Here is a 57,274-nt window from a genome sequence, read left to right on the forward strand (position 1 = left end):
CACGATGGCCGAGGACATCGGCATCGGCGGCCGCGCCGGCTACTTCGACGGCATCGGCATCGCCCGCGACGTGATGCAGAACCACCTCCTGCAACTCCTGGCGCTGACCGCCATGGAAGAGCCCACCAGCTTCGAGGCGTCGCAGTTGCGCACCGAGAAGAAGAAGGCGCTCGCCGCCGCCCGCGTGCCGGAGCGCTACGACCTGCACACCGCCCGCGGCCAGTACGCCGCCGGCTGGCAGGGCGGCAAGGAGGTCATCGGCTACCTCCAGGAGGAGGGCGTGCCGGAGGACTCGCATACGGAGACCTACGCCGCCATACGCGTCGACATCGACAACCGCCGCTGGGCCGGGGTGCCGTTCTACCTGCGCACCGCCAAGCGGATGGCCCGCCGGGTCACGGAGGTGGCGCTCAGCTTCAAGCGGGCCCCCCACCTGCCGTTCACCGCCACCGACACGGAGGAGTTGGGCACCAACGCCCTGGTGATGCGGATCCAGCCCGACGAGGGCGTCACTCTGCGCTTCGGCGCGAAGGTGCCGGGCACCCAGATGGAGATCCGCGAGGTCTCGATGGACTTCGGCTACGGCCGCTCCTTCACCGAATCGTCCCCAGAAGCCTACGAGCGGCTGATCCTCGACGTGCTGCTCGGCGAGCCCCCACTGTTCCCGCAGCAGGAGGAGGTGGAGTTGAGTTGGAAGATCCTCGACCCCGTCCTGGAGTACTGGGCCTCCCTGGACGAGCAGCCCGAACAGTACGAGTCCGGCACCTGGGGGCCGGAGTCCGGCCACGAGATGGTGGCCCGCGACGGTTTCACCTGGCGACGGCCGTAAGGAGACTGGTTCATGATCATCGACCTGACCAACACCTCGTCCCGCGACATCGCCGCGGCCCTCATCGAGGCCCGCCGCACCGTCGGCAGCGCCTCCGGCCTGGTGCTCACCCTGCTCATCGTCACCGACGACGACCACTTCGACGAGGTCCTCGAGGCCGCGCAGGCCTCCGCCACCGCCCACCCTTCGCGCGTGATCGTGGTCACCTACGTCGACGGCGACAAGCCCTACCTCGACGCCGAGATCCAGGTGGGCGAGGGGCACCCCGGTGACCTGCTCGTGCTGCGCCTCCACGGCCCGCTCCGCGCACATGCCGATTCCATCTGCCTGCCGCTACTTCTGCCGGACTCCCCCACCATCGCCTGGTGGCCGAACAAGGCCCCCGAGAACCTGGCGGAGGACCCCATCGGCTCTCTCGCCGACCGCAGGATCACCGACGCCGCCGGCGCGCGGGACCCGCAGGAGGCGCTGATCCGCCGGGCCCGCAACCACGCGCCCGGAGACACGGACCTCACCTGGACGCGGCTCACCCGCTGGCGCGCGCTCCTGGCCGCATCGCTGGACCAGACCAGGGCCGAGGTCACCGGCGCCTGCGTGCGTTCCGCACCGGACAACGCGCCCGCCACCCTGCTGGCGGCCTGGCTCAGTGAACGCCTCGGCGTGGATGTGGGACGGGTCGACGGCGACGGGCCCGGCGTCAACGAGGTGGTCCTCAACACCCCCGACGGCGACATCGTACTCAGCCGGGTGCGTGAGGGCACCGCCACCTACCGGGTGCCGGGCCAGCCGGACCGCACCGTGGCGCTGCGGCGACGTCCGCTGACCGATCTCATCACAGAGGAGCTCCAGCGCATGGACGCCGACGACATCTTCGAGGCGGCGGCGCAACGGCTGGTCGATGAAGCGGAGGCGAACTAGATGTACACCCGGGTGGTCCGGCTGGACAGCGCACAGGACGTGAGCCGGGCGGTGGCCGAGCGGCTGCTGTCCCGGATGATCGAGTTGCAACGCACGCAGGACATGGTCCACATCTGCCTCACCGGGGGCAGCACCGCCAACGACATGTATGAGCGGCTCGCCGATCTCGCCGAAGGATCAGAACTCGACGCGTCCCGGCTGCAGCTGTGGTGGGGTGACGAGCTGTTCCTGCCGGCCACAGACCCGGAGCGCAACTCGCAGCAGGCGATCAGCAGGCTGGCCCGCACCGTGTCCATCAAGTCGGCCGACACGCACATGATGGCGGCCAAGGACGGACGCAAGGACAGCCAGGAATCCGCCGCCGACTACGAGGCGGAACTGGGCGAAACGAGCTTCGACATCACGCTGCTGGGCATCGGCGAGTACGGTCATGTGGCCGCCATCTTCCCGGACCACCCCAGCTTCGAGCCCACCAGCCGCGCCGTGATCGGGGTGGAGGACAGCCCCAAGCCACCGTCGGAGCGCATCTCGCTGACGATCCCCACACTGAACCGTGGCGACGAGACGTGGCTCATCGCCACCGGCGCAGGCAAGGCCGACGCGGTGCGGCGCGCGCTGGCCGGAGACGAAAGCATTCCGGCCGCGCTGGTGCGCGGCCGGAATGCGAGTTACTGGTTCCTGGATGAGGCGGCCGCGTCCGGTCTCCCGGCGCAGCACACCTGCACGTTCTAGTAGATCACCTCGCCCGCGGCGCGACGGGCGCGCAGGGCGGAGACGGCCTCTTCGAGGATCTGCGCAGCCTCCGCATCGGTGCGGCGCTCCTTCACGTAGGCCAGGTGCGTCTTGTAGGGCACGATCTTCGGCGGCGGCGGGGGGTTCTCCTCGTCCATGTTCGCCGGCAGCCCGCAGCGCGGGCAATCCCACGACTCGGGAACCTGCGCGTCGGCTGCGAACGCCGGGGACGTCACGTGTCCCTGGGCGCAGAAGTACGACACGTGCATACGGGGTGCTGCCTCGCCGCGCTCGGCCTCCCCCATGGGACCTGCGCCGACACGGCTGCCACGAATGGCGTTGCCACCTGCCACTTTGCTGCTCTCCTACAGTAGAGAAATTGTCTGAATAAGAATGTGAGTGTGCGCTCAGGCACCGATGCGGTACAGCACCAGCAGACCGATGATGGTCAGCAGCCAGATGAGAGCGAGTACCACGGTGATGCGATCCAATCGACGCTCCGCGGTGGACACGCCACCCATCGACGTCGACATGCCGCCACCGAACAGATCAGACATTCCACCGCCACGGCTCTTGTGGAGGAGGACGGTGGCCGAAAGCAGGATGCTGAGGATCACGACGATCACGGACAGCGTGGTAATGGGCCAGGAAACCAAGGGGACAATCACGCGGTACAGCCTAACCGACGGGCCCGGAATATCCACATTCGGCACCCCCTGAATGAGCGAACCCGGTGACCTGTCGGTCACCGGGTTCGCAGTGGGTTCTGACGGGATCAGAACTGGTAGAACCGCACGATGGCGGCGAACTCCTCGGGCTGGAGGCTGGCGCCGCCGACGAGGGCGCCGTCGATGTCGGGCTGCGACATGATCTGCGCCACGTTGCCGGACTTCACGGAGCCGCCGTACTGGATGCGCACCGACTCAGCGGTGGCCTCGTCGTACAGCGCGGCCACCTCCTTGCGGATGGCGCCACACACCTCCTGGGCGTCCTCCGGGGTGGCGACCTCGCCGGTGCCGATGGCCCACACGGGCTCGTAGGCGATGACGAGGCCGGCGACCTGCTCGGCCGTCAGATCTGCCAGCGTGCCGCGCACCTGGTTCAGGGTGTACTCGACGTGCTCGCCGGCCTTGCGGATGTCCAGGCCCTCGCCCACGCAGATGATGGGGGTCATGCCGGCGGCCAGCACCTTGGCGGCCTTGGCGTTGATGAGGGCGTCGTCCTCGCCGAAGTACTCACGGCGCTCGGAGTGGCCGACGATGACGTACTGCACACCCAGCTTGGAGAGCATAGCTGTGGAGATCTCGCCGGTGTAGGCACCGTTGTCGTGCTGCGAGACGTTCTGGGCGCCGAGCCCGAACTTCAGGCGATCACCGTCGATGAGGGTGCGCACGGTGCGCAGATCCGTGAAGGGGACGCACAGGACGGCGTCGGACTTCTCCGGGTCCCACTCCTTGTCCACGAGGGTGTAGTGGAGCTTCTCGACCAGGCCGGTGGCCTCGATGTGGTCGATGTTCATCTTCCAGTTGCCGGCCATGATGGGCTTGCGGGTCATCAGTTGTTCCCTTCCAGGACGGAGATACCGGGCAGTTCCTTGCCCTCGAGGAATTCGAGCGACGCGCCACCGCCGGTCGAGATGTGGCCGAACTCGTCGTCGGCGTGGCCGAGGGCACGCACGGCGGCAGCGGAGTCGCCGCCGCCGACGACCGAGAGGCCATCGACCTCGGTGAGCGCCTTGGCGACCGCGGCGGTGCCGTGGCTGAGTTCCTTGATCTCGAACACGCCCATGGGGCCGTTCCAGAACACGGTCCTGGCGCCCTTGATGGCATCGGCGAAGAGCTTCTCGGTCTCGGGACCGATGTCGAGGCCCATCTTGTCTTCGGGGATGTCGTCGACGGAGACGACCTCCACCTCGCCCTTGACGGCCAGGTTGTCGAAGTCGGCGCCGTCGGCGACGCGGGCGTCGACCGGCAGCAGGATGGTCTTGCCGGCGGCCTCGGCCTGCTCGAGGTATCCCTTGCAGGTTTCGAGGTTGGACTCGTCGAGCAGCGAGGCGCCGACGTTCTTGCCCTGGGCCTTGAGGAAGGTAAACATCATGCCGCCGCCGATGACCAGCGTGTCGGCGACCTTGAGCAGGTTGTCGATGACCGAGAGCTTGTCGGCGACCTTGGCGCCGCCGAGCACGACGACGTAGGGACGCTCAGGCGACTCGGTGAGCTGCTTGAGGACGTCGACCTCCTTGGCCACCAGCGAACCGGCGGCGTTGGGGAGGAGGCCGGCCACGTCGTAGACGGAGGCCTGCTTGCGGTGCACGACACCGAAGCCGTCGGAGACGAACAGGTCACCGAACGCGGCGTACTTCTCGGCCAGAACCTTGCGCTCGGCCTCGTCCTTGGACTCCTCGGCCTTCTCGTAGCGCACGTTCTCCAGCAGGGCGACCTCGCCGTCGGTCAGCGACTCGACGGTGGCCTTGGCGGATTCGCCGACGACATCCTCGGCGAGCTTGACCTCGGCGCCCAGCAGCTCACTCAGACGTGCGGCGACGGGTGCGAGGGAGTACTTGGGGTTGACCTCGCCCTTGGGGCGGCCGAGGTGGGCCATGATGACGACGCGGGCGCCGGCGTCGCGCAGTGCCTTCAGGGTGGGCAGCGCGGCCTTGATGCGGCCGTCGTCGGTGATGTTCTTGTCGGCGTCCAGCGGGACGTTGAAATCGCAGCGGATGAGTACCCGCTTGCCGGACAGATCGCCCAGCTCAGCAACGGACTTCACTTCGGTCCTCTTTCTTTCGTTTGTCGTTGGGTGACAACGGCCCCGCAGCCCCTTCTCGGAGCCACGGGGCCGTTGTCTCAGACCACAGGTGTGGTGTTGATCAGAGCTTCTCGCCGACCATGACGGTCAGGTCGACCAGACGGTTGGAGTAGCCCCACTCGTTGTCGTACCAGCCGAGCACCTTGACCTGGTTGCCGATCACCTTGGTGAGCTTGGCGTCGAAGATGCAGGAGGCGGGATCGGTCTCGATGTCCTTGGAGACGATCTCGTCCTCGGTGTAGACGAGCACCTTGCCGTCGGCGGCCTTCTTGACGATCTCGTTGATCTCCTCGACGGAGGTCTCACGCGAGGCCTCGAAGGTGAGGTCCGTGGCGGAGCCGGTGGGGGTGGGCACGCGCATGGCGTAACCGTCCAGCTTGCCCTTGAGCTCCGGGAGGACCAAAGAGACGGCCTTGGCGGCACCGGTGGTGGTGGGCACCATGTTGAGGGCCGCGGCGCGCGAGCGACGCAGATCCTTGTGGGGGCCGTCCTGCAGGTTCTGGTCCTGCGTGTAGGCGTGGATGGTGGTCATGAGGCCCTTGGCGATGCCGATGCCGTCGTTGAGCGCCTTGGCCATGGGGGCGAGGCAGTTCGTGGTGCAGGACGCGTTGGAGATGATGTTGTGCGCGGCAGGATCGTACTTGTCGTCGTTGACGCCCATCACAATGGTGATGTCCTCGTTCTTGGCGGGAGCCGAGATGAGGACCTTCTTGGCACCGGCGTCGATGTGCGCCTGGGCCTTGGTGGCGTCGGTGAAGAAGCCGGTGGACTCGATGACGATGTCGACGCCGAGGTCCTTCCACGGCAGAGCCGAGGGATCCTTTTCAGCGAAGGCCTTGATCTCCTTGCCGTCGATGATGATGGCGTCGTCGTCGTAGCTGATCTCACCGTCGAAGCGGCCGAGGATCGAGTCGTACTTGAGCAGGTGGGCCAGCGTCTTGTTGTCGGTCAGGTCGTTGACGGCAACGACGTCGAGATCGGCGCCCGCGGCGACGAGCGCGCGGTAGAAGTTACGGCCGATGCGGCCGAAGCCGTTGATTGCAACCTTTACGGTCATGAGGATGAGATCCCTTTCGAGCTACCGAGCGCACGGATGCGCAGATGGACATATTCATCCTAACGACTCGAGCACCTCGAACAAGAGGGGGGTCGGATTAATGAGCGAACTTTCCGCTCCTTGACCGCTCAGTTGACGAGCGTGAACTCGGCGAAACGCCACGTGTCGACGGCGGAGCGGCCGAGGCCCGACGCATCGGATCACTCCGGTTCACGCAGGTCTGCCGGGAGGCTGGCCTCCGTGGCGGGGATCCCCCGATCCTCGGCCACCTTGTCCGCGGTGGCGAGCAGGCGGCGGATGCGCCCGGCGATGGCATCCTTGGTCAGCGGCGGGTCGTGCAGCTGGCCGAGCTCCTCCAGGCTGGCCTGCCGGTTCTGCAGCCGCAGGTTGCCCGCCTCACGGAGGTGGTCCGGCACGTCGTCGCCGAGGATCTCCATGGCGCGCTCCACCCGGGCGCTGGCCGCGACGGCGGCGCGGGCGGAGCGGCGCAGGTTGGCGTCGTCGAAGTTGGCCAACCGGTTGACGGAGGCGCGCACCTCGCGCCGCCTGCGGCGCTCCTCCCAGACGACGCGCGTCTCTGCGGCCCCCATCCGGGTGAGCAACTCGGCGATGGCGTCGCCGTCGCGGATCACGACACGTTCGACGCCGCGCACCTCGCGTGACTTCACGGCGGTACCGAACCGGCGGGCCGCGCCCACCAGCGCGAGGGCGGCCTCGGAGCTGGGGCACGTGATCTCCAGCGACATGGAGCGTCCGGGCTCCGTCAGGGAGCCGCGGGCCAGGAAGGCGCCGCGCCACACGGCCACGGCGTCTGCCACGGAGCCCCCCACGACGATGGGCGGCAGGCCGCGCACGGGGCGGCGGCGCTGGTCCACCAGGCCGGTCATCCGGGCGAGCTGTTCGCCACCCTGAATGGCGCGCACCGAGTAGCGCGGGCCCCTGCGCACGCCGGAGGCGTTAATGACCAGCAGATCGGTGTCGATGTCGTACAGGTCAGCGATGAAGGTGCGCAGCCTGCGGGCCGCTCCCCCGGTGTCGAGCTCGGCCTCCACCACGATGCGGCCGCCGACCAGATGCAGGCTGCCCCCGAAACGCAGCATGGCCGCCACCTCCGCCCGCCGGACCGACGGGTGCTGAGTCACAACGGAGGCCAGCTCAGCCTTCACCTTCTGCGTCAGAGCCATGGGCGAAGTCTGCCACATCGGCGGGCCGGGGTTCAGGGCGCGATGACTTCGCTGAATACCGAGGCGAGGCGGTGGCGGTCGTGGGTGGCGGAGCCGTCGCGCGCCGCCACGTCGGCCCGCACCAGGCGGCCACCGAGCGACTCCACATAGGCCTCGATGTGTTCATCATCGGCGGTGAAGTTACTGTCAGCGATCACCACGTCCAGGCGCAGCCCCGGCGCGTGCTCGGCGAGCAGCTCGACGTGCCGGGCTGCGGAGAAGCCGTCGGTCTCGGCCGCCGAGGTGATGTTGAGCACCAGCACGCGCCGCGCCTGCGTCGTCACGATGGCCTCAGCCAGGTCCGGCACCAGAAGGTGCGGGATCACGGAGGTGAACCAGGAGCCCGGGCCGAGCACGACGGTGTCGGCGGCCATGATCGCCTCCACCGCCTCCGGCCGCGCCGGGGGCTCATCCGGCACGAGGCGCACTCGCTGCACCTCGGAGCGGGTCTTGGCGACGGTGGCCTGGCCGCTGAGGGTGCACACCTCGTCGGGCGCGAAGGGGTCAAGACCCAGCACGTCGGCCTCGATCTCCAGCGGCACGGAACTCATGGGTAGGACGCGGCCGCGGGTGCGCAGCAGGTCGCCCACCATGTCGAGGCCCTGCACCGGGTCCTCGAACTGCTGCCAGAGCCCGGCGATGAGGAGGTTGCCGATGGCGTGCCCGCCCAGCGGACCGTCCCCCGAGAAGCGGGCCTGGAGCACGCTGGCCCACGTGCGGCCGGCGTGGTCGTCGGAGCAGAGGGCGGCCAGCGCCATCCGCAGGTCCCCGGGCGGCAGGCAGCCGAACTCGTCGCGCAGCCGACCAGACGAGCCGCCGTCGTCGGCCACTGTCACGACCGCGGTGAGCTGATCCGTGACGCGGCGCAGCGCCGTCAGCGACGCGGCCAACCCGTGGCCGCCGCCCAGCGCCACCACCTTGGGGAGCCTCTGCATGGTCACTCCTTCCCCAGGTCGCGGTGCAGCACCGTGGTGGGGAAGCCCTGTTCCCGCAGCCGCATGGACAGTTCCTCGCTCATGCTGGTGGAGCGGTGCTTGCCGCCGGTGCATCCGAGGGCGACGGTCACGTGCCGCTTGCCCTCCTGCAGGTAGCCGGGCGCGACGGTGGACAGCAGCTCCACCATGTGGTCCTGGAAGCGTTGCGCCGCGTTGTGCTTGAGCACATACTGCGCCACGTCCTTACTGAGGCCGGACTTGGGCCGCAGTTCCGGGATCCAGAAGGGGTTGGGCAGGAATCGCACGTCGAAGACCATGTCGGCGTCGACGGGCACCCCGTTCTTGAAGCCGAAGGAGATCAGCGCGATCTTGAGCTTGTCGGTGGCCTCGTCTCCGAAGTGGTTGGCCACGCGCTGGGCGAGCTGGCGTGCCGACAGGCGGGTGGTGTCGACCACGATGTCCGCCGTGGCCCGGATGTCAGCCAGGAGCCTGCGTTCGCGGGCGATGCCCTCGATCAGCCGGTCCCCGCCCTGCAGCGGAAGCGGGCGCCGGTTGGATTCCTGGCGCTGCACGATGATGTCGTCCTCCGCCTCGAGGAAGACGGTGGTGATCCGGGCGCCCCCCTCCTCCAGCGCGGCCAGCGCGGCGGGGAGCTGCTCGAACTGCTCCCGGCTGCGCACGTCGGCGACGACGGCGACGCGCTGCACGCCCTCCCCCAACAACGTCTCGGCCAGCGTCGGCAGCATGACGGGCGGGAGGTTGTCGACGGTGAACCAGCCCAGATCCTCCATCGTGTGGGCGGCCGTGCGTCGCCCGGCACCGGACAGGCCGGTGATGAGGGCGAACTCCTGGGGGGCGACGTCGGTCATGGCCACCACCCTAGTGGGCTGGCGCTGACATATCCTCTGGACATGACAGCGTCCTGGGCCCACGCCTCGCCGGCCGCTGAACAAGCATGCCCGCGAGCTCCAGCAAGGTTCAACCGGGCGAACACCTCCATCCAGCCGTCCTTGATACCCGTGACATGCCCGGCGTTCCTACGGGCCAGGACTTCGGGCTTCGGACAAGACGCTCGATGGTCTCCACCGTGGGTTCCTCGTTGATCTCATAGACGTCCCTGATCTGCGCAATGCTCACCGCCTGCAACACCTCGCCCGTTTGGCCAGATCATCGCCTCTCAGGAGCCTCCCAAACCGTCTGTCACGGCCCGTGGTGATAGATCCATCGTTGCTGGGAGCTATCTGACAGCAGTGGCGCTTGAGGTGTCGGATCGTCTGCGGGTGAGCGACCTCAACTGTCTTCGGGCAGGCCGCGGGCGTGGAGCGCCTCCCCGGTGCGCTGCGCGTAGGCTACGGCGCCCACGACGGCGGGGGTGAGCAGCCGCGCGAGGTTACGCTCCTGGCCGCGGGCCCGCGCCGCGCTCCGGGCGTCGGAGATGGAGCCGGCCAGGAACGGGATGGAGCGCAGCATCAGCGCCACCATCAACGCCACCGCATCCGGGTTGATGCCGACGTGGCGCAGCACCCGAAGGCCGCGGCTGAGCGCGTCGAGCAGGTCCGCCGTCGAGGTGGTCAGCGTGAGCATCCGGGCGGCCAGCACGGCCAGCAGCATGTTGCCGGCCGTCACGAACGCCGCCTCCCAGCGCTGCCCGATCAGCTGGTAGAGCGCGAGCAGGGCCAGGAAGAACCAGATGTAGTACCCGAAGCTGAAGATCCTGCGCAGGCCGACGCCGGAGGTCAGCAACGCGGCCAGCACCAGGATGAGGGGCACCAGCGTGGCCCACCAGCTGAACAGGAAGATGGGCGGCACTGCGAGGGTCAACAGCAGCACGTACTTCGCGCCGACGGGGAGCTTGAACAGCCAGCCGTCGCCGGGTTCGAAGACGCCCAGGATGCTGGTGTGGACGCCGCTCACCGCACGGCCTCCGCCATGGTGCGGGTGTAGAAGTCGATAGCCTCGGCGGGCGCACCGTCGGCGACGATGCGGCCGCCGTCGACGACCAGCACCCGCTCGGCGTCGTGGGCCACCTCCAGATCGTGGGTGGAGAAGATGATCTGCTGCTCCAGTTCCGCGAACACGCGGCGCAGCATCAGCTTGTTACGGAGATCCAGCAGCGTGGTGGGCTCGTCGGCCACCAGGATGGCGGGCTCGACGGCGAGCACGCTGGTGAGCGCGACGAGTTGCCGCTCTCCCCCGCTGAGGTCGTAGATGGACTGGTGCGCGACGTGCCCGATCCCGCGGGCCTCCAACAGCGCGTGCGCGCGGGCGGTGCGCTCCGCCCGGTTGCGGATGAGACTCCGCAGGCTCAACTCGATGTCCTCCACCGGGGTGGACATCAGGAGCTGGGCGAGCGGGTCCGTGAAGATGAACCCCACCTTCTGCCGCACGGCCCGGCCGTTCTTGCCCGCGTCGAGCCCCTCGACGAGGACCTGCCCGGACGTGACGGTGCGCAACCCGTTGAGGAGCCGTAGCAGGGTGGACTTGCCTGAGCCGTTGGCGCCGATCACCGCGATGCGCCGTTCGGCGAGGTCGAGGGTGACGCCGTCGAGCAGCACCCTGTCGGGGTCGCCCTGCCGTGAAGCGGGGACGACCACGCGGGCATCGCGGAGTTGGATCATCGGCCGAGCAGCCTCGGGAACGCCTTGTGGACGGCCACCGCAATCAGGACGGCGAACAGAGACTTCGCGGCGTCCCAGAGCCAGAACGGCATGTCGGTGGCAATCATGGTCTCCACGAAGGGCTTGTCCAGGTAGTTCGCGAGCCAGCCCACCCCGATGGGCAGCACCACTAGGTAGCGCGACAGCAGGCAGCCGAGGAAGAACCACACCGGCGTCACGGCCGAAAGCCCCTTGCGCAATGCCCACTGGGCGACGTAGCCGATGACGATGGATCCGATCACGAAGCTCACCAGGTAGCCGCCGGTGGCCCCCAGCAGCACCGACAGGCCCGCCTTCCCGCCGGCGAACACTGGGAGACCTGCCGCGCCGACGACGATGTACAGCAGCACGGCGGCAGCGCCACGCCACGGCCCGAGAATCAACGCGGCGAGCGCGACACCGAGGGTCTGCAGCGTGAAGGGCACCGGCCCGAGGGTGACGGTGAGCTGCGAGAGCGCCGAGAGCAGCGCCGCGAAGACCGCGATGTAGGCGAGGTCTGCGGGCGCAAACGCCTTGGTACGTGGCGCGTCGATGGTGGCGCTGGTGGACATGGGGTACTCCTTGAATGGTCGGATGAGCCTATCTAACCACCCCTTTTGAACACCGTTCAACTCGGGCCCGCCGGTTGAGCCTACGCCTCCGAGCTTGCGAGGAGCGCGGTCGTGTCGAAACCGCCAGGCGTTCCTTCGGCATCCTTGTCAGCTCGCCGGGTTTCGACACGCTGCACCCCTCGTTCCTCGCGGGCAGCGGCTCGCCAGCGCGGTTCGGCTCACGAAACGTGCTACGTCTCGGTGACCTCACCGGTGGTGAGGTTGATGGCCTCGCCGCCGGTGTCGGCGACGGCCGCCTTGACCGAGGCGGCGAGCCGCGGGCCGAAGCCGGGGACCTCGGCGATCTCCTCGACGGTGGCCTGGCGCAGCTTCCGCATGGAACCGAAGTACTTCAGGAGCGCCTTGCGGCGCAGCTCCCCCAGGCCGGGGACGCCGTCGAGGACGGATTCGACGACGGTCTTGGCCCGCCGCGACCGGTGGTGCGTGATCGCGAACCGGTGCGCCTCGTCGCGCAGCCGCTGCAGCAGATAAAGCCCCTCGGAAGCGCGGGGCAGAATCAGCGGATACTCCTCCCCCGGCACCCACACCTCCTCCAGACGTTTCGCCAGGCCGCACAACGCGATCTCGTTCTCCAGGCCGAAGTCCTTCAGGACCGCCGCAGCGGCGTTGACCTGCGGAAGGCCGCCGTCGACGACGATGAGGCCGGGCGCGTAGGAGAAGCGCGCGGCCTCGCCGGTGGTGGCGTCCACCTTGACGTCGGAGGCGCGGTCGTCGACGAGGCGGCGCAGTCGTCGGCTGAGCACCTCCGTCATGGCGGCCACGTCGTTGGAACCCTCGAAGCTCTTGATGATGAAGCGCCGGTACTCGCTCTTGCGGGGCAGCCCGTCCTCGAACACCACCATGGAGCCGACGGTTTCGGTGCCCATGGTGTGGGAGATGTCGTAGCACTCGATGCGCAGCGGCGGCTCCTCCAAGCCGAGGGCCTCGGAGACCTCGTCAAGCGCCTGCGAGCGGGTGGTCAGATCGGTGGTGCGGCGCAGCTTGGCCTGCTCGAGGGCCATCTGCGCGTTCCTGACGACGGTGTCGAGCAGCGCTCGCTTCTCCCCGCGCAGCGGCACCTTGATGTCCACCTTGCCCCCGCGTCGGGTGGTGAGGTGTTCGACCAGGGTGTCCTCCGCCTCCACCGAGGCGAGGATGTGCGGCGGAATCTCCAACTCATCGGTGTAGAGCTGCTCCAGGAACGCCTCGAGCAGTTCGGTGAGCGAGCGGTCGTCGGAGCGGTCCGCAATCCAGCCGCGCTCGCCGCGGATCCGGCCGTCGACGACGTGGAAGACCTGAACCGCCACCTGGTGCCCGTCATCGGCCAGACCCACGATGTCGACGCGCAGGCCGTCGCTGAGCACCACGGAGTTCTTCTCCTGCACCTTCTTCAGCGCCGCCAGGGAATCACGCAGGACGGCGGCGCGCTCGAAGTTGAGATCCGTGGAGGCCTGATACATGTCACGCTCGATGCGGCCGATGATGCCGCCGGTGTTACCCGCCATGAAGGAGCAGAAGTCCTCGGCGATCCCGCGGTGTTCCTCGGCGGAGACCCGGCCGACACAGGGGGCGCTGCACTTGCCGATGTCGCCCAGCAGGCAGGGCCGGCCGGCGGAACGGGCGCGGTTGAACACGCCCTGGGTGCAGGAGCGCATGGGGAACACCCGCAGCAGCAGGTCTACCGTCTCGCGGATGGCCCACGCCTGACCGAAGGGGCCGAAGTAGCGCACGCCGCGCTTCTTCGCTCCGCGGCCCACGAACACGCGCGGGTACTCCTCGTTCATCGTGACGGCCAGCCACGGGTAGGACTTGTCGTCGCGGTATTTGACGTTGAAGCGTGGGTCGAACTGCTGGATCCAGGTGTACTCCAGCTGGAGGGCCTCCAACTCGTTGCGCACCACCGTCCACTCGACCTTCGCTGCGGTGCGCACCATCGTCTGGGTGCGGAAATGCAGCGCCGCCGGATCGGCGAAGTAGGAGTTGAGGCGCTGCCGCAGATTCTTGGCCTTACCGACATACAGGACATGGCCGAATGCGTCGAAGAACCGGTACACCCCCGGGTCCGTGGGGATGCTGCCCGGGCTCGGGCGGTAGCTTGCGGGATCGGCCATGGCGTCAACCCTACTCAGATGCTGCGGGGTGGCTTAGGCTGGCACGATGAGTACCAGCCAGCAGTTCACGGGCGACCGCGCCGCCGTCGTCGAGCAGGTGCGCGCCTGGCGTAAGCGGCGCCGCAAGGCCTCCATCGTGCGGATCGTCACGGTCATCATCTCGCTGGTGCTGTTCGCCATCGCCGTCGCCCTGCTGCTGGGGCAGTTCAGCATGATGCGCGAGGACTACCAGCCTCAGCGCCACGTGCCCGGCACCAACGGTTCGATCTCCATCACGGAGGCCGGCTCCTACGTGCTCGTGCGGCACGAGGGAGAGCTGCCCGAGTGCACCATCAAGGACGAGGAAGGCTACGAACTGCTGCAGGAGCCGTGGCGCTTCGCTGGCGACCCGCCCACCATCGGCACCTCGTTCTACGCCGAGGCAGGCCGCTACAACGTGACCTGTGAGGGCGGCCAGGACGGCGTCGTCGCCCTGAACCGGGACGAGTACGAGGCGTCGCTGCGCGGCCCGTGGGACATCCGCAAGCCGTCGGTCCCGCTGTTCATCGGCGGCCTGCTCTTCTTCTTCGGCGGCAAGATGGCGGCCGCCCGCATCGCCCCGGAACGCGAACGGCCGCTCTACGACGCCTGACCGATCCGCTAGAGGATCTTCTTCAGGAACTCGCCGGTGGCAGAGCCCTTCGCCTTGGCGATGTCCTCCGGCGTGCCCGTCGCGACGACCGTGCCCCCGCGCGAGCCGCCGTCGGGGCCCATGTCGATGATCCAGTCGGCGGACTTGATCACGTCGAGGTTGTGCTCGATGGTCACGACGGTGTTGCCCTGGTCGACGAGGCGCTGCAGCACGGTGAGCAGGCGGCGGATGTCCTCGAAGTGGAGCCCCGTCGTCGGCTCGTCCAGCACGTAGAGGGTGCGGCCCGTGGAGCGCTTCTGCAACTCTGCGGCCAGCTTGACGCGCTGCGCCTCGCCGCCCGACAGCGTGGTGGCGGGCTGGGCCAGGCGCACGTAGCCCAGGCCCACCTCCTCGAGGGTCTTGAGGTAGCGGGCGATGGAGTTGATGGACTCGAAGAAGCCCACCGCCTCCGAGATGGGCATGTCAAGCACCTCGGCGATGGTCTTACCCTTGTAGTGCACCTCGAGCGTCTCGCGGTTGTAGCGGGCACCGTGGCACACCTCGCACGGCACGTAGACGTCCGGAAGGAAGTTCATCTCGATCTTGATGGTGCCGTCGCCCATGCAGTGCTCGCAGCGCCCGCCCTTGACGTTGAACGAGAAGCGCCCCGGCATGTAGCCGCGGACCTTCGCCTCCGGCGTCTTCGCGAAGAGGGCGCGCACCTTGTCGAACACCCCGGTGTAGGTGGCCGGGTTGGAGCGCGGGGTCCGGCCGATGGGCGACTGGTCCACGGAGATCACCTTGTCGATGTGCTCGAGCCCCTCCAGCGACTTGTGTCGCCCGGGCACCGCCTTGGAGCCGTAGATGTGCTTGGCGGCAGCGGTGTAGAGGATCGAGTTGACCAACGACGACTTCCCGGAGCCGGACACGCCCGTCACGGCGATGAACTGGCCCAGGTTGAAGGCGACGTCCACGCCACGCAGGTTGTGTTCCCTCGCTCCCTTGACCACGAGCTGCTGCCCGTTGCCGGGCCGGCGCACCGCCGGGACGGGGATCTCCAGGCGGCCGGAGAGGTAGGCGCCGGTCTTCGACTCGGGGTGGTTGAGCAGCTCCTCGACGGTGCCGCTGACGACGACCTCGCCGCCGCCCTCGCCTGCGCCAGGGCCGATGTCGACGGCCCAGTCAGCGGCGCGGATGGTGTCCTCGTCGTGCTCGACGACGATCAACGTGTTGCCGAGGTCGCGCAGCCGGTGGAGGGTCTCGATGAGACGCAGGTTGTCGCGCTGGTGCAGGCCGATGCTGGGCTCGTCGAGCACGTAGAGCACGCCGACGAGGCCGGAGCCGATCTGGGTGGCCAGACGGATGCGCTGGGCCTCACCGCCGGACAGGGTGCCGGCGGCGCGCGACAGCGTGAGGTAGTCCAGGCCCACGTCGAGGAGGAACCGCAGGCGCAGGTTGATCTCCTTGACGAGGCGCTCGGCGATGGCGGCCTCGCGCTCGGTGAGCTCCAACTGGTCGAGGAACTCCGCGGCCTCGCCGATGGACAGCTCCGCCAGCTGGGCGATGTTGCGCTCGGCCACCGTCACGCCCAGCGACGCGGGCTTCAGGCGGGCGCCCTCGCAGGAGGCGCAGTTGATCTCGCGCATGTAGCCGCCCCAACGGTCGCGGGCAGCGTCGGTCTCCGCCTCATCGTGGCGGCGGCGGATGAACGGGATGATGCCTTCGTACTTCTGGGAGAACGAGCGCACGCGGCCGAACCGGTTGCGGTACTTGACCACGACGTTGCCCTTGGCTCCCTGCAGCAGCAGCTTGCGGGCCGCCGCAGGAAGGTTCTTCCAGGGTGTGCTGGTGGAGAAGCCGTGCTCCTCTGCCAGCGATTCGAGCACCCGCGCGTAGTGCTGCTTGATGGTGGGCGTGGTCCACGGCGCGATGGCGCCCTCGTCGAGCGAGAGGTCGTCGTTGGGGATGATCAGTTCAGGATCCGGGTCGAGGAGCGTGCCCAGGCCGGAGCATTCCGGGCAGGCGCCCCAGGGGCCGTTGAAGGAGAACTGGCGCGGCTCCAGCTCGTCGATGTTGACGTCGTGGTCGTTGGGGCAGCCCATCTTCTCGGAGAAACGACGCTCCCGCTCGGGGTCGTCTGCCGGGCGGTCGACGAAGTCGATGGTCACCACCCCGCCGGCCAGGGTCAGCGCGGTCTCGATCGACTCGGTGATCCGCTGCTTGGCGTTGGGGCGCACGACGGCGCGGTCCACCACCGCGTCGATGTCGTGCTTGTAGGTCTTGGCCACCTTCGGCAGATCGGTCAGCGGGTAGGTCTCGCCGTCGATCCGGACACGGGAGTAGCCGTCGCCGATGAGCTGGCGGAACAGTTCGGCGTGTTCACCCTTGCGGCCACGCACCAGCGGCGCGAGGATCTGGAAGCGGGTGCCCTCCTCCTCACTCATCAGCCGGTCGACGATCTGCTGCGGCGTCTGCTTGCCGATCACCGCGCCGCACACCTCGCAGTGCGGGATGCCGATGCGGGCGTAGAGCAGGCGGAGGTAGTCGTAGACCTCCGTGATGGTGCCCACCGTCGAGCGGGGGTTGCGCGAGGTCGACTTCTGATCGATCGACACCGCGGGCGAGAGCCCCTCGATGAAATCGACGTCCGGCTTGTCCATCTGGCCCAGGAACATGCGGGCGTAGGCCGACAGCGACTCGACGTAGCGACGCTGCCCTTCGGCGAAGATCGTGTCGAAGGCCAGCGACGACTTGCCCGAGCCGCTGAGCCCGGTGAACACGATGAGGGCATCGCGCGGGAGGTCGATGGAGACGTTCTTCAGGTTATGTACGCGTGCGCCACGCACCAGGAGCCGATCATTCACGTCCGCAATGGTACGTCTTTGCTAGTTTTGGGCACATGCCGATCAACCGCTTGCCTTTCGGTGACGTCGTCAGCGCCGTGCGTGAACAGACGTTACTGCTGCTGGGCACCACCATCGGCTTCTCCGACGAGGAATGGGCGGCCCCCACGAGCCTGACGGGCTGGACCCGAAGCCACGTCGCCGCCCATCTGGTGGAGGGCGCGCGCGCCATGGTGCGGGTCATCGACGAACTGGACGACGGCGTGCAGCGCGAGCTGTACGGCTCCCGCCACGAGGACCGGCAGGCCATCGAGTTGCGCGCCATCGAGGGCAGCCTCGACCTGCAGATCGATCTGGACACCAGCGCCAGCCAGTTGCAGGAGTTGCTGCCTTCCCGGGAGGGGGACCTTCGCGAGATCCGGCTGCGAGACGGCCACACCATCCCCGCCAAACACATCCCCCTGTCCCGGCTCAGCGAGGTGGTGCTGCACCACTTCGACCTCGACGGGCAGTTCGCCCCCGCGGTGTTGGCGCCCGATGTCGCCCTGGCGCTGCTGCAGTTCCATGTGGAGCGCATCGGGCATCGCGACGACTACCCGCCGCTGCGCCTCATCGCGGACGAGGGCTACGAGGGCACCGTCGGCCGCACCGCGGATCCGTCCACATTCCATGGACCGGCCGCGGATCTGCTGGCCTGGCTGATGCGCGGCATCGAATCCGGCCGCATCTACCGCGACGACGACACCGACTGAGACACTGCTCAGCCCCAGCCCGCCCGGCCGGGTTGTCACAGGACGCGACTACGCTATGAAGCATGCGTCCGATTGAAGAGCTGCAGCGCCAGGTGGCGCCCCTGGAGGTCGTCTCAGAGTTCTCGCCGTCAGGCGACCAGCCGGCCGCCATCGCGGAGCTGACCAGGCGCATCAACGCGGGCGAGCAGGACGTCGTGCTGCTCGGCGCCACGGGCACCGGCAAGACCGCCACCGTCGCGTGGTTGGCCGAGCAACTGCAGCGCCCCATGCTGGTCATGCAGCCCAACAAGACGCTGGCCGCGCAGTTCGCCAACGAACTACGTGACCTGATGCCCAACAACGCCATCGAGTACTTCGTCAGCTACTACGACTACTACCAGCCCGAGGCGTACCTCCCCCAGACCGATACCTACATCGAGAAGGACTCCTCGCTCAACGAAGAAGTTGAGCGGATGCGGCACGCCGCCACGTCGTCGCTGCTCACCAGGCGGGACTGCATCGTGGTGGCCACCGTCTCCGCCATCTACGGCCTGGGGACGCCCGAGGAGTACCTCGAGCAGCGAGTCACGCTCCGCGTCGGAGACGAGTACGACCGCGACACCCTGCTGCGCCACCTCGTGGACATCCAGTACGCGCGCAACGACATCGGCGGCGGCCGAGGCACGTTCCGCGTCAAGGGCGACACCCTCGAGGTCTACCCCATGTACGAGGAGAACGCGCTGCGCATCGAGTTCTTCGGCGACGAGGTGGAGCGCATCGCCACCACGCACCAGCTCACCGGCAACGTGATCCACGAGGAGCAGGAGGCCTACATCTTCCCGGCGACCCACTACTCCGCGGGCGCAGACCGGATGGAACGCGCCATCGCCGGCATCGAGCGCGAACTGGAACTCCGCCTCGCCGAGTTCGAATCCCAAGGCAAGCTCCTGGAGGCCCAGCGGCTGCGGATGCGCACCCACTACGACATCGAGATGATGCGCCAGATCGGCACCTGCTCGGGCATCGAGAACTACTCCCGCCACATCGACGGCCGCGCGGCCGGCTCCGCACCGTCGTGCCTGGTGGACTACTTCCCGGAAGACTTCGTGCTGGTGGTCGACGAATCCCACGTCTCCATCCCCCAGATCGGCGGCATGTACGAGGGCGACGCCTCCCGCAAGCGCACCCTGGTGGAGCACGGCTTCCGGCTGCCCAGCGCCATCGACAACCGGCCGTTGAAGTTCGACGAGTTCGTCGAGCGCATCGGCCAGACGGTCTACCTCTCCGCCACCCCCGGCCCGTACGAGATGGACAGGGCCGACGGCGTGGTGGAGCAGATCATCCGCCCCACCGGCCTGGTGGATCCGGAGGTCATCCTCAAGCCCACGAAGGGCCAGATCGACGACCTCATGGCCGAGGTCAAGCTCCGTGTGGAGCGCAACGAACGCGTCCTGGTCACCACGCTGACCAAGAAGATGGCCGAGGACCTCACCGATTACCTGATGGATCACGGCATCCGCACCCGCTACCTCCACTCAGACATCGACACCATCCGCCGCATCGAACTGCTGCGCGAGCTGCGGCTGGGCGAGTACGACGTGCTGGTGGGCATCAACCTGCTCCGCGAGGGCCTAGACCTCCCTGAGGTCTCCCTCGTCGCCATCCTCGACGCGGACAAGGAGGGCTTCCTGCGCTCCGAGCGCTCCCTCATCCAGACCATCGGCCGGGCCGCCCGAAACGTCGCCGGCCAGGTGCACATGTACGCGGACAAGATCACCCCCTCCATGGAGGCGGCGATCAGCGAGACCAACCGTCGCCGCGAGGTGCAGATCGCCTACAACACCGAGCACGGCGTCGATCCGCAGCCGCTGCGCAAGCGCATCGGCGACGTCTCCGAGATGCTGGCCCGCGAAGACGCCGACACCACCGAGCTCCTCGAAGAGGCGGCTGCCGGTGGCGGGAAGCGTCGCAAGGGCCGCGGGCTCGACGCCTCCGCCATGGCGCAGGAGGAACTCACCACATTGATCGAGGACCTCACCTCCCAGATGCACCAGGCAGCCGCGGAACTCCAGTTCGAGATGGCGGCACGGCACCGCGACGAGATCGCCGATCTCAAGAAGGAACTGCGCGGCATGATCGAAGCCAGCAAGTAGGCTTCGCTCTGTCCCCAACGGCCGGATCGGTTGCTAGGCTGGCGTCGTCGACGCGGGAGAACCGAACCCGTTCGGTGCCGAAGGAGCAACCGCCCCGGAAACTCACAGGCCCCAGGACCGCGCCGGCGACACACTCTGGAAAGAGGCCCGTCAGGGCCCGCCGAAGGATATGAAGATCTCAGGCACCCACGACAGAGGGGGCGCTACGGTGGAACGGTCCACCGGCCAGCGCCGCTCGCGGCGGGAAGGGGTGTCAATGAAGACCACCGCGCTACACGCTCTGCACACCGAACTGGGCGGTAAGCTCGTCGACTTTGCCGGCTGGGAACTGCCCGTGCAGTTCGTCGGCGGATTGCAGGAACACCAGCACACCCGGGAGGCAGCGTCGTTGTTCGACGTGTCCCACATGGGGCAGCTACTGATCCGCCCGGAGTCCGGGGAGATGGCCGACGCGGCCGCGGCCCTGGAGACGCTCGTCCCCGCCAGCGTCGCGGGGCTCAAAGAGGGCCGCCAGCGCTACGGCCTGCTGACCACCGACAGCGGCGGAGTGGTCGACGACCTGATGTTCGCCCACCACGGGGACCGGTTCTTCCTGGTCCTCAACGCCGCCCGCACGGACGTCGACCTCGAACTCCTGCGCACGCTCGACGGCGTGACCATCGAGCACCTCACGGACCGGGCGCTGTTGGCCCTGCAGGGCCCGAAAGCCGAGGACGCGCTCGCCACGCTCATCCCCGAGGTGCGCGACATGGTGTTCATGGATTCGGCGGTCCTTTCGACCAGCGCTCGCAAGCTCGCGGACGGCTCAGGAACCCGTCGAGGTGTGGGTGTCCCGGTCCGGATACACGGGCGAGGACGGCTTCGAGATCTCGGTGCCTGCCGAGCATGCCGAGGAGTTCGCCCGCGCCCTGCTGGCCCTCGACGACGTGGCCCCCGCTGGGCTGGCCGCCCGCGACTCGCTACGCCTCGAGGCAGGGATGTGCCTCTACGGCCACGAGCTCACCGAGGCCATCAGCCCCGTCGAGGCCGACATCAGCTGGGCCATCCCCAAGGTCCGCCGCACCGGCGGCTCCCGCGAGGGCGGCTTCCCCGGCGCCGGGGTGATCCTCGGCCAACTCGACGACGGGGCCGAGCGCGTCCGCGTGGGTCTGCGCCGCGAGGGCCGCGCCATGGCCCGCGAGGGCGCCACCCTCTACGCCGATGAGGCCTGCGAGCAGGAGGTCGGCACCGTCACCTCCGGCGGCTTCGGCGCCACCGTCGGCGGCCCCCTCGCCATGGCGTTGGTGCCCGCCGGCACCACGACCGGCGCCACCCTGTATGCCCAGGTCCGCGGCAAGCCTCTGCCGCTGACCGTCACCGACATGCCCTTCGTCCCCCACCAGTACAAGCGCTAAAGGAGCCCTCCCATGATCAAGTTCACCGAAGAGCACGAGTGGGTCGACACCGAGACCTTCGCCGTCGGCATCACCGATCACGCCGCCTCGGGGCTCGGCGACATCGTCTTCATCGACCTCCCGGAGGTCGGCGCCGCCGTCACCGCCGGTGAGGAGGTCGTCGGCATCGACTCGGCCAAGGCGGTATCCGGCGTCAACGCCCCCTACGACGGCGAGGTCACCGAGGTCAATGAATCCCTCGCGGACGCCCCCGAATCGGTCAACCCGGACTCCGCCATGACCACCTGGTTCGTCAAGATCACCCCCTCGGATCCGGCAGCCGCTGACACGCTGATGGACGAGGACGCCTACCGCTCCATGATCGGCTGAGGAACCCGATGACCACCTGGGACACCTCCGATTTCAACCCCGACGATTTCGCCACCTTCCGCCACATCGGGCCCAGCCACGCCGAGATGGCAGCCATGTTGGAGGCCATCGGCGTCGGTTCATTGTACGAACTGATCGATCAGGCCGTCCCTGGGGGCTCCGCCAGAGTGAGGCGCTCGCCTGGGAGGCGCTCACTGAGCACGAGATGACCGCCAGGCTCCGCGAGGTGGCCGCCAAGAACACGGTGATGACCTCGCTGATCGGGCAGGGCTACTACGGCACCGTCACTCCCCCGGTGATCCAGCGCAACGTGTTCGAGAACCCCGCCTGGTACACCGCCTACACCCCGTACCAGCCGGAGATCTCCCAGGGCCGCCTCGAGGCGCTGCTCAACTTCCAGACGATGGTGGCGGATCTCACCGGCCTCCCGTTGGCCAACGCCAGCCTCCTCGACGAAGCCACCGCCGCCGCGGAGGCCATGGCGATGGCCAAGCGCACCGCCAAGTCGAAGGCCACCCGGTTCTTTGCCGCCGACGACCTCCACCCACAGGTCCTCGCCGTGCTGGCCACCCGCGCCGAGCCGCTCGGCATCGATCTCGTCACCGGCCCCGTCGACGACTTCCTCGCCGACGACTTCTTCGGCGCCATCTTCGCCCACCCCGGCACCCACGGGCACCTCCGCGACCTCACCGAGGAATGCGCCGCGCTCAAGGAGACCGGCGGCATCTCCGTCGTCGCGACCGACCTGCCTGCGCTGTGCGTCATCAAGGACCCGAGCTCGATGGGCGCCGACATCGCCATCGGGTCCGCGCAGCGCTTCGGCGTGCCCATGGGCTACGGCGGGCCGCACGCCGCGTTCATGGCGTGCCGCGACGACCTCAAGCGCGCCCTCCCCGGCCGCCTCGTGGGCGTCTCGAAGGACGCCAACGGCAACCGCGCCTACCGGCTCGCCCTCCAGACCCGCGAGCAGCACATCCGGCGCGAGAAGGCCACCTCCAACGTGTGCACCGCGCAGGCTCTGCTGGCCGTGATGGCGTCGTTCTACGCGGTCTTCCACGGCCCGAAGGGGCTGCGCGCCATCGCGCAGCGCACCCACCTCATGGCCGCCACGCTCGCCGTGGCCCTGCGCGACGGCGGTCGCCGCGTCGAGCCGGAGGCCTTCTTCGACACCATCACCGTCGACGTTGGCGCGGACCAGGCGGAGATCCTCGGCGCCGCCGAGGAGCGGGGCATCGACCTGCGCAGGGTGGGCGAGGACCGCGTCGGCATCTCCGTGGACGAGACCACGGACCTCGACGTCGTCGCCCGCGTGCTCAGCGCCTTCGGTATCGACGAGCGGCCCGGGCTCACGAAGGTCCGCGCGCTGCCGGATGAGTTGCGGCGCAGCACCGAGTACCTCACGCATCCCGTCTTCCACCAGAACCGCGCCGAGTCCGAGATGATGCGCTACATGCGCCGCCTCGCGGACCGGGATCTGGCGCTGGACCGCGCCATGATCCCGCTGGGCTCCTGCACCATGAAACTCAACGCGGCGGTGGAGATGCAGCCGCTGAGCTGGCCCGAGTTCGCGCACCTGCACCCCTACGCGCCAGAACATCAGGCGGAGGGCTACCTGGAGCTCGTGGCCGATCTTGCCGCCAAGCTGTGCGAGATCACCGGCTACGACGCGTTCTCCATGCAGCCCAACGCCGGGGCTCAGGGCGAGTTCGCCGGCCTGCTGACGATCGCCTCCTATCACCGCGCCAACGGCGACGACCGCGATGTGTGCCTCATCCCCACCTCCGCCCACGGCACCAACCCCGCCTCGGCGCAGATGGCCGGCATGAAGGTGGTGGCGGTCAAGGCCACCGCGCAGGGCGAGATCGACGTCGAGGACTTCCGCGCCAAGGCCGAACAGGCAGGCAGCAAGTTGGCCGCCGTGATGATCACCTACCCCTCCACGCACGGAGTCTTCGAGGAGACGGTCCGCGAGGTCTGCGACATCACCCACGAGTACGGCGGCCAGGTCTACATCGACGGCGCCAACCTCAACGCCATGGTCGGCCTGGTGCGGCCGGGGGACATCGGCGGCGACGTCAGCCACCTCAACCTGCACAAGACCTTCGCCATCCCCCACGGGGGCGGCGGCCCGGGCATGGGCCCCATCGGGGTGAAGAGCCACCTCATCGGGCACCTTCCCTCAGACCCGCAGACCGGCGACGGCGGCGCGGTGTCGGCTGCGAAGTACGGCTCCGCGTCCATCCTGCTGATCTCCTGGGCTTACGTGCTGCTGATGGGCGGCGCGGGTCTGACGCAGGCGACCCGGGTGGCGATCCTGTCGGCCAACTACCTGGCCAGCCGGCTCGCCGAGGCCTACCCCATCCTCTACAAGGGTGCAGGGGGCCGCGTGGCGCACGAGTGCATCGTCGATCCGAGGGGCTGGCAGAAGTCCGGCGTGACGGTCGACGACATCGCCAAGCGCCTCGTCGATCACGGCTTCCACGCCCCCACCATGAGCTTCCCGGTGGCGGGCACGCTGATGATCGAGCCAACGGAGTCGGAGCCCAAGGCCGAACTGGACCGGTTCGTCGACGCGATGCTCGACATCGCCCGAGAGGCGCGGCAGGTGATCGACGGCGAGGTGCCGGCGACGGAGTCGCCGCTGCGGCGTTCGCCTCACACCATCGCCGATCTCGTGTCGGAGTGGGACCGCCCCTACAGCCGGGAGCAGGGATGCTTCCCCGCAGGTTCCTTCCGTGTGGACAAGTACTGGCCGCCCGTGGGCCGCGTCGACAATTCCTCGGGGGATCGCAACCTCATGTGTTCGTGCCCGCCGTGGGAGGGGTCCGAGGACTGACCCGCGGCACCCAACGGTCGATTCGTCTCACGTGGTGAACGGATCGGCCGTTGCTTTCGCCACCAGAGAACGCGATTTCCGCAATCCCGGACGCGGGCGCTACCGTGGCACGTGGCCCGCCAGTTGTGAGGGTGGGTCCGGCAAGAAGACGGAACGGAAGAGAACCGACATGAGGTCCTACGGAGTGGGTCGACCAGTGGTCGCCTTCGACGTGGCCCGTCCCACCGTTCCGCTCGCCGGCGCCTGCTGCGCCTGTTGATCCGAGGCACCAATCCTGACGGCTGATCCAGCCGCACCCCTCCGCGCTCCCCACGCGCGTCGAGGACTGCCCTCACATGGAAGACAGGCACATGATCGAATTGCGTCACATCACCAAACGTTTCCCCGCCGGACCACGCGAAGTCGTGGCGCTGGATGACGTCTCCCTCACCATCCCCGAGGGTCGGATCCACGGCCTGATCGGGAGCTCCGGAGCCGGCAAGTCGACGTTGCTGCGGTGCATCAACCTGCTCGAGCGACCGGATGCGGGCGACGTGGTCATCGACGGGTCCTCCATCCTGGACTTCGGGCGCCGCAGACTGCGGGACGAGCGTCGCCGGATCGGGATGATCTTCCAGCAGTTCAATCTCCTGGACAGCAAGACCGTCTTCGACAATGTCGCGTTGCCGATGCGCCTGGCCGGCGTCACACCGGACGAGGTGCGTCGCCGCGTGGAGGATCTGCTGGGCTTCGTCGAACTCTCGGACAAGGCACGGACCTACCCGCCACGACTCTCCGGCGGCCAGAAGCAACGAGTCGGGATCGCCCGTGCGCTGGCGAACGATCCCCGCATCCTCCTGGCCGACGAAGCCACCTCAGCCCTGGACCCGGAGACGACCGAGTCCATCCTGGAACTCCTGCGGCGGGTCAATCGGGAACTGGGGATCACCATCGTGATCGTGACCCACGAGATGCAGGTGATCGCCAAGACATGCCAACAGGTCGCGGTGATGAGTCACGGCCGGATCGTGGAGGAGGGTCCCGTGATGGACGTCTTCGCCGCCCCGCGGGACCTCATCACGCGCCGTTTCGTGCGCACCATCGTCGACGATCGCGTACCGGCGCCCCTGATGAACCTGCTCGCCTCCACCACCGAGAACAACCAGGTCTGGCGCATCACGGCACGAGGTGACGTCGCTGGGTCGACGGCCCTCAGCGATGCGGTGCGGGAACTGGGCATCTCCACCCGACTACTCTACGCCTCGATGCACGAGATCGACGCCGAGGTGCTGGGCGTGCTGATCGTCCAGGCCATCGGCTCCGATGCCGACCTGGCCGCGGCGCGGGCACGACTCGACGCAGCCGGCATGACGGTCACGGACCAGACCATCGACGACCTCGAGGAAGTCGACGACCACGAGGAGGAGCCAGGCGCATGAACGAGTTCTTCCTGGAGTACTTCGGCATCGAGTCCGACACCCTCACGGCGGCCGCGGTCGACACCCTGTACATGGTGGGCCTGTCCCTCATCCTCGGCACCCTGCTGGCCATCCCCCTGGCCATGGGGCTGGTCCTCTGGCGTCCCGATGGCATCAAGGCCAACAGGCTGGCCTACCGAGTGCTCAACATCGTGGTGAACATCGCCCGCTCGCTGCCCTTCATCATCCTGATGGTGGTGCTCATGCCCCTCACCCGGTTCATCGTGGGCACCCGTATCGGGACGACGGCGGCGCTCGTGCCACTGACCCTGTTCATCGCCCCGTTCATGACCCGCCTGTTCGAGGCGTCGATCCTGGACGTCCCCCGCGGCATCGTTGAGGCCGGACAGTCCATGGGGGCGTCCACGTGGCAGATCATCCGCCATTTCCTCCTGCCGGAGGCATGGGCCTCGCTCCTGCTCGCCATCACCACCGGGACGGTCACGCTCGTGGGAGCCACCGCCATGGCAGGCACCATCGGCGCCGGCGGCGTGGGAGACCTCGCCATCACCTATGGCTACCAAGCCTTCAACACACCCCTGATGATGCTCACGGTCGTGGTACTCATCGCCTTCGTCCAGGGCATCCAGTCCCTGGGCAACACCCTCGCTCGACGCGTCCGCAACCGAGCCTGACAGACAAGGAAGACACAAGAAATGAACACACGCACCTGGATCGCAGGAATCGCAGCCGCCGGCCTGCTGCTGACCGGTTGCGGCGCCACCTCCGACTCGGAGGGCGCCGACGGCGAGAAGACCGAGATCACCTACGGCAAGGCCCAGGGTCCGTACACGGTCCTGTTCGAGGACGCCATCATCCCCATCATGGAGGCGGATGGCTACACGTTCGAGAAGGTCGACATGTCCGATCTCGTGCAGAACAACATCGCCCTCGACGAGGGATCCATCGACGTCAACGTGGAGCAGCACTCCGCCTACGCCGAGGCCTTCAACGAGAGCAACGACGCCGACATCACCCTCATCGGCCCCATCCCCACCGTCCCGGCCGGGCTGTTCTCCGGCCGCCACGACTCGCTCGAGGACGTGTCCGAGGGCATGACCGTGGGCCTGCCGAACGACCACGCCAACACCTCGCGGGCGTACGCACTCCTGCAGAAGGCCGGGTGGATCACGCTTGATCCCGACGCCGACCTCGCCACGGTCACCCAAGCGGATGTCATCGAGAACCCGATGAACCTGGAGTTCATCGAACTGGTCAACACCACCGTCGCGGCGACCGTGGAGGACTTCGACTTCGCGGTGATCACCGGCTCCATCGTCTACAACGCCGGAATTGATCCCTCCACTGCCCTCCTGCAGGAGGACATCCTGGATCACCTGGTCCTGGGAGTTGCGGTCACCGCGGAGAACGAGGATGCGGCCTGGGCGCAGGACATCGTCGCCGCCTACCAGTCCGACGAGTTCAAGGAGTACCTCGAGGCCAACAATGACGGCCTGTGGTGGGTCCCCGAAGAACTTCGGTGACGCCCTGACGAGTAACGGCCTCCCGCACCCGTGGCGGGAGGCCGTTACTCGCGTGTGCGGTCTCACTCGACACGCGAACCGGCGCGAAATGCTTCCCAGGATTGATAACGGTCTGATAACAACTTGGTAACGAAGGAGGTGAAAGTGACCATGCGACCGTTCACGATTCTCGCAGTCACCCTGGCTATCACCGGCGCACTCGTCGCCCTGTTCACCGTGGCCATGCTTCCCATCGGCCTCCCGGGAACCCTTGAATACACCCTGATCGCGTTGATCCTCTTCCCTGTGACCGGCGTCACGTACCACCGCCACGTACGACGGGCGCTTCATCGCCTGTAGTGCTGGCCCACCCATTCAGCGATGTGGTCGCGGGTCTCCTCCCGGGAGCCCGAGTTGTCGATCACCCAGGTGGCCACCGCTCGCCGCTCCGCCCGTGTGGCCTGCGCGTCCAACCGCGCCTGTGCCTCCGCGAGTGACAGGCCGTCCCGTTCCTGCAGCCGGGCGAGTTGGGTGCTCTCGGGGACGTCCACCACCATCACGTGGTCGAAATCGTCCACCAGACCGGTCTCCACCAGCAGCGGGATCACGTGCACGACCACCTCGTCCTCGGCAGCACGCTCCTCCAGTTCCTTCGCCCGAGCACGCACCAACGGGTGGACGATGGCGTTGAGATCGGCCCGCGCGTCGTCGTCGGCGAAGATGAGTGTCCCCAACTTCGGGCGGTCCAGCGCGCCCTTGTCCGTCAGGATGCCGGGGCCGAAGCGCTCCACCACCGCGGCCAGTCCGGGGGTGCCGTGGCGCACCACCTCGCGGGCGATCACATCCGAGTCGATGATGACGGCGCCGTGGCGGCGCAGCTCGTCGGCGACGAAACTCTTCCCCGACGCGATTCCGCCGGTCAATGCGATGCGCCCCATGGCGCTCTCCTCACTGTAGGGTGACTAGCACCGGAACGCGAAACGGCAGGAAAGGAAAAACCATGGCACGCATCCTCTGGATCGTTCTGGTCGTGTTGGTCATTCTATGGCTGCTCGGCTTTGTGCTTCAGATCGGCGGCAACTTGATCCACACTCTGTTGGTGATCGCGCTGATCGTTCTGATCATCAACCTGGTCACCGGACGCCGCGGCGTCTGACCCAGGACGGGACAAACCACAAGGCCCGCCCCCATCGGGGGCGGGCCTTGCTGGTGCTCAGCGGTTCAGCTACCGGCGAGCTTCTCGCGCAGAGCCTGCAGCGACTCGTCCGACGCGAGCGAGCCCTCGGACTCGGTCTCGGTGACGTAGCCGGTGCCGGTCTCGACAGCGACCTCGCGGTCCGCGGTCTCGGCCGACTCCACCTGAGCCTTGTGGGCCTCCCACAGAGCGTGCGCCTGGGCGTACTGGGCCTCCCAAGCAGCGCGCTGCTCCTCGAAGCCTTCCTTCCAGTCGTTCGTCTCGGGGTCGAAGCCCTCGGGGTAGATGTAGTTGCCCTGCTCGTCGTAGGACGCCTGCATGCCGTACAGCGCGGGATCGAAGTCGATCGCGGCGACGTCGACACCCTCGTTGGCCTGCTTCAGCGACAGCGAGACGCGACGACGCTCGAGGTCGATGTCGATGACCTTGACCATGCGGTCATCACCCACGGCGACAACCTGCTCGGGGATCTCGACGTGACGCTCGGCCAGCTCGGACACGTGGACCAGGCCCTCGATGCCCTCGCCGACGCGCACGAACGCACCGAACGGAACCAGCTTGGTGACCTTGCCGGGCACGATCTGGCCGATCTGGTGCAGACGGGCGAAGGTCTGCCACGGATCTTCCTGGGTGGCCTTCAACGACAGGGACACGCGCTCGCGGTCCATGTCCACTTCGAGCACCTCGACGGTGACGGGCATGCCGACCTCGACAACCTCGTTCGGGTGGTCGATGTGCTTCCAGCTGAGCTCAGAGACGTGCACGAGGCCGTCGACGCCACCGAGATCGACGAAGGCGCCGAAGTTGACGATGGAGGACACGACACCCTTGCGGATCTGGCCCTTCTGCAGCTGGGTGAGGAACGTTTGGCGGACCTCGGACTGGGTCTGCTCGAGGTAGGCGCGGCGGGACAGGACCACGTTGTTGCGGTTCTTGTCCAGCTCGATGATCTTGGCCTCGAGTTCCATGCCGACGTAGGGCTGGAGGTCACGGACGCGACGCATCTCCACCAGCGAGGCGGGCAGGAAGCCGCGCAGGCCGATGTCGACGATCAGGCCGCCCTTGACGACCTCGATGACGGAGCCGGTGACAACGCCGTCCTCTTCCTTGATCTTCTCGATCGTGCCCCAGGCGCGCTCGTACTGAGCCCGCTTCTTGGACAGGATGAGGCGGCCTTCCTTGTCCTCCTTGGTCTGGACGAGGGCCTCAATCTGGTCGCCCACCTGGACGACGTCGAACGGATCGACGTCGTGCTTGATGGACAGCTCCTTTGAGGGGATGACGCCTTCGGTCTTGTAACCGATGTCGAGCAGGACTTCATCCCGATCGACCTTGACGACGGTGCCGGAGACGATGTCTCCGTCATTGAAAGAAATGATGGTGGCGTCAATCGCTGCGAGGAAGTCTTCGCGCGTGCCGATGTCATCGACTGCGACAGCCGATGCCTCAGTGGAGGGGGAGGTCATGTAGTAGGGCTCCGAAAATATAAGGATGGATTTGTCTGCACCGAGCCCGTGACGAATCGCCGCCCTCTACTCCGTCTGAGAGAACGCAGGCCACAATGCCTGGCCAGCCTACCCCGCGCCCTCGAGGGAGGGCAACCTGGGGTCCACAACTCGATCAACCGCAGAAGACTAGCCGTTATGGACCGATCCGGCCAGCGCTTATACTTGCCGCGTGTCGCAGACCCCAGAGCAGCAGACCACGGATCCCCAGCCCGAGCCGCAGCCGCAGTCCAGGACCCGGCTGATCGCAGCCGCAGTGGCTGTGTTCGTCGTCATCGGCCTGGTGGTGTTCGGCTTCACCCGCGGCGGCGGCGCAGCACCGGATCCGGTGGCGCAGTCCGCCAGCCCGGTCGTCGCGTCGCTCGACGCCAGCCCGGCATCTCCGCTCATGCCGGCCAGCCCCTCGACGACCGCCCCGCCCAGCACCACGGCTGCGGCGAGCCCCAGCCCCACCACACCGGCGGCCAACCCGGCGCTCCCGCCCAGCACCACGGCTGCGGCGAGCCCCAGCCCCACCACACCGGCGGCCAACCCGGCGCTCGCCGAGTGCACGCAGGTCACCGAGGGCTTCGTGCCGAACCGGTTCACGATCGAGTCGCTGGGCGCCGATGAGAAGGTCATCGCGCTGAACCTCGACAAGGACGGCAACATCGCGGCTCCCCCGTTCGATCAGCCGCGCACCGCGTCGTGGTGGAGCGGCGGCCCGAAGCCCGGTTCGGGCAAGGGCAAGGCCGTCATGTCGATCCACACGTACAACCCCAGCCTGCCCCCCGCGCTCGGCAACGAGATGTACGAGGGTGGAAAGCCGCAGCTGAAGAAGGGTGACCTGATCAAGCTGTACGGCAAGAACGGTCAGGTCATGTGCTACGAGTACACCGATGCCAAGAAGATCTGGGTCAACGAGTACGACCCCAACTCTGACGTGATGGTCGACTTCGAGGGCGACCCCGAGTTGGCCATCGTGATCTGCTGGGACTTCGACAAGAGCACCCGCGACTGGGATTCGCGCATCCTCTTCTACGCCGATCCGGTCAAGGTCGCAGCCTGACCCGGTGGCCCAGCTGGCCCTGAGCGGCTCCCTGTCAGTGAGCGGCCGAGTGCCAGTTGTCGCCCACGCCGATCGAGACCTCCAACGGCACCAGCAGGTCTGCGGCGCCGCCCATCTCCCGGGCCACCAGCTCGGCGACCGCGTCGCGTTCACCGGGGGCGATCTCGAGGACCAGTTCGTCGTGGACCTGCAGCAGCATCCGGCTGGCGAACCCGCCGTCGGTCAGCGCCCGCCCCAGGTTGATCATCGCCACCTTGATCACGTCTGCCGCTGAGCCCTGGATGGGCGAGTTGAGCGCGGCACGCTCCGCCATCTCGCGACGCTGCCGGTTCGTGGTGGTGAGGTCCGGCAGGTAGCGGCGACGCCCCAGCATGGTTTCGGTGTAGCCCACGCGGCGGGCTTCGTCGACGATGTCGGAGAGGTACGTGCGCACGCCGCCCACGCGGGTGAAGTAGTCCTCCATCAGGTCGCGCGCCTCGCCGACGGAGATCTTGAGCTGGTTGGACAGGCCGAAGGCGCTCAGCCCGTAAGCCAGGCCGTAGTTCATCGCCTTGATCTTGGCGCGCATCTCGCCGGTGACGTCCTCGGGCTCGACGGCGAACACGAGCGAGGCCATCTCGCCGTGGAAGTCACGCCCGGATTCGAAGGCCTCAATGAGGCCCGGATCCTTGCTGCCGTGCGCCATGATGCGCATCTCGATCTGCGAGTAGTCCGCCGACATCAGCGACTCGAATCCCTCCCCCGCCACGAACGCCTCGCGGATCTGGCGGCCCACGGAGGTGCGGATGGGGATGTTCTGCAGGTTGGGATCGGTGGACGAGAGGCGGCCGGTCGCCGCGATCGTCTGCATGTAGGTGGTGTGGATCCGGCCGTCGTCGCCGACGGTGGCGAGCAGCCCGTCGACGGTCTGACGCAGCTTGATCCGGTCGCGGTGCGCCAGGAGGTGGCCGAGGAACGGGTGCTCGGTCTTCTCGAAGAGCTGTTCGAGGGCCTCTGCGTTGGTGGTGTAGCCGGACTTGGTGCGGCGGGTCTTCGGCATGCCCAGCTCGTCGAAGAGCACCCCCTGCAGCTGCTGGGGGGAACCGAGGTTGACCTCGTGGCCCAGCACATCGAAGGCGGCCTGCTGGGCCTCCTGGACGGCACGGTCGAACTGGTCGCGCAGGTTCTGGAGCCGGTCCACGTCGACGGCGACACCGAGGCGCTCCATCTGGGCGAGGGTGCGCTGCAGCGGGAGTTCCACCTCGCGCATCAGGGCCGCCGCGTTGCGCTCGTCGAGCTGGACGGTCAGCACCTGGGCCAGGTCGTAGACGGCGCGCGCGTGCAGCAGGGCGGTCTCAACGGCGGTGTCGTCCTCCTCGCCGAAGTCGAGCGCGAGCTGGGCCTCGTCCTCGGCGGGCTGCTCGACGGCGAGCTCGCGGTGCAGGTAACGCACCACGAGATCGGCGAGGCTGTAGGTGCGCTGATCGGGGCGCAGCAGGTAGGCCGCCAGCAGGGTGTCGAGCTGCACGCCGTCGAGCTCCCAGCCGCGGCTCCAGCACGCGAGGGTGGGGCCCTTGGCCTCGTGGATGAGTTTGGGGCGGGCTGCGTCGGCGAGCCAGGCGGCCAGGGCGGCGTCGTCGGCAGGTGTGAGGTCTGCGGCGTCGACGTAGGCGCCGGCCCCGTCCCCTGCGGCGAAGGCGAGGCCTGTGAGGTCCCCGGTGCCGGCACCCCAGGAGCCGACGAAGTACACCGCGGTGGCCGTTTGGGCGTGTGCGGCGAGCCAGTCGGCGACCTCGCCGGCGCCCAGCTTGGCGCCCTCCACGGTGAAGCTCTCCGTGGCCACTGGTTCTGCGGCCGCGGTGGCCTCGATCAGCCGCTCGCGCAGCACCCGGAATTCGAGGGCGTCGAAGAGTTCGTGGACGCGCTCGCGGTCCCAGTCGACGCGCTGCGTGTCGGCGAGGTTGAGGTCGAGGTCGAGGTCGCGCAGCAGCGCGTTCAAGCGACGGTTCCGCACGACGTCGTCCAGGTGGGCGCGCAGCGATTCGCCGGCCTTGCCGGGCACCTGCTCGGCGCGGGCCACGATGTTGTCGAGCCCGTCGAACTGGGTGATCCACTTGGCGGCGGTCTTGGGGCCGACGCCGGGCACGCCCGGCAGGTTGTCGCTGGTCTCCCCCACCAGCGCCGCGAGCTCCGGGTAGCGGGCGGGCGGCACGAGGTACTTCTCCTCCACCGCCTCGGGGGTCATGCGCGCCAGATCGGACACACCGCGGCGCGGGTACAGCACGGTGACACCGTCACGGACGAGCTGCATCGCGTCGCGGTCCCCGGTGACGATGTAGACGTCGAAGCCGTCCTCCACCGCCTGGGTGGAGAGCGTGGCGATGAGGTCGTCGGCTTCGTAGCCGGCCAGCTCGATGTGCTGGATGCGCAACGCGTCGAGCACATCCTTGACCAGCGCGACCTGGCCCTTGAACTCGTCGGGCGACTTCGCACGGTTCGCCTTGTACTCGGGGTACTCCGTCGTGCGGAAGGATTCGCGGGCCACGTCGAAGGCGACGGCGACGTGGGTGGGCTGCTCGTCGCGCAGCACGTTGATCAGCATCGACGTGAAGCCGAACACCGCGTTGGTGTGCTGCCCTGTACTCGTGGCGAAGTTCTCCACCGGCAGGGCGAAGAAGGCCCGGTAGGCCACGGAGTGTCCGTCGATGAGCAGCAGTTTCTTCACGTCAGTCACAGTCATGCAGCCTACCGTGGCAGAGTAGGGCGCCATGAACGCTCTTCCCTCCTGGCTCGCTGATCAGGTCTCTCCACTGGACAACAAGCTCGGGCTCGAGATCATGGAGCTGTCCGCTGAACGCGTGGTCGGTTCCATCCCTGTGGAGGGCAACCAGCAGCCGTTCGGCCTGTTGCACGGTGGCGCCAGCGGCGTCCTGGTGGAGACCCTGGCCTCGATGGGCGCCATGGCCCACGGCTGGCCGGACAGGGTGGGCGTGGGCGTCGATCTCAACGTGACGCACCTGCGCTCTGCCACCCAGGGCCGGGTCACCGGCACGGCCACCGCGGTGCACCTCGGCCGCACGATAGTCAATTACGCGGTCGAGATCGTCGACGACGAGGGTCGCGTCACCGCGACGGGTCGCCTGACCTGCCACATGATCAACCGCCGCTGACGTTCCCTGAGCGTCCGCCCGGGAGCTTGCGAGCCCGGCGACGACGAAGGGCGCCCGCAGCCAGGTGCGAGGGAGTGATCGGGACGCTCCGGCAACCAGGCCGAACAAGGTTTCGGGCCTGACACCCAACGGCCAAGGCATTGAAGCCGTCGGCGGAACTCAGCCGGAGGGATCAGGTGCCAGATCGGCTGCGGGGACCCTTCGTCGCCGCGCGGGGCGCGACGCTCAGGGGACCAGGCTGAGGGGGCCTTCTGTCGTGGCCCGGCTCCTTCGTCGCAGGGGCCACGCTCAGGGATCGGCCGCTACTTCTTCTTGTGCGAGATGACGCCCTCGGCGACATCGCGCATCGACTTGCGCATGTCCATGGCGGTCTTCTGGATCCAGCGGAAGGCCTCTGGCTCGGTGAGGCCGAGGTCCTGCTGCAGAATGCCCTTGGCCTGGTCGATGATCTTGCGCGACTCGAGGCGGTCCTCCAGGTTGGCCAACTCATCCTCGATGGCGGCGATCTCCTGGAAGCGGCCCATCGCGATCTCGATGGCGGGCACCACGTCGGAGGCGCCGAAGGGCTTGACGACGTAGGCCATGGCGCCGGCGTCGCGCGCACGCTCCACCAGATCCCGCTGGCTGAAGGCCGTCAGCATGACGATGGGCGCGATGCGCTCCTCGGCGATGATCTCCGCAGCGCTGATGCCGTCCATCTTCGGCATCTTCACGTCCATGATCACCAGATCGGGGACGAGCTCGCGGGCGAGCTTCACCGCTTCCTCACCGTCGCCGGCCTCGCCGACCACGTCGTATCCCTCCTCTTTGAGGAGTTCCACGAGATCCAGGCGGATCAGCGCCTCATCTTCGGCGACCAGCACGGTGGGCTTCTTCTTATTCATATCCTGCGGCACATTTCCCTCGCCACTGGAGGCGAGCTTCCTCGATCAAACCTGCACGCATCCTACTCCTCTTTTCAACACCGCGGCCACTCAGCGCACGATGCGAGCGTCGTGCAGTCTGTGGCACAATGTGGGGGCCCGCCCGGGTGGCGGAATGGTATACGCGGACGGCTCAAACCCGTCTGGTCGAAAGACCTTAGGGGTTCGACTCCCCTCCCGGGCACAACGCGACACAACGAGAAACCCCCGAGCGTTTCCACGCTCGGGGGTTTCTCGTCGGATGACGGTCAGGTCAGTGGGCCTCGCCCAACTCCTTGACCTTGTGCACGCGCAGGTTGTTCGTCTTGCCGGGGATGCCCATGGGGGAACCGGAGACGATGACGATGCGCTCGCCGACCTCGATCATACCGCGGTCACGCAGGTGACGGTCCACGGCCTCGACGACCTCTTCCTGGGCGCTGAACTCAGGGGTGACCTGGGTGTCGACGCCCCACGACAGGGTCATGGTCTGGCGGGTGGTCTTCTCCGGGGAGAACACCAGCATGGGGATGGGGGAACGCAGACGCGAGAGGCGACGGCCGGTGTCACCGGACTTGGTGAACGCCACCAGGTAGCGCGCGCCGATGCGCTCAGCGACCTCGGCGGCGGCCTTCGCGAGGATGCCGCCGGTGGTGTGCGGATCCCAGTCGATGATGTGGATCTCCGCATGGCCCTCCCGCTCGGTCTTCTCGACGATGCGGGCCATGGTGGAGACGGTCTCGACCGGGTAGTCGCCGACGGAGGTCTCACCCGAGAGCATGACCGCATCGGCGCCGTCGAGGATGGCGTTGGCCACGTCGGAGGTCTCGGCGCGCGTGGGTCGCGGGTTCGAGATCATCGACTCCAGCATCTGAGTGGCCACGATCACCGGCTTGGCCCACTTGCGGGCCGCGCGGATGATGCGCTTCTGCACCAGCGGGACCTCCTCGAGCGGCAGTTCGACGCCGAGGTCACCGCGGGCGACCATGAAGGCGTCGAACGCGTCGATGATGTCCTGCAGGTTGGCGATCGCCTGCGGCTTCTCCAGCTTGGCGATGACGGGGACGCGGCGTCCCTCCTCGTCCATGATCTCGTGGACGCGCTTGACGTCGTCAGCGGAACGCACGAAGGACAGGGCGACCATGTCGACGTCCTGGTGCAGCGCCCACCGCAGGTCGCGCTCGTCCTTGTCAGACAGGGCCGGGACGGAGACGGCGACGCCGGGCAGGTTGATGCCCTTGTTGTTGGAGACGGGGCCGGCGACGGTGACCTCGCACACGACCTCGGTCTCGTTGACGGCGACGGCGCGAAGGCCGACCTTGCCGTCGTCGATGAGGATGGGGTCGCCGATGTTGACGTCACCCGGGAGCCCCTTGTAGGTGGTCGACGAGCGCTCCTGGTTGCCTGGAATGTCGTCGACGGTGATGGTGAAGGTGTCCCCCACCCCGAGGAAGTACTTCTTGTCCTCCTCGAACCTCCCAAGACGGATCTTGGGGCCCTGCAGGTCGGCGAACACGCCGACGGTCTTGCCGGTCAGCTCAGCAGCTTCGCGGATGTTCTTGATTCGGTTGCCGTGCTCGTCGTAATCGCCGTGGCTCATGTTGAGACGGGCGACATTCATGCCGGCGTTCAACAACTCCACAAGGCGGTCAACGGTTTCGGCAGACGGGCCGAGGGTACATACGATCTTTGCTCTACGCACGGGCCCAACCCTACCTGACCCGGCTCAATCTCCGCACCGGGGTCACCCGATGTTCACCTGGGCTGCGCGATCCCGTCGCGAACCAGTTCCAGCGCGTGCGCCAGATCAGCCGGATACCCGGAGGTGAAGCGCACCTCGTCGCCCGTGGCGGGGTGCGTGAAACCGAGCTCGACGGCGTGGAGCCACTGCCGCACGAGCCCGAGCCGCTCCGCCATGGTGGGATCCGCGCCGTACAGCGGGTCCCCCACGCACGGATGCCCGATGGCGGCCATGTGCACGCGGATCTGGTGGGTGCGGCCGGTCTCGAGGTGGATCTCCAGCAGCGTCGCCGCGCGGTGCGCCTCGAGGGTCTCGTAGTGCGTCACCGAGTGGCGACCGCCCTCGATGATGGCCATCTTCCAATCGGCGCCGGGGTGCCGGGCGATGGGCGCCTCGATCGTTCCCGTGAACGGATCCGGGTGGCCCTGCACCAGGGCGTGGTAGATCTTGTCGACGGTGCGGTCCCGGAACGCCTGCTTGAGGACACTGTAGGCGACCTCCGATTTCGCCACCACCATGAGCCCGCTGGTCCCAACGTCGAGGCGCTGCACGATGCCCTGACGCTCGGCGGCACCCGACGTAGAGACCTGCACGCCGGCGGCAGCCAGATGCTCCACCACCGAGGGGCCCTCCCAGCCGAGGCTGGGGTGCGCCGCCACGCCCACCGGCTTGTCCACGACCACCAGGTCTGCGTCCTGGAACACGATCCGGACGCCGTCGGCAAGCTCAGGGGTGACCTGCACCCCCGCCGGGGCGGAATCGTCGAGCTCCAGCAACTCGCCGCCCCGGACACGCTGGGAGGCCTTGTCCACCACAGTTCCATCCAGACGCAGGCTGCCCTCCTCGATGAGGGTCTCGATGCGGGAGCGGGAGTAGCCGGAGACCCGCGCGGCGACCGCGTCGACGCGGTCCCCCGCAAGTCCGTCAGGGACGAGGAAGAGGCTCACCGCGTCACCTCGCCGGCTTTCTCCCGGTTGGCCGTCTCCTGTCCGGCCTTCTCCTGCTTGCGCTCCTCCAACTCGCCGACGAGGCCGCCGATGATGATCAGGCCCGCCGCCACGGTGATGCAGACGTCGGCCCAGTTGAAGATGGCGAAGTTGGGCACCTGGAACATGTCGATCACGTGGCCGTGGAGCTTAGCCGGCGGCTGGGTGATGCGGTCGACCAGATTGCCGGTGACCCCACCCAGAAGCAGCCCCAACGCGATGGCGTGCCAGACCCTGGTGATGCGGGTCAGCGCGACGAGGCAGCCCAGGGTGGCGAGGATCGCGAAAATGGTGAAGACGATCGTGACCCCGGCGCCCATCCCGAAGGCGGCGCCGGGGTTGCGGATCAGGTTGAGGCTCAGCAGGTCACCCACGAGGGGCACCCGCACCCCGGGTTCGAGGTGTTCGACGGAGGCGTTCTTGATCGCCTGGTCGACCGCGAGCATGGCCACGCCGAGGCCACCGGCGATCATGCCGATGCCCCAGCGTCGCTTGGTCAGCGTCTCTCCTCGCGCTGCTTGCAGGTCACGCACAGCGTCGCACGCGGGAACACCTGGAGACGACCCTTGCCGATGGCCTTTCCGCAGACCTCGCAGTAGCCGTACTCGCCGGTGTCGAACAGGTGCAGCGCGAGCCTGGCCTGTTCCGCCATCTCCCGCACGTTCTGGGCCAGCGACAGCTCCTGGTCACGCTCGAAGTTGCTGGAGCCGACGTCGACCGGGTCGCGGCCGGCCCCGTCGGTGCCGCCACGCATGAGCGCTGCCAGCTCGGCCTCCGCCTGCTCGATCCGCTTGTCCGCACGTTCGAGCTCGTCCACGAGCTCGGCGCGCTGCTCAGCCACCTCTTCTGGGGTCCACGGCTCCTCCCCCTCGAGTACAGGGAGGACCACTTGAGCTTCGGCGCTCTTCTTCGTCGTCGGCATGGCTGCTCTTTCTCGCAGAATGGGTATCTGGTTGGGGAAGGTTACACCAGGAACGGGGCAACGCAACAGGCCGACCCGCTGACGGATCGGCCTGTTGTAGGAAATGTGGGTTGACTAGCCCTGATCCCCGCCTGCGAGGGCATCGAGACGAGGGGTGTCGGACTCGCGCTGCTGCGCGAGTTCGGGCACGTCCTCCGGCTCCGGGTGGTCCTCGTTGATGGAGGCCAGCAGCCGCTGGAGCGACGCGGAGAGGTTCTGGCGGTAGCTCGACTCGAACGAGCGGAGCTGGTCCACCTTGGTGGTCAGCTGGCCCTGCTCGTGCTCAAGGGACGAGAACAGCTCGTGGCGACGCTCCGAGGCCTGACGGTCCACATCTGCGGCGCGCGACTCGGCCTCCTTGGTCATCTGCTCGGCGTTGACGCGGGCCTCGGACTCCACGCGCTCCGCCTTGGTGCGGGCATCGGTCTTGATCTCGTTGGCCTGCTGCTCCGCCTCGGCGATCTTGCGCTGCGCCTCGGCCTGGGCCTCGTTGACGAGCGTGGTGGCCTGGTCCGTGGCCATCTGGAGCAGACGGGTCACGGCAGGCGCCGCCTCCTCGGAGGTGGTCACGGTCAGGGTCTCGGCCCCGCCGGCCACCTGGGTGACGCGCTCGCTGCGGGAGCGGTCGAACTCGGCGCGCACCTGCTCGAGCTGGCTGCGGAGCTGGTCGTTCTCAGCGGAGAGTTGGCGCACCCGCTCCTCCGAAGCCTGCTGGGCGGCGTTGGCGTCGCCGCGTCCGCTGAGCGCCTCGTTGAGACGGTCGATCTCGCCGCGCAGAGACGCGATCTCCTCATCCTTGTCCTGGAGCGACGAACGCAACTCGGAATCGTCCACGACGGCCGGCTGCACGCTGGTCGACTGCATCGAGTCAAGTTCGCGGCGCATGCGCTCGCGCTCCTTCTCGAATTCGTCGAAGGTCAGCTCAACCTTGTCGATGAACGTGTCGACGTCACCGACCTGGTAGCCCGTCTCGCCGCGTCGCGACATGCGGAATCGGATCTGGCGCACCTCGTCCAGTGTCAGACTCATGTTTGCTCCATATCGAGAGTGATTGTCACCGGTCGGGACCGGTCATCTCAGGCTAGCGTAGCCGCAACGGCCCCTGCCGACACCTCAACGCGCGCTGAAAGGTTGAAAACCCGCCGTCGCGTCTCAGAACGGGACGTACATCAGGACGAGCCGCCCGAGGAGTTGAAGCCCGATGAACAGGACCAGCACGCTGAGGTCGAGCGACGCGTTGCCGAGCTGCACGGGCTTGATCCAGCGCCGCAGGAAACGCACGGGCGGGTCCGTCAGCGTGTAGATGAACTCCACGAGCACCAGCACGATGCCCTTGGGCTCCCACCCCGGCGCGAACATGGGGATCCAGGACACGATGACGCGGGCCAGGAGCACCCAGACGTAGAGGGTGATCAGCCACCACAGAACGACAGCTACCACCGGCGATCAGCTCTGGTTGAAGAAGCCGCCGGAGGCGATGCGCTCCTTGTCCTCTGGACCCACCACGAGGTTGTGGGGGCAGAGGAGGAACACCTTGCTGGAGACGCGCTCGATGTTGCCGGTGAGCCCGAAGACGAGGCCGGCAGCGAAGTCGACCAGGCGCTTCTCCTCGCCGTCCTCCATGTCGGACAGGTTCATGATGACGGGAATGCCGTCACGGAAGTTCTCGCCGATCACGCGCGCCTCGTTGTACGAGCGGGGTCGGACGCTGACGATGCGGCTCAGATCGGCCACCTCCTTCTGCGCCGGCGCCACCGGGGTCACCGGCTTGGGGCGACGCTGCGGAAGCGCCTGCACGCGGCTGATCTCGGCGCTGGGCTCCTCCTCCTCGACGAAGACGTCGTCGGTGAGTTCGCCATCAGTGTCGTCGATCTCGTCCTCCCGGTATCGACCGTCTTCGACGAGTCCCATCCACGCGGCAAGCTTCCGAACGCCCACGACAGTCTCCTTCTGGTGTGATACTCCGAAGGCTAGCGCGCCGCACCCAATCTTCAGAGCTGCGACGCACCGACGCGCCGGATCACTTCATGAAGTCGGGGACGTCCAGGTCGTCGTCGTAGTCCGCGGCGGGCTTGGGAGCCGCCGGGCGCTGGCTGGGAGCATTGTTCTGCGGCGCCTGCTGGAACGGGTTGTGGGGCTGCTGGTTGCCCTGCTGGGCGTCGCCCTGGGAGCGGCCGGGGTTGGTCCGCTCGTCGACCTGGGGGCGGGGCTGCTGGGGCTGCGGCTGCTGCTTCGGCGCCACGCGCGCCTGCTGCTGGGGGCGGCGCTGCGGCTGCCCGCCGTCGAAGCCGGCGGCGATGACGGTGATGCGCACCTCGTCACCCAGGGCGTCGTCGATGACGGTACCGAAGATGATGTTGGCCTCGTCGTGCGCGGCCTGCTCGATGAGCTGGGCGGCCGCGGAGACCTCGAACAGACCGAGGTCGGAACCGCCGGCGATGGAGAGCAGGACGCCGTGGGCGCCGTCGATGCTGGCTTCGAGCAGCGGCGACGAGATGGCCATCTCGGCGGCGGCGCGGGCGCGGTCCTCACCGCGGGCCGAGCCGATACCCATGAGGGCCGAACCGGCCTGGCTCATGATGGACTTCACATCGGCGAAGTCGAGGTTGATCAGGCCGGGGGTGGTGATCAGGTCCGTGATGCCGGAGACACCCTGCATGAGCACCTGGTCCGCCTGCTTGAAGGCGTCCAGGATGGCCACCTGGTGGTCGGTCATCTGGAGGAGCTTGTCGTTGGGGATCACGATGAGGGTGTCGACCTCTTCGCGGAGCTGCTCGATGCCCACCTCGGCCTGCGAGGCGCGGCGCTTGCCCTCGAACGAGAACGGGCGGGTGACCACACCGATGGTCAGCGCGCCGAGCGAGCGGGCGATCTTGGCGACGATCGGCGCGGCGCCGGTTCCGGTGCCACCACCCTCGCCTGCGGTGACGAAGACCATGTCGGCGCCCTTGAGTGCCTCCTCGAGCTCCTCGGAGTGGTCATCTGCGGCCTGGCGCCCCTTCGCGGGATCGGCGCCTGCACCGAGGCCGCGGGTCAGTTCGCGGCCGATGTCGAGCTTGACGTCGGCGTCACTCATCAGGAGCGCCTGCGCATCCGTGTTGACGGCGATGAACTCCACACCGCGGAGCCCTGCCTCGATCATGCGGTTGACGGCGTTGACGCCGCCGCCGCCGACACCGACGACCTTGATCACCGCGAGATAGTTCTGAGATGCGCTAGCCATGGCCTAGAGACTATGGCGGTGTTCGGGGATCGTCCAACGACAGGCCCGAATCCCTCAATATTCACCTCAAGTCGAACTTCAGGGTTTGCGGCAGGCCTACTTCGTGGTGGGGTGACCGGGCGCGGACACGTCGTAGACGGTGGCCTCCACGCTCAGCAATGCGCCGATGACCTCAGCCTTCAGGTCTGACTCCTCGGCGCTGCCCCACACGACCGTACGGCCTCCGTCGAGGGTGAGGGAAATCCGGTCCACGGCCTCGGCCCGGATCGCGACCACCTGCGCCCGCAGATCACCGGGGACGGCATCCGCGACGGTGGCCACATCCGCCAGCAGCCGCTGCTGGTCCTCCACCGCCTCGACCGCCGCCAGAAGCTCCCCTTCGACGGGGGTTGGCGTGGTGTGGAAGGCCACGCCCTCCTCGTCGATCCAGTCGTAGCCGCCCTCACTTTCACGCAGATACGAGGCTGTGCGCTCCGTCACCGCGATCTGGACCGTGTCCGGCAGTTGACGCGACACGTCGACCGACCGCACGGCAGGCAGCGACTCGACCCGCTCGCCGATAGCGCGGACGTCCTGGATGAGCAGGGGCTCCCCCAACGCCACCTGCGCCGCCGCGACCACCTCGTCGGCGGTGAGCAGCTCCACGCCGTCGACCGCCACCTTCTGGGCGGCGAGCACCTGCGAGAAGAACGCCAGCCAGATGGCCACGCCGACGAGGATCACCGCTGCGCCGATGCCGCCGCCGAGCAGCCACTTGCGGCGGCGCTCGGCGGTGCGCCGTTCCTGGAGGGCCCGGGCGAACTCGCCCGGAGTCAGCGCGTCGCTCACTGCGCGTCTGGCCGCTGCTTCAGGAGGTCGGCCAGAAGGGGCCCGACGATCGTGACGTCGCCGCAACCGAGCGTGATGATCAGGTCCCCCGGCTCGGCGATCTCGTTGAGCGCCGCGGGGAGGTCGTACTTCTCCTTGACGTAGACCAGGTTCTCCTGCCCGTGGGCGCGGGCGGCGTCGACGACCAGCTCTCCCGTCACGCCGGGGATGGGATCCTCGCGGGCGCCGCACACGTCGTTGATCACCGCGATGTCCGCCAGGGTCATCACCTCACCGAACTCGTCGGCAAAATCCACCGTCCGGCTGTAGAGGTGGGGCTGGAAGCAGGCGATGAGCCGCCCGCTGAGGCCGGTGGCCTCGTTGCCTGCGGAGGTGGCCCGCCGGGCGGCAGTGAGTGCCGCGCGGATCTCGGTGGGGTGGTGGGCGTAATCGTCGAACACGCGGATTCCGGCGGTGTCGGTGATCAGCTGGAAGCGACGCAGCGTGCCCTCGAACCGGCCGAGGGCCTCCACGGCCTCGTCGTGACTGAGACCGAGAATGCGACCCGAGGCGTAGGCGGCAGAGGCGTTGGCGAGGTTGTGGTTGCCGGGCACCTGCAGCACGATCCGTCCGGATTCGTCCCCGTAGGTGATCGTGGCCTCGACGCCGTTGCCGTGGGCCTTGACGTCGGTGATCCGCACGTCGGCGTCCTCCGCCTCGCCGTAGCGGATGATGTGGGGGGTCTCCCCCACTAGTTCGTCGGCCAGCGCACGAGAGCCCGGGTCGTCGACGTTGATCACGACGTGGCGCACATGTGGGCGGGTCGCGAAGGCGCGGAAGCCGTCGGCGTAGGCCTCAGGGCTGCCCCAGTTGACCAGGTGGTCCGCCTCCACGTTGGTGATCACGGCGATCTCCGTGGGGTACTGCAGGAACGAGGCGTCGGACTCGTCCGCCTCCACCACGAAGGCCTCGCCCGAGCCGGCCGCCGAGCTCACGCCGGTGGTCGACAGCGGTCCGCCGATGACGTAGCTGGGGTCCCGGCCCGCCTCGCTGAGCATGACCGCAGTCATGGCGGTGGTGGTGGTCTTGCCGTGCGTGCCGGCCACCGAGACACCGCGCTTGCCCTGCATGAGGGCCGCGAGCGCCGCGGAACGGTGCCAGATGCGCAGGCCCCGCTTGCGGGCCTCCACCAGTTCGGGGTTGTCCGCGCGGATGGCAGAGGAGATCACCACGGTGCGGGCGTCCCCCACCTGGGAGGCGTCGTGGCCCACGTAGGTGGTCACGCCGACGCGCTCCAGCCCGCGCAGCGCCGTCGAATCCGACTGGTCCGAGCCCGAGGTCTTGATGCCGAGCTCCGCGTAGAGGCGGGCGATGCCGCTCATGCCGGAGCCTCCGGCAGCGATGAAATGGACCGGGCCCACCTGGTCTGCGGGCACCACCTCAATAGGGTTGAGGAGCATGTTTCACCTTTCTCAGACGACGGCGAGGGTGGCTGCGGCGAGGGCCTGGGCCGCATCCGCCGGGTACATGTCCCGGCAGGCGGCCGACATCTGCGCGAGCCGCTCGGGATCGCCGAGGATCCCGGTCACGACATCTGTGAGTCTAGCCCCGCTGAGGTCGCCGTCGGGCACCAGCACTCCGGCCTCGGCGGCCACCAGTTCCGCGGCGTTCCTCCCCTGTTCCCCGTTGCCCCAGGGGAGCGGCACGAAGATCACGGGCAGCCCGCTGACCGCGGTCTCCATCACGGTGCCGGCGCCGGCCCGGCCGACCATCAGATCAGCCGCGGCGTAGGCCACGGCCATGTCGCTGACGAACGCCACCGGGCGGTACTGGGCGCCGGTGGGAGCAGTCACGACGGCGTGCACGGCCTCGTCGAAGTTCTTGGGCCCCAGGACGTGCAGGATCTGGATGCCGGCGGCGAGCAGGTCGTCGCGCGCCTGCTCGAGGGCCTCGTTGATGCGGACGGCACCCTGGGAGCCTCCGCTGACCAGCAGCGTGGGCCGGTCCGGGGCCAGCCCGAACTGCTCGCGTGCCTGCGCGGCGTCCACCGTGGGGTGCGTGATGGAGCGGCTCATCGGCATCCCGATCAGCTGCCCGCCCGGGAGTTGGGTCTCACTGAAGGTGGTGCCCACGAACCGGGCGAACCTGGCGCCGATCTTGTTGGCGATGCCGGCCAGCTTGTTGGCCTCGTGCACCACCACCGGCACGCCCGCCGTCCGCGCGGCCAGGTAGGCGGGGATGGAGACGTAGCCTCCGAAGCCCACCAGCACATCCGCTTTGGCCTCTTTCAGCACCCGGCGGGACTCGAGCACGGACCGCGTGAGGGTGTAGGGCAGCTTCACCAGGTCGAGGTTGAGGGTGCGGGGCAGCGGCACCGGGGTGATCAACTCCAGCGTGAGGCCGGCCTCGGGGATCACCTTGGTCTCCAGGCCCTTGGCCGTGCCGATGCACACGATCCGCACATCCGGTTCCGCCGCCCGGAGCGCCTTGGCGGTGGCGATCAGCGGCGACGTGTGGCCGGCCGTGCCACCGCCGGCGAGTACCACGTTGGTCATGCGTCCTCCCTGCTCGCGGCCAGCACGCTCGTCATGCGCGGCCGGGAAGGAACCTTACGCGAGGCCAGGTAGGCGCGCGCATCCGGCGTGTCGCGCGCGAGGGACAGCAACACCCCCACCGCCATGAGGCTGGCGATCAGCGCGGAGCCGCCGTAGGAGACGAACGGGAGCGGCACGCCCAGCACCGGCAGCAGGTGCATGACCACGAAGATGTTGATGACGGCCTGGCCGAGGAACCAGGCGGTGATGCCAGCGGCCACCACGCGGTTGAACATCTTGTCCGAGCGGATGGCGATCTCGAGCCCCGCCCAACCCAGGAGCGCGAACATGGCGATCACCAGCAGCACGCCGAACAGGCCCAACTCCTCGCCGATGACGGCGAAGATGAAGTCCGTGTGGGCGCCGTCCTTGAGCCCACCCCACTTCTGCTTGGAGGCGCCGAGCCCCAGCCCCCACCAGCCGCCGGAGGCCAGCGCGTAGAGCGCGGCCATGGGCTGCGACGACAGGTCGGTGTTGGACTGCGGGTCCAGGAAGACGCTGATGCGGCTCATCCGGTTGCCCGAGCCGTAGACCAGCAGGGTGACCAGCACGAGCGCGCCGGAGGCGAACGGCAGGAGGATCCGCAGCGGGGTGCCCACGAACCACATCACCGACGCGATGATCAGGCCGACGATCAGGCCTGTGCCGAGGTCGCGGCCGGCGAGCACCAGCGCGAGGATCAACCCGCCCAACGGGACGATGGGCACCAGCAACTGCCACGGCTCGTGGAGCCTGCCCCGTTTGACGTGGAAGATCGCGCCGCACCACACGATGAGGGCCAGCTTGGCGAATTCGGAGGGCTGGAACTGGATGCCGCCGATGAGCAGCCAGTTGCGGTTGCCGCCGTAGAGCACGCCGAGCGGCGTCTGGACCGCGATCAGCAGGGCCACGGCCAACACCCAGAAGGCCCAGCCGAAGGTCTGCAGCAACTGCGGTTTGATCCGGCTCAACAGCGCCAGGAACCCTATGCCCAGCACGAGGAACACGATCTGCCGGATCGCGAAGTAGTAGGGGCTGTCCTGCGTCGACTGTGCCAGCGCGGCGGAGGAGCTCAGCACCATGAGGGAGCCAATGCCCACCAGCACGGTCACGCTCGCCGCCACGAAGTAGTATGGCGCCATGGGCGAGGCCGCGAGGGCCCGCACCTGGGACCAGATGGAGAACCGCGCCGGGGGGGAAGCTGCGTCGGACGCCATGTGCTGGTTCCCTCCTATCCGAGATACCGCTGTACCGCGTCGGCGAACGCGTCCCCGCGGGCCGAGTAACTGTCGAACATGTCGAGGCTGGCGCACCCCGGGGAGAGCAGCACCGTGTCGCCAGGCTGGGCGAACTGCCCCGCCAGAGCGACGACCTCGTCCATCACCCCAGTGTCAGGGTTGTCGAGCACCTGGACGGGGACCTCGGGCGCGTGTCGCTCAAGCGCGTCCGCGATGAGATACCGGTCGACCCCGATCACGACGGCGGCGCGCAGCTTGCCGCGGTGCCGCTCGATCAGGTCGTCGAACGTGGTGCCCTTGGCCTGCCCGCCGGCGATCCACACGAACGAGTCGTAGGCGTTCATGGCGGAGTTCGCGGCGTGGGGGTTGGTGGCCTTGGAGTCGTCCACCCACCGCACCCCGTCGGCCTCGGCGACCTGCTGGATGCGGTGCCCGGCGAGCTGCAGATTCTGCAGGCCCTTGGCCACCGACGAGTGGTGCACGCCGTAGCTGCGCGCTAACGCGGCGGCGGCCAGGGCGTTGGCCACGTTGTGCGGGGCGGCGGGCTGCACGTCGGAGACCTTCGCCAACTCGAGCGCGTTGCGCTGGCGCTGCTCGATGAACGCGCGGTCCACGATGAGGTCGTCGACGACGCCCAGCATCGAGACCGCCGGGGTGCCCAGCGTGAAGCCGATGGCGCGGGCGCCCTCCACCACGTCGGCCTCCTCCACCATCGCTTCGGTGAGGGGCTCGTCCACGTTATAGACGCACGAGTGGGTGATGCCCTGGTAGATCTTGGCCTTCTCCGCCGCGTACAGGCCCATCGGATCAGGCTGGTCCTCGTACCACTCGAGGTGGTCCTCGTGCAGGTTGAGCACCACCGCAGAGTGGAGGTTGATGTCGTTCATCCAGTGCAGTTGGAAACTGCTCAGCTCGACGGCGAAGACGTCGTAGTCCACCTCGTCGAGGATCGCCTCGATGATGGGACGGCCGATGTTGCCCACCGCGGCGGCCTTGCGCCCGTCGGCGATCAGCATGGCTTCCAACATCTGGGTGGTGGTGGTCTTGCCGTTGGTGCCGGTGACGCCCAGCCAGGGGATGACGCGTTCAGGCTGCATCATCCGCCACGCCAGTTCGGTCTCACCCCACACGGGGACGCCTTCGGCGGCCGCCTGGCGCAGGAGGGGGGCCGACGGACGCCAGCCGGGCGACGTGACCACCAGGTCGGTGCCGGGCGGTAGCTCCGCCGTCGACCCGGGGCCCAGGCGCACGGTGACGTCCAGCTGTTCGAGGAGACCGGCCTTCTCGGCGTGCGCGGTGGATTCGTCGAGCACGATGATCTTCGCACCCAGCGACATGAGACCATCGGCCGCGGCGAAACCGGAGACGCCGAGCCCGGCGACAACCACCTGGGCGGAGGGCCAATCTGACAGCCGGGTGGCGGTGGGGATCCAGGAGAGCGTCACGTCCCGGTCACCCACTCAGCGTAGAAGATGCCCATGCCTGCGGCCACGCACAGGCCGCAGATGATCCAGAACCGGATGACGACGGTGACCTCATCCCAGCCCTTCAGCTCGAAGTGGTGGTGGATGGGCGACATCTTGAAGATGCGTTTGCCCTTGGTGGCCTTGAAGTAGCCCACCTGCAGCGTCACCGAGCCCACCTCGATGACGAACAGCAGGCCGAGGATGACCAGCAGGAGTTCGGTACGGGTCAGGACCGACAGGCCCGCCAGTGCCGCGCCGATGGCCATGGAGCCGGTGTCGCCCATGAAGATCTTGGCGGGCTTGGCGTTCCACCACAGGAAACCGAAACACGCGCCGGCGAAGGCGATGGCCAGCACGGCGAGGTCGTTGGGGTCGCGGGCCTCGTAACAGCGCGAGGCCATGGTCATGGACCTCAGCACGGAGGGACGGGCGCACCACTGGTTGTACTGCCAGATGTTGACGATGGTGTAGGCCGCGAACACCAGCGTGGCGGATCCGGCGGCCAGTCCGTCGAGGCCGTCTGTGAGGTTGACGGCGTTGGACCAGCTCATGATCAGGAACGTGATCAGCAGCACCGCCACGATCACCGGCAGGGCCAGCCAGGAGATGTCACGCAGGAAGGAGATGGCCGGCGACGCCGGCGTGATGCCCCGGTGGTTGGGGAAGTTCAGCGCCGCGATGGCGAACCCACCGCCGATCAGCGCCTGCCCGATGAGCTTGCCCCGGGGGGTGAGCCCCAGGCTGCGTTCCTTGGTGATCTTCGACCAGTCGTCGAGGAAGCCGAGGAAGCCCATGCCGACGGCGAGGCCCAGCAACAGGAGGCCGGAGAGGGTGGGTGGCTGCCACCGCACCAGGTGCGTCACGAAGTAGGCCAACACCACGGAGGCCAGGATGACCAGGCCGCCCATGGTGGGGGTGCCTCGCTTGACGTGGTGCGTCGTGGGGCCGTCCTCGCGGATGAACTGTCCGTACTGCCTGCGGGTCAGGAACTTGATCAGCAGGGGCGTGCCGAGCATCGAGAACAGCAGGGAGAGGCCGCCCGCGGTGAGGATGTTGATCACTGTGCTGCTCCGTCCTCTGCGGCCAGTGCGGCCGCCACTGTTTCGAGCCCCACCCCACGCGAGCCCTTGATGAGGACGACATCGCCGGGGTTGAGATGCAGGGCGGGCACGATGTCGTCTCGGGTCCGCACGCTGGCGGAGATGCCTTCGGCCGTGGCGCCGGCCACGATCTGGGCCGCCAGGTCGCCCACGGCGAACACCTCCGCCACGCCGAGATCAGCCGCGAGCCGGCCGGCCTCTTCATGAAGTTCCTCGGCCAGCGGACCCAACTCGAGCATGTCGCCGAGCACCGCGACGACCCGGGCGCCCGGGTGCTCGCGTCGGGTGCCGTGCACCAGTTCGACGGCGGTGGCGAGCGCCGCGGCCATCGAATCCGGGTTGGCGTTGTAGGCGTCGTTGAGGATCAGCACGCCGTCGTCGCGGGCGGTGAGTTCCATCCGCCAACTGGAGCGCTGGACGGCCTCCGACAGGGCGGCGGCCACGAGGTCGATGTCGAGCCCCACCGCCAGTGCGGCAGCCGCGGCGGCCAGCGAGTTGGCCACCTGGTGGCGCCCGATGACGCCCAGGGCGACCTTGGCGGTGCGCTCCCCCTCATCGTCGGCGGCGACCAGTTCGAACGACGGCTGGCTGAGCGCGTTCATGCGGACGTTGCGGGCGGTCACACGCAGGCTGCCGCCGGTGAGCTCGCCCTCACCGAACCAGGCGATCCGCGCCCGGGTCGCTTCCGCCATGGCGGCGACGGCCGGGTCATCGGCGTTGAGCACGGCCCAGCCGTCCTCGGCGAGGTCCGCCACGATCTCGGACTTGGCCTTCGCGGTGGCCTCCACTCCCCCGAACTCACCGACGTGGGCGCGCCCGACGTTGAGGCAGACCCCCACGTCGAGCCCGACCAGCGACGTGAGCCACGCGATGTGCCCCGCGCCGCGGGCGCCCATCTCTGAGATCAGATAGCCGGTCTCAGCGTCGACGCGGCAGGCGGTCAGCGGCACGCCCACCTCGTTGTTCTGCGACCCGCTGGGCGCCACCGTCGGGCCGGCGGCCTCGAAGATCTGGGCCATCAGGTCCTTGGTGCTGGTCTTGCCCGAGCTACCCGTCACTCCGATGGAGATCATGCCGCGGGCGCGCTCCTCGCGCACGATGCCGCGGGCGAGCCAACTCATGGCGGTGATGGAGTCCTCCGCGAGGATGTGGGGCACCTTCGCGTCCGTGCTGTACATGCCGAGCACGCCGCGCGCGCCGGCGTCGACGGCGGCCTGCGCGAACGCGTGCCCATCGGCCCGCTCGCCGGGAATGGCCACGAAGAGGCAGCCTTCTGCGGCGTCGCGGTTGTCGATGACCACGTCCGGGCCCACCTCGAGCTCCGCGTCGGCGTCGTCGCCGAACAACTCGACGGCGGCGGGCTGCATCAGCTCCACCACCTCGAGCATCGAGCGTTTACGCATCGGGCACTCCTTCCTCACGGCCGCATCCCCAGGCACGGGCCGCCTCCTCGACGTCGTCGAAGTCGACGGTCCGGTCAGCCAGGATCTGGCCCCGTTCGTGGCCCTTTCCCAGAATCGCCACCACAGTATCGCCATCAGCCCTGCTCATGGCAGCTTCAATGGCGGCGCGCCGCCCAGGCACCTCCAGCAGCTGGGCCCCGGCGGGCAACGCCTCGGCCGCCCCCGCCATCACCTCGGCCCGGATGGCGGCGGTGTCTTCGGTGCGCGGGTTGTCGTCGGTGACGATGGTCACGTCGCTCAGCCGCGCCGCTGCCGCACCCATGTGCGGCCGCTTCTCCGCGTCCCGGTCGCCGCCGCACCCGACGATGCAGATGAGGCGCCCGATACCGCTCAGGGAGCGCAGCGCGGCGTCCACAGCTTGGGGCGTGTGCGCGAAGTCGACCACCACGAGGGGCGCGCCGTCGCCGAGGTCGACCTTCTGCATCCGGCCGGGCACCTGCGCCGTGCGCAGCCCCCGCAGGGCGGCCTCAGCGGGCACGCCGACGGCCTCCAGCATGGCCAGCGCCACCACGGCGTCGGTCATGTTGTACTCGCCCGGCAGGGACAGCTCCAGCGGGAGGTCCTCTCCCCCGCGCGTCACGGTGGCGACGCCGCCCAGCGGCGGCACCGCCCGGTAGCCGCTCATCCGGTAGTCCGCCCCAGCGCCGGTGCCCACGGTGATCAGGCGGCCCTGGCCGTGCTCCGCGACCCGGCGGGCGATCTCCGCGCCGGCCTCGTCGTCGATCCAGACGACGCTGGCGCGGGCGCGTCCGGGCTCAAACAGACGCGCCTTGGCATTGAAGTAGTCCTCCATCGAGGCGTGGAAGTCGAGGTGGTCGCGGCCGAGGTTGAGGAAGCCGACGGCGTCGAACTCGATGGCATCAACCCTGCTGAGGGCCATGGCGTGGGAGCTCACCTCGACGGCCACCGCCTCCGCGCCGCGTTCAGCCATGACGGCCAGCAGCGCCTGCAGGTCGGGCGACTCCGGCGTGGTCACCGTGCTGCGCCCGGACGGCAGTTCGCGCCCGGCCAGGCGGAAGCCGATGGTGCCTATCGTGCCCGGGGTGCGGCCGGCGGCGGCCAGCGCGGCCTCCATGAGGGCGACGGTGGTGGTCTTGCCGTTGGTGCCCGTGACGCCCAGCGTGGTGAGCCGCTCGGCGGGCCTGCCGAACAGCCGCGCGGAGACCTCCGCCATGGCCGCTCGCACGTCGTCGGCCGCCAGTACCGGGACGCTGAGGTCAGCCAACCGCGCCGCGCCGTCGTCGTCGGTGAGCACCGCAACCGCGCCGGAGTCGACGGCGGCGTGGGCGAACTCGGCGCCGTGCCGGCGGGTGCCGGGCAGCGCCACGTACAGCCAGCCGGGCCGGATCTCGCCGGAACTCAGGGCGATCCCCGAGACGGTGAGGCCCCCAGGCACGGGGCCGACGAGGCCGAGCCCCGCCACCAGATCGGTGAGCGGGGCCGGGTCGATGCTCTCAGGCCTGATCGATGTCATGTCAGTCAAAGGTGGTGGGCAGGTCAGGGGCTTCCGTGGTGGAGGGCTGCACGTTGTAGCGCGGCAGCGCCAACGACAGGATGTTGTTGGTCACCGGCAGCGCCAGGCGGCTACCGAGGTTACCGTTACGCGGCTTGTCGAGCACCACGTAGACCAGCAGCTGCGGGTCCTCGGCCGGCGCCACGTTCACGAACGAGGCGGTGAAGCCGTTGTAGCACATGCAGTTCGGGTCGAAGCGCTGCGCGGTGCCGGACTTGCCGGCCGTGCGGTAGCCGGGGATCTTGCGGTTGTCGTTGAGCGTGATGACCGATTCCATCATCTCCACCACAGCATCGGAGGACTCCTCCGAGATGACCCGGCGGCTCTCCTGCTCCGGCAGTTCCAGCGGCGTGCCGTCGGAGGCCTTGGCGGACTTGAGGATCTTGGGCTGATGATAGGTGCCGCCGTTGGTCACCGCCGCCACCGCAGCCGCCATCTGCACGGCGTTGACGCTGAGGCCCTGTCCGAAGGAGACCTGGTCCCGCGTGTAGTCCGGCATGTCCGCCGTCGGGATCTGGCCGGTCGACTCGCCGGGCAGCCCGGTGCCGGGTTTGGCGCCCAGGCCGAAGGAGGCGAGGTAGTGGGTCAACTTCTGCTTCTCGAGCTGGCGGGTGAGCTTGATCATGCCCACGTTGGAGGACTGCGCGATGATCCCGCGGGCGGTGAGGTTGAGGTCGCCGTGCGCGAACGAGTCGCGCACGATGCCGCCGCCCGAGGCGATGCTGCCGGGCACCACGAGCTGCGTGTCGGGGGTGGCGATCCCCTCCTCCGCGAGCGCCGCCATGGTCAGCACCTTCTGCACGGAGCCGGGCTCGTAGGCCTCAGTGACGGCGCGGTTGCCGAGGTCCTCGCTGTCGGCGGCACCGGGGTTCGAGGCGTCGAAGCTGGGGCCGTTGGCCAGGGCCAGGACCTCTCCCGTGTGGATGTTCATCACGACGGCGGTGCCGGTCTGGGCGTTGGCCTGGCGCATGCCGTCGGCCAGGGCCTGCTCCACCATCCACTGGAGATCCGAGTCGATGGTCAGTTCGTAGGTGGCGCCGTCCACCGGCGGGGTCATGATGTTGGTGCCCAGCGGGATGCGGCCGTAGGTGGAGGCGTCGTAGACCTGCTCTCCGGGCGTGCCCGTGAGCTGATCGTTGAAGGCGTACTCCAAGCCGGCGGCGCCTTCACCCTCGGCGTTGACGAAACCGACGACGTTGGAGGCCACCGAGCGGTTCGGGTAGACGCGGATGGGATCTGACGCACCGAACACGCCGTACCAGCGGGTCCCCTCCTCACCGCCCAGGCCCTCACGCATGTCGGCCTCGATGGCGCTGAACGTGGCGGCGGGCACCTGCCGCGCGACGATCTCGTAGCGGGAGTCGGGCGTGTCGATGAGCTCGAGGTACTTCTCCTTGCGGCCGCCGAGGTGCTTGACGAGGATGTCGGCCACGGCGCTGGGCGCGGCCGCTGCTTCCTCCTGCTTCTTCTTGCTCATCGGGTAGCGCTTGTCTGCGCCGTTGGTGCGCACCATGTCGGGATCGATCGAGACCAGCATGGCCGGCTCCGTGCTGGCCAGCACCACGCCGTTGCGGTCGAGGATCTCCCCACGGGTGGCGGGCAACGCCCGCTTGGACTGCATCTTGGCCGCGGCCTCGGCGGCGAAGGCCTGGGAGTCGAGGCCCTGGAGCTGGACCGCACGGACGCCGGCGGTGCCCAGCAGCAGGGCGAAGACGAGCATGACCACGCGGATGCGCACGGATGAGCGACCCACGGGCAGGCGCATGGTCTTGCGGTAGGTCCTGGGCGCACCGGGCCGCTTCGACGTGCGGGGCTGCGGCTTGGGCTTGGCGGCCGGCCGTGCCTTGCCGGCGGGGGCCTTCTTGGCAGCGGGAGCCTTCCTGGCGGCAGGCTTCTTCGCGGCAGGCTTCTTCGCGGCAGGCTTCCTCGCCGCCGACTTCCCAGCCGCGGGCTTCCTGCCCGTGGGGCGCTTGTCCTGGCTCACTGCTGATCCTCCGTCGTGCCGGCCGCCACCAGCTCGGTGTCGGCTGCCGGGTCGGTGGCGGGCTCGGGTGCGGGCGGCGCCGGAGGCGGAGTCACCGTCGGCGTGGGCTTGGGCGCGATGCCGCGCAGGAAGGGCATGGCCTCACCACTGGCCTTCTTCGGGTCGCCGGTGACTGTGCCGTCGGCGAGGTTGATGAAGGCGGGGTTCGGGTTGGGCGCCATGCCGAGCTCGCTGGCGCGCAGCGCGAGCGCATTGGCGCTGGACATGCGCTGCAGCTGCGACTCGAGGGCGGCGGAGGTGTAACTGAGCTGGGTGGCCTCCCTGCGGAGACCGGCCAGCTCGCGCGACTGAGCTCCGACGTTGGTGGTCACGATCATCACCCCGGCCATGCCCACGGCGATGAGTGCGAGGATGATGCCGACGAACCCCATGGTGGACACGGTCGCCGTTGGCTGCGGGACCACACCGAGCTTCGCGCGGGGCGTGGGGACGTCGTCGGTGCTGATGGGCTGGGCGCTCATGCGGCCTCCTTCGTTCGTTCAGCCACGCGGAGTCGCGCGGAGGCCGCCCTGGGGTTGGCGGCGATCTCGTCGGCGGAGGGCTTCTCGGCCCCCCGGGTGAGCAGGGTCAGTTCGGCCTTGAGGTGATCGGGCACCACGGGCATCTCGCGCGGCCCACGGTCGGTGGCCTTGGCCGCGAAGGCGCGCTTGACGGCCCGGTCCTCGAGCGAGTGGTACGCCAGCACGGCCATGCGGCCGCCGAGCGCGAGGGCGTCGATGGCGGCGGGGAGCACGCCGTCGAGGGCCTCGAGTTCGCGGTTGACCTCGATGCGCAGCGCCTGGAACGTGCGCTTGGCGGGGTGTCCACCCGTGTGGCGGGCGACTGCGGGGATGGCACCGGAGATGGTCTCCACCAGGCGCGCGGAGGTGTCGAAGGGGCGCTCGGCGACGATGGCGCGGGCGATGCGGTCGGCGAACCGCTCCTCGCCGTAGCGCGAGAGGATGCGCGAAAGCTCACGGGCGGAGTAGGTGTTGAGCACGTCGGCGGCGGTGGGGCCCTCCGTCGGGTTCATCCGCATGTCCAACGGCGCATCGACGCGGTAGGCGAAGCCACGCTCGGTCCGGTCGATCTGCAGGGAGCTGAGGCCCAGGTCCAGGAGGATCGCATCGACGGCGTCGATACCGAGGTCCTCGAGCACTTCGGGAAGTTCGTCGTAGACGGCGTGCACGAGAGTGGCCCGCTCGGCCAGGTCGCCGAGGCGTTCGCGGGCGACGTCGTGCGCGTCGAGGTCGCGGTCGATGCCGATGAGCCGGGCTTCGGGGCAGGCCTCGAGGATCGCGACGGCGTGGCCGGCCAGGCCGAGGGTCCCGTCGACGTAGATGGCACCGGGGCGGGACAGGGCAGGGCGCAACAGATCGACGATCCGGTCACGCATGACCGGATCGTGCACGTCCGTGAAGCTCTGCATCTGTCGGTTCGACCCTTCTTCGCTGTAGGTGTTGTCCGGGTGGATGGTGCGACCCCTCCAGTGGTTCCCTTCCGGGCCGGACCTGACATCGGGGAAGTGACGTCAGGGCCTGACCGGCCGGGAACCACCGGCTGGGTCACGTCACAGGCCGCCGTAGCCTGCGAACTCGCTGTCCATCTCCGCGAAGGCCTGTTCCCTCGCCTCGGAGTACTTCTGCCATGCTTCGGCGTTCCAGATCTCGGCCCGGTCCCCCGAGCCGATCACCACAACGTCGCGATCCAGGCCGGCATAGGCGCGCAGGTGGGGAGGAATGGTGATGCGCCCCTGGCGGTCTGGAACTTCTTCGCTGGCCCCGGCCATCAGCATGCGCTGATAGTCGCGGACCTCTTTCACGGTGCTGGGAGCGCTCAACGCGGCCGTCATCTTGGCCTCGAAGGTTGCACGGGGGAAGACGTCCAACGCGCGCTCCTGCCCTCGGGTGACGAACAGGCCACCTTCCAGGGCGTCGCGGAACTTGGCGGGCAGGATCAGGCGGCCCTTCTCGTCAAGCTTCGGCGTGTACGTGCCTGTGAAAAACATGCGAGTCGGCTCCTCCTTCCCCTATTTCCCTCCACTTTGCCCCACTGGCCACCACAGTACCCCACTTTCCTCCACCCACGCTCCACTTTTTGTCAGTGCCATGTGCTTGTCTCCCCCCGAGGGGCCTCCCTGCATGCGTGCAGGGCCGGGCAGCCACGAATCAACGCGGCGATCGGAGTGGGCCTCGGGAGCGGATAGTCTTGATTCCGCCTGCCGCCCGACCCATCCGAGGAGCACCGGTGAATCAGCCCGCAACCCCGTCCCTGCACGAGGTCTCCCAACTCGCCAGCCGCATCGCCACCGAGATGGCCAGGGTGATCGAGGGCAAGCCGCACCAGATTCGGATGGCCGTGATCGTGCTGCTCGCGGAGGGCCACCTTCTTATTGAGGACGTACCGGGCGTCGGCAAGACCGTCTTGGCGAAGTCTCTGGGGCGGGCCATCTCCGGCGACGTCAAGCGCATCCAGTTCACGCCGGACCTGCTGCCCAGCGACGTGACCGGCGTGTCGGTGTTCAACCAGTCGTCGCGCGAGTTCGAGTTCAAGCCCGGTGGCATCTTCGCCCACATCGTGCTCGGGGACGAGATCAACCGCGCCTCCCCCAAGACCCAGTCCGCGCTGCTCGAGGCCATGGCGGAGAGCCAGGTCTCCGCGGACG

53 protein-coding genes, 1 tRNA gene, 2 pseudogenes and 2 riboswitches (2 of these 58 only partly in view) are annotated in these 57,274 nt (G+C 68.3%); of the genes and pseudogenes, 19 read left to right on the plus strand and 37 right to left on the minus strand.

Features of this window, described 5'->3' with window-relative positions; translation table 11 throughout:
• The 3 genes in view from zwf to pgl are tightly spaced (at most 12 nt apart) and all read left to right on the plus strand, a layout consistent with a single transcriptional unit that may run on beyond the window.
• On the plus strand, positions 1-829 hold the 3' portion of the coding sequence (zwf, locus tag BN1186_RS13775) for a glucose-6-phosphate dehydrogenase (RefSeq protein WP_040284924.1). Its footprint begins 701 nt before the window's first position; the window shows 829 of its 1,530 coding nt (coding positions 702-1,530); its start codon lies off the left edge, out of view; its stop codon occupies positions 827-829.
• A 12-nt stretch (positions 830-841) separates the two neighbouring features.
• The gene (locus tag BN1186_RS13780) at positions 842-1,747 is read left to right on the plus strand and encodes a glucose-6-phosphate dehydrogenase assembly protein OpcA (RefSeq protein ID WP_040284538.1); all 906 of its coding nucleotides are present in this window, start codon (positions 842-844) and stop codon (positions 1,745-1,747) included.
• Entirely contained in the window at positions 1,748-2,479 is a 732-nt protein-coding gene (gene pgl, locus BN1186_RS13785; RefSeq protein ID WP_040284539.1) for a 6-phosphogluconolactonase, read from the plus strand.
• Here pgl and BN1186_RS13790 read toward each other — a convergent pair.
• From BN1186_RS13790 to uvrC, 12 genes are all read right to left on the minus strand, one after another.
• On the minus strand, positions 2,476-2,832 hold the full coding sequence (locus tag BN1186_RS13790) for an RNA polymerase-binding protein RbpA (protein WP_074437044.1): 357 nt from the start codon (positions 2,830-2,832) through the stop codon (positions 2,476-2,478). The genes pgl and BN1186_RS13790 overlap by 4 nt on opposite strands.
• A gap of 54 nt (positions 2,833-2,886) precedes the next feature.
• On the minus strand, positions 2,887-3,147 hold the full coding sequence (secG, locus tag BN1186_RS13795; protein WP_246043323.1) for a preprotein translocase subunit SecG: 261 nt from the start codon (positions 3,145-3,147) through the stop codon (positions 2,887-2,889).
• Positions 3,148-3,254: 107 nt separating this feature from the next.
• Positions 3,255-4,034, minus strand: a complete 780-nt coding sequence (tpiA, locus tag BN1186_RS13800) for a triose-phosphate isomerase (RefSeq protein WP_040284542.1) — start codon at positions 4,032-4,034, stop codon at positions 3,255-3,257.
• Entirely contained in the window at positions 4,034-5,248 is a 1,215-nt protein-coding gene (locus BN1186_RS13805) for a phosphoglycerate kinase (protein ID WP_040284543.1), read from the minus strand. The genes tpiA and BN1186_RS13805 overlap by 1 nt, the downstream gene beginning before the upstream one ends.
• 100 nt (positions 5,249-5,348) lie before the next feature.
• Positions 5,349-6,344: a type I glyceraldehyde-3-phosphate dehydrogenase gene (gene gap / locus BN1186_RS13810; protein WP_040284544.1), complete on the minus strand. Its 996-nt coding sequence runs from the start codon at positions 6,342-6,344 to the stop codon at positions 5,349-5,351.
• 200 nt (positions 6,345-6,544) lie between these two features.
• Positions 6,545-7,528 carry a DNA-binding protein WhiA gene (gene whiA / locus BN1186_RS13815; RefSeq protein WP_040284545.1) on the minus strand — a complete coding sequence of 328 codons (984 nt, stop codon included), beginning with the start codon at positions 7,526-7,528 and terminating at the stop codon, positions 6,545-6,547.
• 32 nt (positions 7,529-7,560) lie between these two features.
• Positions 7,561-8,502, minus strand: coding sequence for a gluconeogenesis factor YvcK family protein (locus BN1186_RS13820; RefSeq protein ID WP_040284546.1), 942 nt, complete (start codon positions 8,500-8,502; stop codon positions 7,561-7,563).
• A 2-nt stretch (positions 8,503-8,504) separates the two neighbouring features.
• On the minus strand, positions 8,505-9,371 hold the full coding sequence (gene rapZ, locus BN1186_RS13825; protein ID WP_040284925.1) for an RNase adapter RapZ: 867 nt from the start codon (positions 9,369-9,371) through the stop codon (positions 8,505-8,507).
• 421 nt (positions 9,372-9,792) lie between these two features.
• Positions 9,793-10,416, minus strand: a complete 624-nt coding sequence (locus BN1186_RS13830) for an energy-coupling factor transporter transmembrane component T family protein (RefSeq protein ID WP_052460187.1) — start codon at positions 10,414-10,416, stop codon at positions 9,793-9,795.
• A complete protein-coding gene (locus BN1186_RS13835; protein ID WP_040284547.1) occupies positions 10,413-11,120 on the minus strand; it encodes an energy-coupling factor ABC transporter ATP-binding protein in 708 nt (235 codons plus the stop codon). The genes BN1186_RS13830 and BN1186_RS13835 overlap by 4 nt, the downstream gene beginning before the upstream one ends.
• The gene (locus BN1186_RS13840; protein ID WP_040284548.1) at positions 11,117-11,710 is read right to left on the minus strand and encodes a biotin transporter BioY; all 594 of its coding nucleotides are present in this window, start codon (positions 11,708-11,710) and stop codon (positions 11,117-11,119) included. The genes BN1186_RS13835 and BN1186_RS13840 overlap by 4 nt, the downstream gene beginning before the upstream one ends.
• A 230-nt stretch (positions 11,711-11,940) precedes the next feature.
• A complete protein-coding gene (gene uvrC, locus BN1186_RS13845; protein ID WP_040284549.1) occupies positions 11,941-13,860 on the minus strand; it encodes an excinuclease ABC subunit UvrC in 1,920 nt (639 codons plus the stop codon).
• Between the two features lie 46 nt (positions 13,861-13,906).
• Between uvrC and BN1186_RS13850 the strand changes: the two genes are divergently transcribed.
• On the plus strand, positions 13,907-14,491 hold the full coding sequence (locus BN1186_RS13850; protein ID WP_040284550.1) for a hypothetical protein: 585 nt from the start codon (positions 13,907-13,909) through the stop codon (positions 14,489-14,491).
• A gap of 8 nt (positions 14,492-14,499) precedes the next feature.
• Here BN1186_RS13850 and uvrA read toward each other — a convergent pair whose 3' ends face one another.
• Complete coding sequence (gene uvrA, locus BN1186_RS13855; RefSeq protein WP_040284927.1) at positions 14,500-17,334, minus strand: excinuclease ABC subunit UvrA; 2,835 nt, start codon at positions 17,332-17,334, stop codon at positions 14,500-14,502.
• A 35-nt stretch (positions 17,335-17,369) separates the two neighbouring features.
• Here uvrA and BN1186_RS13860 point away from each other — a divergent pair, with 35 nt between their 5' ends.
• The 10 genes and pseudogenes from BN1186_RS13860 (at position 17,370) to BN1186_RS13900 (ending at position 28,076) form a co-directional block, all read left to right on the plus strand.
• Complete coding sequence (locus BN1186_RS13860) at positions 17,370-18,065, plus strand: maleylpyruvate isomerase family mycothiol-dependent enzyme (protein WP_040284551.1); 696 nt, start codon at positions 17,370-17,372, stop codon at positions 18,063-18,065.
• A gap of 62 nt (positions 18,066-18,127) precedes the next feature.
• Complete coding sequence (gene uvrB, locus BN1186_RS13865) at positions 18,128-20,197, plus strand: excinuclease ABC subunit UvrB (RefSeq protein ID WP_040284552.1); 2,070 nt, start codon at positions 18,128-18,130, stop codon at positions 20,195-20,197.
• Positions 20,198-20,240: 43 nt separating this feature from the next.
• Positions 20,241-20,327, plus strand: a riboswitch (glycine riboswitch).
• 1 nt (position 20,328) lies between these two features.
• Positions 20,329-20,396, plus strand: a riboswitch (glycine riboswitch).
• Between the two features lie 57 nt (positions 20,397-20,453).
• A pseudogene (locus BN1186_RS16555) lies at positions 20,454-20,900 on the plus strand (aminomethyltransferase family protein); the annotation flags it as partial.
• A 124-nt stretch (positions 20,901-21,024) separates the two neighbouring features.
• Positions 21,025-21,591, plus strand: coding sequence for a glycine cleavage T C-terminal barrel domain-containing protein (locus BN1186_RS16325; RefSeq protein ID WP_281278476.1), 567 nt, complete (start codon positions 21,025-21,027; stop codon positions 21,589-21,591).
• Positions 21,592-21,603: 12 nt separating this feature from the next.
• Positions 21,604-21,960 (plus strand): glycine cleavage system protein GcvH, encoded by a 357-nt coding sequence (gcvH, locus tag BN1186_RS13875; protein WP_218975487.1) that lies wholly within the window; start codon positions 21,604-21,606, stop codon positions 21,958-21,960.
• Positions 21,961-22,165: 205 nt separating this feature from the next.
• The gene (gene gcvP / locus BN1186_RS13880; protein ID WP_246043324.1) at positions 22,166-24,796 is read left to right on the plus strand and encodes an aminomethyl-transferring glycine dehydrogenase; all 2,631 of its coding nucleotides are present in this window, start codon (positions 22,166-22,168) and stop codon (positions 24,794-24,796) included.
• A gap of 350 nt (positions 24,797-25,146) precedes the next feature.
• Positions 25,147-26,214: a methionine ABC transporter ATP-binding protein gene (locus BN1186_RS13885; protein ID WP_040284553.1), complete on the plus strand. Its 1,068-nt coding sequence runs from the start codon at positions 25,147-25,149 to the stop codon at positions 26,212-26,214.
• A complete protein-coding gene (locus tag BN1186_RS13890) occupies positions 26,211-26,888 on the plus strand; it encodes a methionine ABC transporter permease (RefSeq protein WP_040284554.1) in 678 nt (225 codons plus the stop codon). The genes BN1186_RS13885 and BN1186_RS13890 overlap by 4 nt, the downstream gene beginning before the upstream one ends.
• A gap of 21 nt (positions 26,889-26,909) precedes the next feature.
• Entirely contained in the window at positions 26,910-27,737 is an 828-nt protein-coding gene (locus BN1186_RS13895; protein WP_040284555.1) for a MetQ/NlpA family ABC transporter substrate-binding protein, read from the plus strand.
• A 144-nt stretch (positions 27,738-27,881) separates the two neighbouring features.
• Positions 27,882-28,076 carry a hypothetical protein gene (locus BN1186_RS13900; protein WP_040284556.1) on the plus strand — a complete coding sequence of 65 codons (195 nt, stop codon included), beginning with the start codon at positions 27,882-27,884 and terminating at the stop codon, positions 28,074-28,076.
• On the opposite strand, the gene coaE is transcribed toward BN1186_RS13900, so the two are convergent.
• Positions 28,064-28,654 carry a dephospho-CoA kinase gene (coaE, locus tag BN1186_RS13905; protein ID WP_040284557.1) on the minus strand — a complete coding sequence of 197 codons (591 nt, stop codon included), beginning with the start codon at positions 28,652-28,654 and terminating at the stop codon, positions 28,064-28,066. The genes BN1186_RS13900 and coaE overlap by 13 nt on opposite strands.
• A gap of 62 nt (positions 28,655-28,716) precedes the next feature.
• On the opposite strand from coaE, the gene BN1186_RS13910 reads away from it, so the two are divergent.
• Positions 28,717-28,872 (plus strand): lmo0937 family membrane protein, encoded by a 156-nt coding sequence (locus BN1186_RS13910; RefSeq protein WP_139651125.1) that lies wholly within the window; start codon positions 28,717-28,719, stop codon positions 28,870-28,872.
• A 65-nt stretch (positions 28,873-28,937) separates the two neighbouring features.
• Here the strand turns inward: BN1186_RS13910 and rpsA are convergent, their stop codons facing one another.
• Complete coding sequence (gene rpsA, locus BN1186_RS13915) at positions 28,938-30,377, minus strand: 30S ribosomal protein S1 (protein ID WP_040284558.1); 1,440 nt, start codon at positions 30,375-30,377, stop codon at positions 28,938-28,940.
• A gap of 211 nt (positions 30,378-30,588) precedes the next feature.
• On the opposite strand from rpsA, the gene BN1186_RS13920 reads away from it, so the two are divergent.
• Complete coding sequence (locus BN1186_RS13920; RefSeq protein WP_052460189.1) at positions 30,589-31,464, plus strand: class F sortase; 876 nt, start codon at positions 30,589-30,591, stop codon at positions 31,462-31,464.
• A 34-nt stretch (positions 31,465-31,498) separates the two neighbouring features.
• On the opposite strand, the gene polA is transcribed toward BN1186_RS13920, so the two are convergent.
• Positions 31,499-34,183, minus strand: a complete 2,685-nt coding sequence (polA, locus tag BN1186_RS13925; protein ID WP_052460265.1) for a DNA polymerase I — start codon at positions 34,181-34,183, stop codon at positions 31,499-31,501.
• 28 nt (positions 34,184-34,211) lie between these two features.
• Here polA and BN1186_RS13930 point away from each other — a divergent pair, with 28 nt between their 5' ends.
• Entirely contained in the window at positions 34,212-34,613 is a 402-nt protein-coding gene (locus BN1186_RS13930; protein ID WP_040284559.1) for a PaaI family thioesterase, read from the plus strand.
• Positions 34,614-34,915: 302 nt separating this feature from the next.
• On the opposite strand, the gene BN1186_RS13935 is transcribed toward BN1186_RS13930, so the two are convergent.
• Positions 34,916-35,497, minus strand: a complete 582-nt coding sequence (locus BN1186_RS13935; protein WP_052460190.1) for an ANTAR domain-containing response regulator — start codon at positions 35,495-35,497, stop codon at positions 34,916-34,918.
• A gap of 140 nt (positions 35,498-35,637) precedes the next feature.
• Between BN1186_RS13935 and BN1186_RS13940 the strand changes: the two genes are divergently transcribed.
• A tRNA-Leu gene (locus BN1186_RS13940) sits at positions 35,638-35,720 on the plus strand.
• Positions 35,721-35,789: 69 nt separating this feature from the next.
• Here BN1186_RS13940 and pyk read toward each other — a convergent pair.
• The 20 genes and pseudogenes from pyk to mraZ all read right to left on the minus strand — a co-directional run bounded on the left by pyk (position 35,790) and on the right by mraZ (position 56,617).
• Positions 35,790-37,217 (minus strand): pyruvate kinase, encoded by a 1,428-nt coding sequence (gene pyk, locus BN1186_RS13945; RefSeq protein ID WP_040284561.1) that lies wholly within the window; start codon positions 37,215-37,217, stop codon positions 35,790-35,792.
• 53 nt (positions 37,218-37,270) lie between these two features.
• A complete protein-coding gene (locus tag BN1186_RS13950; protein WP_040284562.1) occupies positions 37,271-38,203 on the minus strand; it encodes an RluA family pseudouridine synthase in 933 nt (310 codons plus the stop codon).
• The gene (gene lspA, locus BN1186_RS13955) at positions 38,200-38,775 is read right to left on the minus strand and encodes a signal peptidase II (RefSeq protein WP_139651127.1); all 576 of its coding nucleotides are present in this window, start codon (positions 38,773-38,775) and stop codon (positions 38,200-38,202) included. Before lspA ends, BN1186_RS13950 begins: the two co-directional genes overlap by 4 nt.
• Complete coding sequence (locus BN1186_RS13960; RefSeq protein ID WP_040284564.1) at positions 38,739-39,164, minus strand: TraR/DksA family transcriptional regulator; 426 nt, start codon at positions 39,162-39,164, stop codon at positions 38,739-38,741. Before BN1186_RS13960 ends, lspA begins: the two co-directional genes overlap by 37 nt.
• A 114-nt stretch (positions 39,165-39,278) precedes the next feature.
• Positions 39,279-40,232, minus strand: coding sequence for a DivIVA domain-containing protein (locus BN1186_RS13965; RefSeq protein WP_040284565.1), 954 nt, complete (start codon positions 40,230-40,232; stop codon positions 39,279-39,281).
• 123 nt (positions 40,233-40,355) lie between these two features.
• Positions 40,356-40,643 (minus strand): YggT family protein, encoded by a 288-nt coding sequence (locus BN1186_RS13970; protein ID WP_040284566.1) that lies wholly within the window; start codon positions 40,641-40,643, stop codon positions 40,356-40,358.
• A gap of 6 nt (positions 40,644-40,649) precedes the next feature.
• Positions 40,650-41,114 carry a cell division protein SepF gene (locus tag BN1186_RS13975; RefSeq protein ID WP_040284567.1) on the minus strand — a complete coding sequence of 155 codons (465 nt, stop codon included), beginning with the start codon at positions 41,112-41,114 and terminating at the stop codon, positions 40,650-40,652.
• Positions 41,115-41,475: 361 nt separating this feature from the next.
• A pseudogene (gene ftsZ / locus BN1186_RS13980) lies at positions 41,476-42,426 on the minus strand (cell division protein FtsZ); the annotation flags it as partial.
• Positions 42,427-42,522: 96 nt separating this feature from the next.
• Positions 42,523-43,254: a cell division protein FtsQ/DivIB gene (locus BN1186_RS13985; RefSeq protein ID WP_052460191.1), complete on the minus strand. Its 732-nt coding sequence runs from the start codon at positions 43,252-43,254 to the stop codon at positions 42,523-42,525.
• The gene (murC, locus tag BN1186_RS13990; RefSeq protein WP_040284569.1) at positions 43,251-44,693 is read right to left on the minus strand and encodes a UDP-N-acetylmuramate--L-alanine ligase; all 1,443 of its coding nucleotides are present in this window, start codon (positions 44,691-44,693) and stop codon (positions 43,251-43,253) included. Before murC ends, BN1186_RS13985 begins: the two co-directional genes overlap by 4 nt.
• 12 nt (positions 44,694-44,705) lie before the next feature.
• Positions 44,706-45,788 carry an undecaprenyldiphospho-muramoylpentapeptide beta-N-acetylglucosaminyltransferase gene (gene murG, locus BN1186_RS13995; protein WP_040284570.1) on the minus strand — a complete coding sequence of 361 codons (1,083 nt, stop codon included), beginning with the start codon at positions 45,786-45,788 and terminating at the stop codon, positions 44,706-44,708.
• Positions 45,785-47,023, minus strand: coding sequence for a putative lipid II flippase FtsW (gene ftsW / locus BN1186_RS14000; RefSeq protein ID WP_052460192.1), 1,239 nt, complete (start codon positions 47,021-47,023; stop codon positions 45,785-45,787). The genes murG and ftsW overlap by 4 nt, the downstream gene beginning before the upstream one ends.
• 14 nt (positions 47,024-47,037) lie before the next feature.
• Complete coding sequence (murD, locus tag BN1186_RS14005) at positions 47,038-48,504, minus strand: UDP-N-acetylmuramoyl-L-alanine--D-glutamate ligase (RefSeq protein ID WP_040284571.1); 1,467 nt, start codon at positions 48,502-48,504, stop codon at positions 47,038-47,040.
• Positions 48,486-49,571, minus strand: a complete 1,086-nt coding sequence (mraY, locus tag BN1186_RS14010) for a phospho-N-acetylmuramoyl-pentapeptide-transferase (protein ID WP_040284572.1) — start codon at positions 49,569-49,571, stop codon at positions 48,486-48,488. Before mraY ends, murD begins: the two co-directional genes overlap by 19 nt.
• Positions 49,568-51,013 carry a UDP-N-acetylmuramoyl-tripeptide--D-alanyl-D-alanine ligase gene (locus tag BN1186_RS14015; RefSeq protein ID WP_040284573.1) on the minus strand — a complete coding sequence of 482 codons (1,446 nt, stop codon included), beginning with the start codon at positions 51,011-51,013 and terminating at the stop codon, positions 49,568-49,570. Before BN1186_RS14015 ends, mraY begins: the two co-directional genes overlap by 4 nt.
• On the minus strand, positions 51,006-52,547 hold the full coding sequence (locus BN1186_RS14020; RefSeq protein ID WP_082031441.1) for a UDP-N-acetylmuramoyl-L-alanyl-D-glutamate--2,6-diaminopimelate ligase: 1,542 nt from the start codon (positions 52,545-52,547) through the stop codon (positions 51,006-51,008). Before BN1186_RS14020 ends, BN1186_RS14015 begins: the two co-directional genes overlap by 8 nt.
• A 1-nt stretch (position 52,548) precedes the next feature.
• Complete coding sequence (locus BN1186_RS14025; protein WP_040284934.1) at positions 52,549-54,351, minus strand: peptidoglycan D,D-transpeptidase FtsI family protein; 1,803 nt, start codon at positions 54,349-54,351, stop codon at positions 52,549-52,551.
• Between the two features lie 215 nt (positions 54,352-54,566).
• Positions 54,567-55,091, minus strand: coding sequence for a cell division protein FtsL (ftsL, locus tag BN1186_RS14030; RefSeq protein WP_040284574.1), 525 nt, complete (start codon positions 55,089-55,091; stop codon positions 54,567-54,569).
• Positions 55,088-56,038 carry a 16S rRNA (cytosine(1402)-N(4))-methyltransferase RsmH gene (gene rsmH / locus BN1186_RS14035; RefSeq protein ID WP_040284575.1) on the minus strand — a complete coding sequence of 317 codons (951 nt, stop codon included), beginning with the start codon at positions 56,036-56,038 and terminating at the stop codon, positions 55,088-55,090. The genes ftsL and rsmH overlap by 4 nt, the downstream gene beginning before the upstream one ends.
• A gap of 141 nt (positions 56,039-56,179) precedes the next feature.
• Positions 56,180-56,617: a division/cell wall cluster transcriptional repressor MraZ gene (gene mraZ / locus BN1186_RS14040; RefSeq protein ID WP_040284576.1), complete on the minus strand. Its 438-nt coding sequence runs from the start codon at positions 56,615-56,617 to the stop codon at positions 56,180-56,182.
• Positions 56,618-56,856: 239 nt separating this feature from the next.
• Here mraZ and BN1186_RS14045 point away from each other — a divergent pair, with 239 nt between their 5' ends.
• Positions 56,857-57,274 carry the 5' end (the start) of an AAA family ATPase gene (locus BN1186_RS14045; protein ID WP_040284577.1) on the plus strand. Its footprint extends 548 nt past the window's final position, so the window shows 418 of its 966 coding nt (coding positions 1-418); the start codon lies at positions 56,857-56,859; its stop codon lies off the right edge, out of view.

The organism is Tessaracoccus massiliensis, assembly GCF_000826065.2.
In the GTDB taxonomy this organism is placed as follows: domain Bacteria; phylum Actinomycetota; class Actinomycetes; order Propionibacteriales; family Propionibacteriaceae; genus Arachnia; species Arachnia massiliensis_A.

Bases quoted from the DNA above. Each gene is read 5' to 3' on its own strand.
- BN1186_RS13780 (WP_040284538.1), top strand. From the start codon at position 842: ATGATCATCGACCTGACCAACACCTCGTCCCGCGACATCGCCGCGGCC.
- pgl (WP_040284539.1), top strand. From the start codon at position 1,748: ATGTACACCCGGGTGGTCCGGCTGGACAGCGCACAGGACGTGAGCCGG.
- tpiA (WP_040284542.1), bottom strand. From the start codon at position 4,034: ATGACCCGCAAGCCCATCATGGCCGGCAACTGGAAGATGAACATCGAC.
- gap (WP_040284544.1), bottom strand. From the start codon at position 6,344: ATGACCGTAAAGGTTGCAATCAACGGCTTCGGCCGCATCGGCCGTAAC.
- whiA (WP_040284545.1), bottom strand. From the start codon at position 7,528: ATGGCTCTGACGCAGAAGGTGAAGGCTGAGCTGGCCTCCGTTGTGACT.
- BN1186_RS13820 (WP_040284546.1), bottom strand. From the start codon at position 8,502: ATGCAGAGGCTCCCCAAGGTGGTGGCGCTGGGCGGCGGCCACGGGTTG.
- rapZ (WP_040284925.1), bottom strand. From the start codon at position 9,371: ATGACCGACGTCGCCCCCCAGGAGTTCGCCCTCATCACCGGCCTGTCC.
- BN1186_RS13835 (WP_040284547.1), bottom strand. From the start codon at position 11,120: ATGATCCAACTCCGCGATGCCCGCGTGGTCGTCCCCGCTTCACGGCAG.
- BN1186_RS13840 (WP_040284548.1), bottom strand. From the start codon at position 11,710: ATGTCCACCAGCGCCACCATCGACGCGCCACGTACCAAGGCGTTTGCG.
- uvrC (WP_040284549.1), bottom strand. From the start codon at position 13,860: ATGGCCGATCCCGCAAGCTACCGCCCGAGCCCGGGCAGCATCCCCACG.
- BN1186_RS13850 (WP_040284550.1), top strand. From the start codon at position 13,907: ATGAGTACCAGCCAGCAGTTCACGGGCGACCGCGCCGCCGTCGTCGAG.
- BN1186_RS13860 (WP_040284551.1), top strand. From the start codon at position 17,370: ATGCCGATCAACCGCTTGCCTTTCGGTGACGTCGTCAGCGCCGTGCGT.
- uvrB (WP_040284552.1), top strand. From the start codon at position 18,128: ATGCGTCCGATTGAAGAGCTGCAGCGCCAGGTGGCGCCCCTGGAGGTC.
- gcvH (WP_218975487.1), top strand. From the start codon at position 21,604: ATGATCAAGTTCACCGAAGAGCACGAGTGGGTCGACACCGAGACCTTC.
- gcvP (WP_246043324.1), top strand. From the start codon at position 22,166: ATGACCGCCAGGCTCCGCGAGGTGGCCGCCAAGAACACGGTGATGACC.
- BN1186_RS13885 (WP_040284553.1), top strand. From the start codon at position 25,147: ATGATCGAATTGCGTCACATCACCAAACGTTTCCCCGCCGGACCACGC.
- BN1186_RS13890 (WP_040284554.1), top strand. From the start codon at position 26,211: ATGAACGAGTTCTTCCTGGAGTACTTCGGCATCGAGTCCGACACCCTC.
- BN1186_RS13895 (WP_040284555.1), top strand. From the start codon at position 26,910: ATGAACACACGCACCTGGATCGCAGGAATCGCAGCCGCCGGCCTGCTG.
- coaE (WP_040284557.1), bottom strand. From the start codon at position 28,654: ATGGGGCGCATCGCATTGACCGGCGGAATCGCGTCGGGGAAGAGTTTC.
- BN1186_RS13910 (WP_139651125.1), top strand. From the start codon at position 28,717: ATGGCACGCATCCTCTGGATCGTTCTGGTCGTGTTGGTCATTCTATGG.
- rpsA (WP_040284558.1), bottom strand. From the start codon at position 30,377: ATGACCTCCCCCTCCACTGAGGCATCGGCTGTCGCAGTCGATGACATC.
- polA (WP_052460265.1), bottom strand. From the start codon at position 34,183: ATGACTGTGACTGACGTGAAGAAACTGCTGCTCATCGACGGACACTCC.
- BN1186_RS13930 (WP_040284559.1), top strand. From the start codon at position 34,212: ATGAACGCTCTTCCCTCCTGGCTCGCTGATCAGGTCTCTCCACTGGAC.
- BN1186_RS13935 (WP_052460190.1), bottom strand. From the start codon at position 35,497: ATGAATAAGAAGAAGCCCACCGTGCTGGTCGCCGAAGATGAGGCGCTG.
- BN1186_RS13960 (WP_040284564.1), bottom strand. From the start codon at position 39,164: ATGCCGACGACGAAGAAGAGCGCCGAAGCTCAAGTGGTCCTCCCTGTA.
- BN1186_RS13965 (WP_040284565.1), bottom strand. From the start codon at position 40,232: ATGAGTCTGACACTGGACGAGGTGCGCCAGATCCGATTCCGCATGTCG.
- BN1186_RS13975 (WP_040284567.1), bottom strand. From the start codon at position 41,114: ATGGGACTCGTCGAAGACGGTCGATACCGGGAGGACGAGATCGACGAC.
- murC (WP_040284569.1), bottom strand. From the start codon at position 44,693: ATGCTCCTCAACCCTATTGAGGTGGTGCCCGCAGACCAGGTGGGCCCG.
- murG (WP_040284570.1), bottom strand. From the start codon at position 45,788: ATGACCAACGTGGTACTCGCCGGCGGTGGCACGGCCGGCCACACGTCG.
- ftsW (WP_052460192.1), bottom strand. From the start codon at position 47,023: ATGGCGTCCGACGCAGCTTCCCCCCCGGCGCGGTTCTCCATCTGGTCC.
- BN1186_RS14015 (WP_040284573.1), bottom strand. From the start codon at position 51,013: ATGCGTAAACGCTCGATGCTCGAGGTGGTGGAGCTGATGCAGCCCGCC.
- BN1186_RS14020 (WP_082031441.1), bottom strand. From the start codon at position 52,547: ATGACATCGATCAGGCCTGAGAGCATCGACCCGGCCCCGCTCACCGAT.
- BN1186_RS14025 (WP_040284934.1), bottom strand. From the start codon at position 54,351: ATGCGCCTGCCCGTGGGTCGCTCATCCGTGCGCATCCGCGTGGTCATG.
- ftsL (WP_040284574.1), bottom strand. From the start codon at position 55,091: ATGAGCGCCCAGCCCATCAGCACCGACGACGTCCCCACGCCCCGCGCG.
- rsmH (WP_040284575.1), bottom strand. From the start codon at position 56,038: ATGCAGAGCTTCACGGACGTGCACGATCCGGTCATGCGTGACCGGATC.
- mraZ (WP_040284576.1), bottom strand. From the start codon at position 56,617: ATGTTTTTCACAGGCACGTACACGCCGAAGCTTGACGAGAAGGGCCGC.